This window comes from Haloarcula nitratireducens, assembly GCF_019599505.1.
Genome location: NZ_RKLT01000004.1, coordinates 390,268 through 444,932, shown reverse-complemented (window position 1 = coordinate 444,932; position 54,665 = coordinate 390,268). Strand labels below are relative to the sequence as shown.

The following is a 54,665-nucleotide window of genomic DNA, read 5'->3' as shown; positions in this document are numbered from 1 at the left end:
GGTCGGTGATTCCGAACTGCTCGTAGAACTCCGTGAACGTCCCCATCAGGTCGCGCACGGAGAGGTTCTCGGCCATCACCCAGCCCTCGATCTGGAAGAATTCGAGCAGGTGCGTCGGGTCGAGCGTGTCGTTGCGGTACACCTTCTCGACGCTGAAGAATCGCTTCGGCGGTTCCAGCTCGCCTATCTCGTGGCCCGAGAGGTAGCGCATCGACAGCGAGGTGGTGTGCCCTCGAAGGTCCAGCCCCCGGGCGACGTCTTCCTCCCAAGGCGAGTGATACCCCTCGCCGTCGGGACCGACGCCGTTCTTGTGGGCCGAGCGAACGCGCTCGACGAGATCCTCGGGTAGCTCCTTGATTTCGTCGGGTTGCGAGAGCGCGAACTGGTCCCAGTGGGTCCTGGCGGGGTGGTCCTGCGGCATGAACAGGCAGTCGTTGATCCAGAACTGGGCGTCGACGTGCGGGCCCTCCATCTCCTGAAAGCCCATACCGACGAGCGTGTCCTTCACGCGGTTGGCGGTCTGGCGGAGGATGTGTTCCTTCCCGTGGGTCACGTCCTCGGCGTCGGCTTCGACGTTGTACTCGGTGAACTCGACGTCTTCCCACTCGCCGCTGGTGAGCAGCTCTGGAGTCAGTTGGTCGACCGTCTCGGCGGCCTCGACGCCCTCCATCAGCGCCGTGACGCCGTCGTCGGTCAGGCGCACCGACCGAACCGTCTCCTCGCTGACGTCCAGCAAGCCGCGGCGCTCCAGTTGGTCGAGCGCCTCGGCGTCGGCGTCTTCGACGCGGCCGTCGGCGACGGCCTCCAGCGCGTGCATCTCGGGGTCGGCTCCCGCGTCGGCACCGGGGTCGGCCGTTATCTCGCCGCTGTCGATCTCGCCGTACCCCTTGCGGGCGTAGTTCGACAGCGCGATGTCGACGGCCCCGCCTTCGAGGCCGGACGCGCCGATGACCTGTCCCATCTGCACGGGTTCCTCGTCGGCCCCGGCGTCGAGAGCGGCCGCGTAGAGGTCCTGTTCGGGGAGGCTCTCGCGGACGTAGCGTTCGCCCTCCTCGGTCAGATCGTAGTGTTCGAGCGTCTCCTCGGAGACGGTCACGAGGCCGTCGGCCTCGAGTTCGAAGGCCGCTCGCGTGGCCGCCTCGGGTTTGAGGTCGGCCTCCTCGGCCACCTCGTCGATCCGTCTCTCCTCCTGTGCGTCGGCGGCCTGTAGGACGGCCACCTGTGCCTGTGGTCGTTTCATGCGGGTGTCTCGGTCGTTGTCGGGAAGTACCGCGGGTCGCTCAGTTAACGGTTCTCACTTCCTGCCGGGCGGTTTCGTCCGAACCCGCCTCTCGACGCGGTCGGAGTCCACGCACCGTCAGGCAGCGGAGAAAAATCCGAACCCCGGACGGCGAGCTGGCTGGCGGGCGACGCCGGCGCGGCGGGATTCGGGCGTCATGTGCGAAGGTTGTGATTGGGCAGTAAAAGGGTTGCGTCACCGGTTAGCAGTGGGGTCGAGCAGACTAGAACGGAACGCGGTGAGAGCTACGCACGCTTGCGGTCGGAATCGAGGTCGATGTCCAGTTCGTCCAGTTTCTCCTCCCACTCGGCGCGTTTCTCCTGGTGGTCTTCGAGGAACGACTCCATCAGCTCGGCGGCCTGCTCCTTACAGCCGCCGCAGAGCCGCTCGCCGCCGACGCACTCCTCGTACACCTCCTTGGCGAACTCGTCGTCGTCGCCCGACAGCAGGTAGGCGTACAGTTCGTAGACCGGACACTCGTCGGCTTTGCCGCCCTTCTCTCGCTGCTCCTCGGCGGTGGTCCGACCGCCCGTCGTCGCCGACTTCACCTTGTCGTACCCGTCTTCGGGGTCGTCGAGTAAGGAGATGTGCGAGGCCGGAATCGAGGAAGACATCTTCCCGCCGGTCAGCCCGGTCATGAAGCGGTGGTAGACGGACGAGGGCGGCAGGAAACCGTGGCCGCCGTGGTCCAGTTCCACCTCGCGAGCGAACTCCTCGGCCTCTCTCTCGCCTAACTCGAAGGCGTCGACGTGCTCGTCGTAGACGCGCTTCTCGCCGGGAACGGCCTCGATGAGCGCCTCGAATGCGGCGTCGGTCGCCCGGCGGTCGAAGATGCGAGTGCGGGGCCGTATCGGCTCTTTTCCGGCGTTTTCGAGTTTCTCGACCGCGGACTCGCGGGCGTCGGGCGGGGCCGGTTCTCGGCTTCGGAGCCAGTCGGCGGCCTCGCCACAGCGAGGCAGGTCGGCGTCCTCGGCGTACTCCTCGCGGGCGTCGTAGGCCTGCCGGAGCAGGACTCGCTCGTCCGCTTCGGCCTCGAAGCTGGCGAAGGCCTCTCGGACGCCGAAATAGCGCATCCGCGCCGCCAGGTCGCGGGCCAGTCGCATGTGGGGGTCCTGGTCCGGGCCGACGGGGATGACCGTCGGCTTCGGTTCGTCGAGTTGTGGGTAGAGGATGTCGGCCATCTGCGTGACGACCGACTGCATGTAGGAGACGTTCGTCTCGCCGCCGAAGTCGTAGATGGCCTGCAGTTCCGAGAAGTTCGCCTCCGTGCCGAGTTCGAACGCCAGGTCCTGTAGCTCGCGGTTGTCCGACTGGCGGTACAGCTCGCCGTCCTCGGGGTCGAAGCCCAGAGCGAGCAGGGAGAGGACGTAACTGCGAGCGTGCTCGTCGATCTCCTCCCAGGAGAGCCCGCGGGCGGCGTGGGCTTCGAGGTCGGCGATGAGCGCGTAGGCGTCGCCGCCCTGCTGTTGGTGCCAGATGATCTCGTCGAACACCATCTTGTGGCCGATGTGGGGGTCGCCGGTCGGCATGAACCCCGAGAGCGACGCGAACTCCTCGCCCTCGCGCATGGCCTCGGCGACCGGCCGGTAGTCCCGGTGGCCGAAGATGACGCCCCGCCGCATCAGGTAGTGCGGGTCCGGCACCTCCGGTAGCACCTCGTCGAACTCCTCGATACCGAACTGCTCGAACAGCTTCCGGTAGTCGGCGATGGTCGAGGAGCCCCACGGGTCGAGTCGCACGTCGTCCGCGCCCTCGGCCTCCGTGCCCCCGTCGGCGCGGAGCGGCGCGTCCGACCCGCGCCACGCTCGCCCCGACCGGCGGCGGTCCTCGTCGGGCGATGCGTCCTCCGTCGGCGTGTCGCGGTCGGACATCGTACACCGACTCTTCGGCCCGGTCGGCGCAAAAAGGGTTCGCTTCCGTGCGAGACGCGGACGCGCTCAGGGCGTCAGGCGCTCGACCGCGACCCACTCGACGTCCGCGCCGTCGGTCAACGCGAACACCATCGTCTTTCGCACGCCGTGGGCCAGCCGCACGTCCAGCGCGAGGTCCCGCGGTTCGAAGACGTACTCGGTCGGCAGCACCCGCACCAGCCGTTCGGAGTGGCCCAGGTTCTCGACGGACTCCGCGTCGGCGTAGGTCCGGAAGTCCGCGCCGAACTTGAACCCGGTCTTGGGGACGACGCCCGATTCTCGAAGCGCCGTGTAGACGGTGAGTCGTCGGTCGAACCGCTCGCCCTCGACGTCGTGGCCGCGTTCGACGACCGCCTCGGCTCCCCCGTCGAGCGAGAGGTGTCCCTCACGGGCGAGATAGGCGGCTTCGACCAGCGAGAGTTGGACCGCCTCCTCGTCGAGTCGCTGGCCGTAGAACGCCCGCTCGTACAGCGCCGCGGGCGGCTCCCAGCATATCGCGCGCTCGGCCAATAGGTCCCCCGCCGTCGCCGGGACGCTCGGGTCGCTGGTGCCGGCCACCTCCGGCCGGCCGGTATCGAGGTACGTTATCTCGCTCTCCTCGTCGACGACGCTCAGCACGCAGTCGCCAAGCGACGCCGCCGGCAGGCCGTCCCGCTCGCCGACGACCCGAACTCGGTGAGCGATCGCGTCGTCCCACGGTCCCTGTCCGCGGGGGTACACCACGAAGTCCACGCCGTCGGGGTCCTCGACCCAGCCCTCGCGGGCCGGCGTGAGGTAGAACCCCCGGTCCCGCAGGTCCTTGTAGACGAAGAACTCGACCTCCGAGACGGCCGTCGAAGTGAGTAACTCGCGGAAGTCCATCCCGTCGACCCCTTCGACATCGCCGCGGTAGAGGAGGTGTGCGGCCTCGACCGGCGCGAGGTCCAGTTCGCCACCCCGGACGCGACCGTACCCCCGCGAGTCGTAGAACCGTTCCCGAGCGCGCTGGCCCGCCCGGACGACGTCGCCGTCGAGTGTGATGTCCATGCCAGTGCGTGGTCCGCGCGGGGACAAATCCCCTCCGGGTCACGGTTAGCAGTCGCTGGAAGAACGATTGTCGCTACTGTTACCGTAGTGACTACCTCGAAAGCTCCCGGTCGCTCCGGTCGAGGGCCTCGCTGTGCTCCTCAGTCGCTCCGCTCCCTGCGGTGCTTACGTCGGCCGTCTTCCCGGAGCGGTCGGCCCCTTTCATCCTCCCTATAGACTGTTCCACCGGGTTTTGGAACGTTCAGGAATCAGGAGCCGATTACCCCCTCTGCTCGCAGGTGCTGTCCAGACAGCGGCGGCCGCCGGCCGTCTCGAACGTCGGAAGGCCACACGGGCAGTCGCCGACGACGACGCCCGAGGGGAACGAGAAGCCGGTGTCGCAGTCGGGGTAGCGCTCACACCCGGCCAGCAGGCCGCCGCGGCGGATGATCCGCAGGTCGCCGTCGCAGTCGGGGCAGGACCAGGCGCGGTCGAAGGCGTCGGTGACCCGGTCGTCCAACGGGTCGCAGTCGACAGAGTTCGAAGACCTCGCCGCGCTCGACGCGCATCGTCGGCAGGCCGCAGTCGTCACAGCGCCCGCCGGTGACGGTGGCGTCGGAGGGCAGGCCGTGCGCGCGGTCACAGCCGGTGCAGGTGACGCTCCCGCGGGTGCGGACGAGCGTCCCCGGACAGTCCGGGCAGTCGGCGACCGGCACGCCCGCGTGGGAGGCCGGGAACCGGGCGCTGCCGTGTTCCTCGTGAGCGACCACGCGGAGCAGTTCCCCGCCGTCTCTCGCGGTCACGGTGCCGTCCGAGACGGCGACGCTCTCGGCGCGGGTGAGCCACGCCACCGGTTGGTACCCCTCGGCGTCGTGGACGAGGACCGTGTTGTCGGGTTTGACGACCACCAGTACGTCGCCGCGCTGTTCCCGCTCGCGGGAGCCCTCGAAGACGGTCGTACACTCGCCGGCCATCACGCGCGTTCCGTCGTGCATGGGTCGGGGTGGTCCCGTTCTCGTATATGAAGCCTCGCCCACAACACGCAAAACCCCCGAGCGACTGAGAGTCGGTAATGAGCGACGCCCCGCCTGCCATCTGTTTCGACATGGACGGTGTCCTCGTCCAGTCAGAGGACCACTGGGTCGCCGTCCAGCGCGACCACATCCTGCCGACCGTCGCGCCGAACGACGACATCCCGCTCTCCGCGATCACCGGCCGCGACTACTCGGAGGTCTATCCCGACCTGAACGCCGAGTACGACATGGCCGTCTCCCGCGAGGAGTACGAGGCCCTCTTCGAGGAGGCCGGCCAGGAGATCTACAGCGAGCACGCGACCCTCCTAGACGGCGCACACGAGTTGCTCGACGATCTCAGCGCGGCGGGGATCTCGCTGGCGCTCACCACGTCGGCCCCCTGGGACTGGATCGACGTCGTCGACGAGCGCTTCGACCTGCTCTCGCACTTCGACGCCGCCGTCAGCGCGCAGGACGTCGACGGGCCGGGCAAGCCCGAACCCGATATCTACGAGCGCGGCGCGGCCGAACTGGGCGTCGCGCCGGACGAATGCTGGGCCGTCGAGGACTCCACCGCGGGCGCGCGGGCGGCCGTCGCGGCGGGGATGACCACCGTCGGCTTCCGCGGCGACGGCGACGAGACGGACCTCTCGATGGTGCACCGCGTCGCCGACGACGCCGGAGGCCTCCGGGCGTTGCTACTCGGAGAGTAAAGCGAAAGCGGTCGAAAGGGTCGAAGGGGGCCGATGGAGCGTTAGGCGTCCGTGCGATAGCCGCGGCCGAGGACCAGGCCGAGGACGTTCGCGACGAAGACGCCGGCGAGGAGGAGCAGCTGTGTCTGTCCGTCCAGCCCGCCGAGCAGCAGCGGAGGGTACGCGAGCGGGGCGAGTATCGCCGTCCAGAACCCGAGGAACCGCACGGGCCCGGCAGCGAGCGCTCGGATGTCAACGAGTTTCTCGGTGACGGTGTCGGTCGCTGACCGGAAGGGCGAGACGTTAGACATGTCCTCCTCGGTATCACGGTGGCGCTACGTCCCCATATAAACGCCAGACCGTTTCCTCGATTTCACGGAATTAGACCCTCCCTGAACTATCCTGTCCGGTTTCGCTACAGGTACGGCGACCGTTTAGACAGTTCAAAAAGACGATTAGACGTCAAGAATTTCGGACAGGAACTCACCGAATCCGGACCGTCCGGGACTGCGTAACCGGCGGGAGGGGGCGGTTCGGGAACGTCACCTCGACGGTGAAGGTGAGCTCGTCGGCGTCGGCCCCGAAGACGGCGACCGGCAGCGTCGTCTGGCCGAGGTACGACGGTTTCGCGGTCATCTCGCGGCCGTTGACCGTGACGCGCAGCCCCGCGCGAGCGCCGCCGCCGTTGTTCGCGACCGTCACTTCACGCATCTCGTGGTCGCCCGGCGCGACCGCCTCCGGGAAGTCGCCCCAGTCCACGACGACGACCGGCAGGTCCCGAGCGTTAGCCGCGACCTGTTCCGCGACGCCCTCGGAGAGGCCCGCCGATTCGAGGCCCGAGACGCCGGCTTTCAGCACGTCGGCGGGCGACCGGAGCCCCTTCGCGGCGAGTTTGTTCGCCCGGCCGGAGCCGACGCCGTCGATGGCGGTCAGACCCACCGCGTCGGCGCTGATGCCGTGTTCGACGCGGGCCTCGACCCGACAGGCGAGGTTGGCGAAGCGGGCCGGCGCGAGGTTGTCGAGGAACTCCCGCAGCGCGGCCAGCAGGCGAAGCGCGTTCTGCCGGATGACCCACGCGTCGCTCTTGAGTTCGGTCGGCGTCGTCCCGGTCATCCCCGAGCGGAGGATGGCGAGCACCTTTCGCTGGCCCGCGTCGAGGTCCGATTCGCCGGAGCCTAACACTGCGTTCACCGCGTCCTGCTCGTCCGAACGGGCGCTGACGCTGTCGAACTCCGTCGCGCCCGCGACGGTGCGGAGGAGGTCGTCCGTATCGATGGCCGCCGCGTCGTTATCCGCGTCCGACTCGGCTTCACATCGCTCTGCCAGGTCGGCGAAACGGCGGGCCGTCTCCAACCGGAGGTAGAACTTCGAGGCGAGGTGGCCCAGTCGCGTCGGTTCGATGCGGAGTCCGTCCTGTTCGACGAAGCCGTCGGCGACCAGTTCCGAGAGCGTGGCGCTGACGCGCTCCCGCAGGTCGCTGCCGGCGTCGTAGTCCTCGGGCGCGGACTGCGCGCGGGCGTAGTAGAACGTGGTTTCCAGCCAGTCCATCACGTCGTCGACGTCGCCGATGGTCCCCAGCGCGATCTCGGCGTTGAGATGAGCGTCCAGTTCGGCGGCCAGTCGGGACTCGATCTCCTTGCCGTCCCGCAAGAGCCGGCGGTACTTATCGGCGTCCGAGCGGTCACAGACGACCCACGCGTAACCCATGTCGTCGTATCCCGGTCGCCCCGCTCGGCCGAGCATCTGGAGAACGTCGAGCGGGCTCATGTCCACCTCGCCCTCCAGCGGGTCGTGAAGCTTCGTATCCCGAATGACGACGCAGCGAGCGGGCAGGTTCACGCCCCACGCCAGCGTCGAGGTAGAGAAGAGGAGCTGTATCTTCCCCTCCTTGAACCACTGCTCGACGCGGTTCTTGTCCTCGCGGGCGAGCCCGGCGTGGTGGAAGCCGACGCCGTCTAAGACGGACTGGCGGAGCGTATCGTTCGAGAGTTCGGCGGCGTCGGTGTGGAAGTCGTAGTCGCCGCGAGCGCCCATCGGGATGTCCCGCTCGGTGAGCTCGTCGCGGGCCTTCTTCGCGGCCTGTACGGTGTCCTGCCGGGAGGAGACGAAGACGAGACACTGGCCCTCGTCGCGGATGTGCGGTTCCGAGAGATCCAGCGCGCGGTAGAGCCGCCGGTACTTGTCGGCGAAGGCGTTCTCGCCGTGGGAGTAGGTCTTCACGTCGGCGTTCAGCGGCACCGGGCGGTACTCGTCGCCGAAGGCGAACGTCGTCTCGTCGGGGGCGTCCAGCCACTCGGCCACGTCCCGGATGTTGGGCATCGTCGCCGACAGCGCGACCACGCGCGGGTCACAGAGCCGCCGGAGCCGAGAGACGGTGACTTCCAGCACCGCGCCGCGCCGGTCGGAGTCGAGTAGGTGCACCTCGTCGATGACACAGCAGTCCACGCCCGTGATGAAGGAGTACCGCGGCGTGTCGTGTTTCCGCGTCGCGGAGTCGGCCTTCTCGGGGGTCATCACGAGGATGTCTGCCCGCTCGGCCCGGCGCGGACTCAGGTCGCGTTCGCCGGTGACGACGTACACCGAGTAGCCCATCTCTTCGAAGCGCTCCCACTCGCTCTCCTTCTCGTTGGTGAGCGCGCGAAGCGGGGCCAGAAAGAGGGCGGTCCCGCCCGCGGCGAGCGTCTTGCAGATGGCCAGTTCCGCGAGCGCGGTCTTCCCGCTCGCGGTCGGCGCGCTGACGACGACGTTGTCCTCGCGGTTCAACAGGGCGGGCAGCGCCGCCGACTGCATCTCGTTGAACCGCTCGAAGGGGAACGCGTCCGCGAAGTCGGCCACCACCTCCTCGACCGCCACCGTCGGCTCGCTGTCGGCGCTGTGTGGCACGTCGTGAGGACGGAACCGCGTCGGCAAAGGCGTTTCTATGGTGGCCTCTCGGGGGCCGGCTTCGGAAGGGTATTGCTAACATGAAACAGGCTGTCGACGGTCGCGGTATCAGTCCTAAATGTCGGCTTACCCACACGCTAACTACACTGTTCTCCGACGACCGGACCACTCTTATCACCGGCCTTATACCACACGACCGCCGAAACCGCCCGCGAACTTATCAGGCTGGCCGCTCGCGAAATTGACGTGAGCAGGGACTGGGAGCCGGAGACCATCTTCGAGGTGTTGGGGAGCGAGGACGTCCGTCGGATTCTCGCGGTCGCTAACGTCGACCCGGTGTCGGTGCCGGCCCTCGCCGAGGTGCTGGACGCCTCCGAACCGACGGTGTACCGCCGGGTCAACGTCTGTCAAGAGTACGACCTCCTCCGGGAGGACACCCGCGTCGACGGGGACGGGAACCACTACAAGGTGTACGAGACGACCTTGGAGCGGGTCTGTTTCGAACTCGACGGCGGCGGCTTCGAGGTCGACCTCGAACTCCGCCGGGAGACCGTCGATCAGGTGGAGGACGTTCCCCGGGACGATTTTTCCGCCGGCGAAGACGCCTGAATCGCTCTCTCGGCGGCGTGTGCGATCCGAGAGACGCCGCTCGTCCGGACGGGTTAACCCGAAGCTTCACGACCTGAAATAACCCCGCCGCCCGACGGCTGCGGCCGTTCGTCCCGAGGAACGCGGAGATTTCGGCTCGATCGCGCTCGACGAACTCGATCGCCGATATCACTGATTTCACGGCCTGAAGCGCCGCTGGGGATTATAACAATCTACCGGCCATATCCGCCTACCGGAACCCATGTCAGTTCTCGATACGGTCAAGCAGAAGGTCGGAATGGCGGACGAAAAGCCCGAGTACCGATGCGAAGACTGCGGCAACGAGTTCGAATCGGACTCCGATCCCGGCTCCTACTGGTTCCAGTGCCCCGAGTGCGGGTCCGAGGACCTGACCGAGATCGACGCGGAGTGACGGGACCGCCGAGAGCGGTCGTGCGGTTCCGCTGAACCCAATCTCTTTTGCGCGTAGACGCCAACCCACGACCAATGAGTCGTGCGCGCAAGCCCGACTGGCTGAAGACGCGGCCGCCCTCGGGCGAGCGGTTCACCGACATCAAACAGAGCCTCCGCGAGCGGGACCTCAACACGGTCTGTGAGGAGGCCAACTGCCCGAATCTCGGGGAGTGCTGGAGCGGTCGGAACGGACCCGGCACGGCGACGTTCATGCTCATGGGCGAGCGCTGCTCGCGCGGCTGTAACTTCTGTGACGTCGAGACCGGCGGGATGGACGCGCTCGACCCCGACGAACCCGAACAGGTGGCCGACGCCGTCGCCGACATCGGACTGGACTACGTCGTCCTGACGAGCGTCGACCGCGACGACCTCCCCGACCAGGGCGCGGGCCACTTCGCCGAGACCATCCGGGCCATCAAGCGCCGTGACCCGTCGATTCTCGTCGAGTGCCTGATCCCGGACTTCCGCGGCGAGGAGCGCCTCGTCCGGCAGATTATCGACGCCGAACCGGACGTGCTCGCCCACAATATCGAGACGGTGGACCGCCTCCAGTGGCCGGTCCGGGACCGCCGGGCGGGCTACGAGCAGTCGCTGTCGGTCCTGCGACAGGCCGACCGCGAGAGCGATATCCACACGAAGACCAGCCTGATGCTCGGGGTCGGCGAGTACGCCCACGAGGTGTACCAGACCCTCTCGGACCTCCGGCAGGTCAGCGTCGACGTGGTGACGCTGGGCCAGTACCTCCAGCCCTCCCGCTCGCACCTGGAGGTCTCGGAGTACGTCCATCCCGACGCCTTCGAGACGTGGCGACGGGTCGCCGAGGAGGAACTGGGCTTCCTCTACTGTGCCTCGGGACCGATGGTCCGGTCCTCGTACCGCGCGGGCGAACTGTTCGTCGAAGCGGTGCTCGAAGACGGCGACGCGGAAGCCGCCCGCGAGCGAGCGCGGGGCGGGTGAGCGCGCAGCGCGCGAACGCTCAGTCGCCGACTCGCCCCCGTCGTCAGTCCTCCGTCGGGTACCGCCGCTTCGAGAGCGCCATCGGGTTGGCGTCGGCCGTCGAGAATGGCCGGAGCACGAAGCCGAAGGCGGCGTCCGTCGGCCGGACGCGGTACTGTTCGAGCGGTTCGACCGGCGTCCCGCCGACGCCGGAGACGAGGTGGTCTAAGTCGAGCGTGACCGAGTCGCTTACCGGCGGCTCAATTCCCTCGTGAGAGATACACTCCGGTAATCTCTGAGCTGCCAGTATAACGCCACACAAACGCTAAACCCGTTGCGAGTCAACACCTATCACATGTCACGCCACGGCAGGTGGTCTCTCTGAGCGTCCTCCAGCGCGATCCGACCGATAGAGTACAGATACTCGGCGAGGACGGGCAGGTGGTCGACGGCGCGACGGTGCCGGACCTCTCCGAAAAGGAACTGGTCGAGATGTACCGCAACCTGAAGTTGGGGCGGCGCTTCGACCAGCGAGCGGTGAGCCTCCAGCGGCAGGGTCGGATGGGAACCTATCCGCCGATGGCCGGACAGGAGGCCTCGCAGGTCGGTAGCGCGATGGCACTGGCGGGGGAGGACTGGACGTTCCCGAGCTACCGCGAGCACCTCGCGCTGTACGTCCGCGGCTGGGACCTGGCCGACGACCTACTGTACTGGATGGGCAGCGAACGGGGTAACTCCCCGCCCGAGGACGTGCAGGTGTTCTCGCTGGCGGTGCCCATCGCGACACAGATCCCGCACGCGACGGGCGCGGCGTGGGCGTCGAAGCTCAGGGGCGAGGACAAGGTGTTCCTCGCGTACTTCGGCGACGGCGCGACCAGCGAGGGCGACTTCCACGAGGGGCTGAACTTCGCCGGCGTCTTCGACGTGCCCGCGGTGTTCTTCTGCAACAACAACCAGTGGGCGATCTCGGTCCCGCGCGAGCGACAGACGGCCAGCGAGACGCTGGCGCAGAAGGCCAACGCCTACGGTTTCGACGGCGTACAGGTCGACGGGATGGACCCGCTGGCGGTGTATCAGGCGACCCGCGAGGCCGTCGAGAAGGCCCGCGACCCGCCGGAGGGCGAGCGCCGCCCGACGATGATCGAGTCCGTGCAGTACCGCTTCGGCGCGCACACGACCGCCGACGACCCCTCCGTCTACCGCGACGACGAGGAGGTCGAGAAGTGGAAGAAACGCGACCCCATCCCGCGGCTGGAGACGTACCTCCGCGACCGGGGCGTGCTCGACGACGAGCGAGTGGCGAACATCGACGACGCCATCGAGGAGGAGGTGGCCGAGGCCATCGACGCGGCCGAGTCCACCGACCGACCCGACCCCGAGGAGATGTTCGCCGACGTCTACGCGGAGATGCCGGCGCGCCTCGAGGAACAGCTCGACTACCTCCGCGACCTGCGCGAGCGACACGGCGACGAGGTGATGCTCGAATGAGCGCGGAGAACGCACAGAGCCTGACGCTCGTACAGGCGGTCCGTGACGGCCTCTACGGCGAGATGGAACGCGACGAGGACGTCCTCGTGATGGGCGAGGACGTGGGCAAGAACGGCGGCGTCTTCCGGGCGACGCAGGGACTCTACGAGGAGTTCGGCGAGGACCGCGTCATCGACACGCCGCTGGCCGAGTCGGGCATCATCGGCACCGCCATCGGGATGGCCGCCTACGGGATGCGGCCGGTCCCCGAGATGCAGTTCTCCGGGTTCATGTACCCCGCCTTCGACCAGATAGTGAGTCACGCCGCGCGCCTGCGGACCCGAAGCCGGGGTCGCTACACCTGCCCGATGACGGTCCGGGCACCCTACGGCGGCGGCATCCGCGCCCCCGAACACCACTCCGAGTCCAAGGAGGCGTTCTACGTCCACGAGCCCGGCCTCAAAGTCGTCGTCCCCTCGACGCCGGGCGACGCGAAGGGGCTGCTCGCCGCCTCGATTCGGGACCCCGACCCCGTCGTCTTCCTCGAACCGAAGCTCATCTACCGCGCGTTCCGCGAGGACGTGCCCGAGGAGACCTACACCACCGAACTGGGCGAGGCGAAGGTCCGCCGCGAGGGCGAAGACGTCTCGGTGTTCACGTGGGGCGCGATGACCCGGCCGACGGTGGAGGCCGCCGAGGACCTCGCCGAGGAGGGCATCGACGCCGAGGTGGTCGACCTGCGAACCCTCAAACCCATGGACACCGACGCGATCCTCGACTCGTTCAGGAAGACCGGCCGCGCGGCCGTCGTCCACGAGGCCCCCAAGACCGGCGGTCTCGCCGGCGAGATCATCGCCACCATTCAGGAAGAGGCCCTGCTGTATCAGGAGGCCCCGATCACGCGCATCACGGGCTTCGACGTGCCGTTCCCGCTCTACGCCCTCGAAGACTACTACCTCCCGGAACCCGCCCGCATCAAAGACGGTATCACCGAGGCCGTGGAGTTCTAGCGCATGTTCGAGTTCGAACTCCCGGACCTCGGCGAAGGGGTCGCCGAGGGGGAGGTACTGGAGTGGCACGTCGCCGTCGGCGACGCCGTCACCGAGGATCAGGTGCTCGCCGAGGTGGAGACGGACAAGGCCGCCGTGGACGTCCCCTCGCCGGTCGAGGGCGTCGTCCGCGAACTGCACGCCGAGGTCGGCGACGTCGTCGCCACCGGTGAAGTCCTCGTCAGTATCGAGGAAGACGGCGACGCCGAAGCCGAGTCGGGGACGGCCGCCGAGAGCGACGAGTCGGCGGGCGGTGACGGCGCAGAACCCGACGCGGGCGAGTCCGGAACGACCGAGGCGAGCGAGTCCGCGGCGGCGACCGAGGGCCGGGTCTTCGCGCCGCCGAGCGTCCGCCGCCTCGCCCGCGAGAAGGGCGTCGACATCACGACCGTCTCCGGGTCCGGACCGAGCGGCCGCATCACCGAGGCCGACGTGACCGCCGCCGCCGCCGAGTCGGCCGACAGCGAGTCCCCCGACGACGGACCGACCGCGGCGGTCTCGAAGGTCGGCGACGGGGAGCGCGGAACGGACGACGGTCCCACGGCGGTCGTCTCGAAGGTCGGCGACGACGAGAGCGAGGACGGAGAGGGCGCGGCGGACGAACCGGCCGTCAAGTCCGCCGTCCGGCGGGCGTCGAGCGACGACCCGATGGCCGAGCGCCGCGACCGCACGCTGGCGACGCCGGCAACCCGCCGCCTCGCCCGCGAACTGGGCGTCGACATCGACGCCGTCCCGACCGACGAGACACGCGACGGCGAGCCCTACGTCGACGAGGCCGCCGTGCGCGCCGTCGCCGAGGGGGAGGGCGGCGAAGTCACCGACGAGGACGTCCGCGAGGTCACCGAGCAGGTCGTCTCGGAGATGCGCGACGCGGCCGAAGGGGCGGGCGCGGCGGGCGTCGCCGCCGAGAGCGAGGCCGCCGGCGACCGGCGCGAACCGTACCGCGGCGTCCGGCGGGCGATCGGCGAGCAGATGGCCCGCTCCCGGCGGGAGGTCCCCCACGCGACCCACCACGATAAGGTGGCCGTGCCGGGACTGGTCGAGGCCCGCGACCGCCTCGAACCGCTGGCCGAGGAGCGCGGCGTCCACCTCACGTACACGCCGTTCCTGCTGAAGTGCGTCGCCGCCGCGCTCGACGATCACCCGATTCTGGCCACGCAGCTCGACGCGGAGGCCGAGGAGATCGTCTTCAAGGACGACCGGAACCTCGGCGTGGCGACGGCCACCGACCACGGCCTCGTCGTCCCCGTCGTCGACGACGTGGACGAGAAGGGGCTCCTGCAGGTGGCGACCGAGCTCAACGACCTCGTCGAGCGCGCTCGGAGCCGGGACATCGCCCGCGAGGAGATGCGGGGCGGGACGTTCACCGTGACGAACTTCGGGGCCATCGGCGGCGAGTACGCCGACCCGGTCATCAACGTCCCCGAGACGGCCATCCTCGGCGTCGGGTCGCTGGAAGAGCGACCGGTTGCAGTCGACGGCGAAGTCGCGGCGAAACCGACGCTGACGCTCTCGCTGGCAATCGACCACCGGGTCGTCGACGGCGCTGACGCCGCCCGCTTCGTCAACACGCTCAAGGAGTACCTCGCGGACCCGACGCGGCTGCTGCTGGAGTAGCTCACTCCGTCAGGTCCGAGATCCAACTCCTGGCCGCCATCGCCTTCGGGAACCCGAGCGTCGGCACCGCGAGCGTGGCGACGTGTTCGAGCGCCGCCGCGGAGTGGCCCTCCTCCAGCCCGCGCCGGACGTGCGAGTGGACCGCGCCCTCCGACTGCGCGCCGACCGCCAGCGCGAGCTTCACGAGCCGTTTCGTCTCGTCGTCTAACGGTCCCGCCTCCGAACACGCTTCCCCGAGGTCGCGATACGCCTCCCAGACGGCCGGTTGCTCCTCGGCGAACCGCGTCGGCGTCTCCGGTAGCTCCTCCGAGTCGCTGATCTCGTCTGCCATGTCGGTGCGTACGACCGCCAGCGTAACATAGGTTCGTCCGCCTCGGCGCAGAGGGCGGTAGTTTTTCACCCGGCCCGCCGAGAGGTCGCTATGGTCGTAGGAGACGTCACCACGGGCACGGAACTGTTGGTCATCGGCGGCGGGCCGGGCGGCTACGTCGCCGCCATCCGCGGCGCGCAGCTCGGACTCGACACCACGCTGGTCGAGCGGGACGCCTACGGCGGGACCTGTCTCAACCACGGCTGTATCCCCTCGAAGGCGCTCATCTCGGCGACGGACGTAGCCCACGACGCGGGGCAGGCCGAGGACATGGGCGTCTACGCCGACCCCGCCGTGGACATGAGCGCGATGAGCGAGTGGAAAGACGGCGTCGTCACCCGGCTGACCCGCGGCGTCGAGTCGCTGTGCGAGAGCGCGGGCGTGAACCTCATCGAGGGCACCGCGGAGTTCGTCGACGACGAGACCGTGCGGGTCGCCCACGGCGGCGAGGGACAGGGCTCCGAGTCAGTCGCCTTCGAACACGCCGTCGTCGCCACCGGCAGCCGGCCCGTCGAGGTGCCCGGCTTCGAGTTCGACGGCGACCGCATCCTCTCCTCGAAAGACGCGCTCGCGCTCGAAACGGTCCCCGACGACCTGCTGGTGGTCGGCGCGGGCTACATCGGGATGGAGCTCTCGACGGTGTTCGCCAAGCTCGGCGCGGACGTGACCGTCGTGGAGATGTTAGACGACGTGCTGCCGGGCTACGAGGACGACGTGGCGGAGATCGTCCGCGAGCGAGCGGAGTCGCTGGGCGTCGAGTTCGCCTTCGGCGAGGCCGCCCGCGACTGGACCGAACTCGACGACGGCATCCGCGTCAGCACCACCGACGAGAACGACGACGTGACCGAGTACAACGCCGAGCAGTGTCTCGTCGCGGTCGGCCGGGAACCCGTCACCGACACCGTCGGACTCGACGCCGTCGGGCTCGAACCCGCCGACGACGGCTTCCTCTCGACGGACCAGCAGGCCCGCACCGATGTAGAGCACGTCTTCGCCGTCGGCGACGTGGCCGGCGAGCCGATGCTCGCTCACAAGGCCTCGGCCGAGGGCGAGGTCGCGGCGGAAGTCGCCGCGGGCGAACCGGCCGCGCTGGACCAGCAGGCGATTCCCGCGGCGGTCTTTACCGACCCCGAGATCGGCACCGTCGGGATGTCCGAGAGCGAGGCCGAGGAGGCCGGCTTCGACCCCGTCGTCGGCGAGATGCCGATGCGAGCGAGCGGTCGGGCGCTGACCCTCGACGAGAAAGATGGGTTCGTCCGCATCGTCGCCGACGCCGACAGCGAGTTCCTGCTGGGCGCACAGATCGTCGGTCCCGAGGCTTCGGAGCTAATCGCCGAGCTCGGCCTGGCCATCGAGATGGGCGCGCGCCTCGAAGACGTCGCGAGCACCGTCCACACGCATCCGACGCTCTCCGAGGCGGTCCACGAGGCCGCGATGGCCGCCCGCGGCGAGGCCATTCACACGCGATAGCGGGCTCGCTCTCCCCTCGATTCCGCCGCTGGATTTCTCCCACCCGGCCCCCTTTCAGGCTGGCCCGCCAACGCCGAGGCGATGGTCGAAAACCAGAGCGACACGTTCGACATCGGCGGCGACCTGACGGTCAATCGACTCGGCTACGGCGCGATGCGCATCACCGGCGAGGACATCATCGGCGCACCCGACGACGAGGACGAGGCCCGGAACGTCCTCGAACGGGCCGTCGAACTCGGCGTGAACTTCGTCGACACGGCCGACTCCTACGGTCCCGGCGTCTCCGAGCGCCTCATCGGCGAGGCGCTGGACACGGAGAGCGACGACCTCGTCGTCGCCACGAAGGGCGGCCTCCTGCGCAACACGGACGGCGACTGGCTCCCCCACGGCGACCCCGACTACCTGCGTAACGCGCAGTTGGCCTCGCGTGACCGCCTGCGGATGGACCCCATCGACCTCTACCAGTTCCACCGGCCGGACCCGGACACGGAGTTCGAGGAGTCGATCAACGCGCTCGCCGAGATGAAAGACGAGGGGCTGATCCGCCACGTCGGCGTCTCGAACGTCTCCGTCGAGCAGCTCGACACCGCCCGCGACATCGTGGACATCGCGACGGTACAGAACGAGTTCAACGTCGCCAACCGCGAGGACGACGACGTGCTCGAAGCCTGCGAGGAGTACGGCATCGGCTTCATCCCGTGGTTCCCGCTCGCTGCGGGCGACCTGGACGACGTCGAGGGCATCGACGAGATCGCCGACGACCACGACGCCTCGCCCCACCAGATCGCGCTGGCGTGGCTCCTCCAGCACTCCGACGTGACCCTGCCGATCCCGGGCACGTCGAGCGTCGACCACCTCGAACAGAACGTCGCCGCCAGCGGGATCGAACTCAGCGACGACGAACTCGACCGCCTCAGTTAACTGGAGCGCCGCTAACCGGACGGGTCGACCGCGGCGCTTTTCATGACGAGCGGACTACCCGACGGTATGACGACTATCACGCTGGGGCCCGCGGGCACTTACTCTCACCGGGCCGCACAGGCGGTCGACGACGGCGACATCGAGTTCGCCGAGTCGATGACCGCCATCGTCGAGGCCGTCGCCGAGGGGGAGGCCGACCGCGGCGTCGTCCCGGTCGAGAACAGCATCGAGGGGTCCGTGACGGAGTCGCTGGACGCCTTCGCCGAGTACGACGTCGCCGTGATCAAGGAGATCATCACGCCCATCCGCCACGCGCTGCTGGCACAGGGCGACTCCTTCGACCTCGTCACCAGCCACGCGCAGGCGCTGGCCCAGTGTCGGGGCTGGCTCGACGAGCACTACCCCGGCGTCGACGTGGAGGCGGTCGCCTCGACGGCTCGCGGCGTCGAGCGCGCCCGCGAGGACTCGTCTGTCGCCGCCATCGGCCACCCCGAGAACGCCACTAACGGCACGGAGCTCGAGGTACTGGCCGAGGACATCCAGGACCAGTCCTCGAACGCGACCCGCTTTCTGGCCGTCGCGCCCGTCAGCGAGCGCTCGGAGGCCGGCGGGAAATCCTCCTTCATCGTCTACCCGAACGCCGACTACCCCGGTCTGCTGTTGGAACTGCTCGAACCCTTCGCCGACCGCGACATCAACCTCACCCGCGTCGAGTCCCGACCGAGCGGCGAGCGGCTTGGCGACTACGTCTTCCACGTCGACATCGCCGCCGGTCTCTACGAGGAGCGCACGCGGGACGCCATCGAGGACGTCGAAGCGCTCGCGGAGAACGGCTGGGTGCGCCACCTCGGCTCCTACGACTCCGAGACGGTGCTGAACTGACCCGGTTCGACGGCGTTCTTAAGTTCCGTCCCCGTGTACGATCGCCTATGAGCGACCGTGACCCCTTCGCGGAGATCGAGCGAGCGCTCGACACGTTCGGCGAGCAGTTCGGCGTCGACCTCGACAGCGTCCCGACGGACATCGTCGATACGGGAGACGCCTACGTCGTCCGCGCCGACCTCCCCGGCTTCGACGGCGAGGACCTGGACGTACAACTGGCCGACGAGCGAGAGCTCACGATCAGCGCCGACCACAGCGAGTCCGCACAATCGAGCGACGGCCGGTACGTCCAGCGCGAGCGCCGTCGTCAGTCCGTCAGCCGAACGGTCAGGCTCCCGGCGGCGGTAGACGAAGAGGACACCAGTGCCAGCTACGACGACGGCGTGCTGACAGTCCGCCTCCCGAAGGTCAGCGCCGACGGCGACGAGGACGGGACGGACATCCCGGTGAACTGAGATGGTTCTCGAACCGGGGACGGCGGTACCGGAGGTCGTCGCCGAGAACCAGCGCGGCGAGCGGGTCCGCCCGGACTTCTCGCGCCCGACGGTCGTCTACTTCTACCCGAAAGACGACACGTCGGGGTGTAAGACCGAGGCCAGACAGTTCGAGGACCGCTCCGACGACTACGAGGAAGCCGGCGTCACCGTCTACGGCGTCTCGACCGACGACGTGGACAGTCACCGCGACTTCGCCGAGGCCCACGACCTCGGGTTCGATCTGCTGGCGGACCCCGACGGCACCGTCGCCGAGGCGTTCGACGTGGAACTGAGAGACGGCCGGACCCCCCGGACGACGTTCGTCGTCGCGCAGAATCAGGTCGTCGGCGTCTACGAGGGCGTCCGCCCCGACGGCCACGCGACCGACGTGCTGCGCGACCTCGACGAAGCGGGCCTCGTCGACGCCGCTGAACAGTAGCGCTCGGGACGGGAAAGCCGGAGGAGAGTCCCGTTACTCCTGGATGTCGATCGCCGGGCGGCCGGGTTCGGCCTTCTTGGCAAGCGAGTCCTCGGCGTCCTCGGCCGAGCGGACGACCACCTCGGCGTCGAACTCGCGTTCGACGAGCCACGTCGCCCGTTTCAGAGCCGCCAGTTCGCCCTCGGGCGAGAGCGTCTCGTCGTACTGGGCGCGGCCCGCGAGCTCTTTCGCGAAGTCGGCGGCGGCCTCGCCGTGGCGCTGGAGGTCCTCGTTCTGCATCACCGCGGGGACGACGTTGTCCGCGTCGCGAGCGATCTCCACGACCCGGTGCTTCCACTCGGGCGCGACGGCGAGCGTGATGGTCGTCGGGTCCTCGATTCCGACGGTGTCGACGATGTCGCGGACGTCCTCGCGGGTGTTCTCGACCAACCGGCGCTCGATATCGTAGCCCTCGGGCGCTTCGGCGCTGGGCCAATCGGCCTCGGCCAGCAGGCCGTCGCGGTCTAGGCGCTCCCACATCTCCTCGCCGACGTGGGGGGCGACCGGCGCGAGCAGTTTCGCCGCGACCCTGACGCCGCGTTCGAGCACCTCGGCGTCGGGCGTGGTCGCGTCCTCGTACCGACGGAGCAGGGAGACGAGTTCCCGCAGCGCCTGCAGCGCGTGGTTGAAGCGGAACTGCTCGTACTCCTCGGTGGCGCGAGCGGCCGTCGCGTCGATCTCGCGGCTCACGTAGTCCGCGATGTCCGCGCCGTCGGGGCCCATCTCGATAGCGCCGTCCGCGAACTCCTCAGACAATCTGTAGACGTTCTGGAGGAAGGAATGGGCCGACTGGACCTCCTCGGCGCTCCAGGCCAGTTCCTTCTCCGGCTGGGCGGCCTCCATGATGAACAGGCGGGCGGTGTCCGCGCCGTACTCCTCGATGATGCGCTGGGGCGAGACGCCGTTGCCGCGGCTCTTGGACATCTTGTGGCCGTCCTCGCCGAGCACCATCCCCTGGTTCGTCAGGTTGGTGAACGGCTCGCGCACGTCCGAGAGCATGTCGAGGTCGTTCACGACCTTCGTGAAGAAGCGGGCGTACAGCAGGTGCATCACGGCGTGTTCGATGCCGCCGACGTACTGGTCGACCGGCATCCAGTCGCTGGCCCGGTCGCCGTCGAAGGGGGCCTCTTCGAGGTCCGGCGAGGTGTAGCGCAGGAAGTACCACGAGGAGTCGACGAACGTGTCCATCGTGTCCGTCTCGCGGACGGCGTCGCCGCCGCAGTCCGGACAGTCGACTCGCTTCCACTCCTCGGCCGCGTCGAGGGGGTTCCCGGTCGTGTGGACGAACTCCGGCAGTTCGACCGGCAGGTCCTCGTCGGGGACCGGGACGTGCCCGCAGTCCTCACAGCGGATCATGGGGATGGGGGTGCCCCAGTAGCGCTGTCGGGAGATGCCCCAGTCCCGGAGGTTGTACTCGGTGCGGTGCTCGCCGTCGAACTCGGAGACGAAGGCGTCGCGGGCCTCCTCGCTGTGGAGGCCGTCGAACTCGCCGCTGTCGACGAGGACGCCGTCCTCGGTGTAGGCCTCCTCCTGCACGTCGATCTCGTCGGCGTCCACCTCGGCCTCGGGACCGGGTTCGACGACCTGTTTGATGGGGACGCCGTGGGCCTTGGCGAACTCGTGGTCGCGGTCGTCGTGGGCGGGCACGGCATAGAGAGCGCCGGTCCCCACGTCGGTCAGCACGTAGTCGGCGACGTACACCGGAATCTCCTCGCCCGTCGCGGGGTTCTCCGCGTACTCGCCAGTGAACACGCCGGAGGTCACGTCTAAGTCGTCCTCGTCGGCGGCCTCGGCCATCTCGACGTACTCGGCGACCTCCTCGTTGTCCTCGGCGATCTCCTGTGCGACCGGGTGACCGGGGGCCAGCGAGAAGTACGTCGCGCCGTAGATGGTATCCAGTCGCGTCGTGAAGATGTCCACGTCGCCGTAGCCCGGGATCTCGAAGGCGACGCTCGCGCCCTCCTGTTTGCCGATCCAGTTGCGCTGCATCTCCCGGACGTTGTTCGGCCACCCCTCCAAGTCGTCTAGAGCCGCCAGCAGTTCGTCGGCGTAGTCGGTGATGGTGAAGAACCACTGGTCCATCTCGCGGTGCTCGATTGGGGTCTCACAGCGCCAACACAGCTCTTCGTCCCCCTCGCCTTCGACCTGCTCGTCGGCCAGCACCGTCTCGCAGGACGGACACCAGTTCAGTTCGGCGGCCTGTCGCTCCACGAGCCCGGCCTCGCGGAAGCGCTTGAACAGCCACTGGTTCCACTGATAGTACTCGGGCTCGCAGGTCGTGATCTCGCGCTCCCAGTCGTACCCGAAGCCCATCTCGGTCAGCTGTTCCTTCATCGAGTCGATGCACTGCATGGTCCAGTCCCGCGGGTTGGTGTCTCGCTCCTCGGCCGCGTTCTCGGCGGGCAGGCCGAAGGAGTCCCACCCCATCGGGTGCAGGACGTCCTCCCCGCGCATCCGCTCGAAGCGGGCAAAGGCGTCCGTGATGGTGTAGTTCCGGACGTGGCCCATGTGGAGGCTCCCGGAGGTGTACGGGAACATCGCCAGCACGTACTCGGGGTCCTCGGCGTCGTCGTCGATGCGGAACACGTCGGCGGCGTCCCACGCCGCCTGCCAGCGCGGTTCGACCTCGCCGTGGTCGAACCCGCGCTCGCGTTCCTCGCCAGTCGTGGTCATGATACCGTGATTTCGGGCACCGACGGTGCTATACCTTTCCCTTCACGGGACCGGTGAGTCGGCGTCTGCGGTGTGGAGGCCCCTACCGCTCGTCCCGCTCGGCGGCCGTCTCGAACTCCGTGACGAACCGCTCTGTCCCCTTCTCGACGATAGAGGGGAACCGCCGGGCGAGCGCCAGACCGAGTGTCACCGTCCAGTCGGCCGTGACGACCGGACCCGTCGACTCGATCTCGGCCGCCAGTTTCCGGCCCACGTCCGCGGGGTCGCTCAGCAGGCACTCCGGGTAGCCGAGTTCGAGCGCCGACCGCGTTCGTGTGAGCGGCGGGTGCATCACCGTACACCAGACGTTCTCGCGCCGTAGTTCCAGTCGAAGCGACCGTGTGAACGCCTCGACGGCTCCCTTCGTCGCGGCGTACCCCGAGAGCCCCGGATGCCCGACGAGTCCGACGCCGGAACTCACGTTGTGGACGATCCCCTCGCCGCGTTCCCGCATGTGCGGTAAGACGGCGTGCGTAGTCCGAAGATAGCCGAAGAAGTTCACTTCAAACTCCCGTCGCGTGTCCGCGAGCGTCCGCGCTTCGAACGGGGCGAAGTCGAATATCGCGGCGTCGTTGACGAGGATATCTATCTGTCCCCATTCCGCCAACACCCCCTCTATCGCCCTCTCGACGTCCGCGTCGGCCGTCACGTCGCACTCGTAGAACCGAATCCGGTCGGGGTGCGATTCCCGAAGCGGTCGGAGGTTCCCCACCTCGATATCGAGTCCGGCGACCCGGTGCCCGCGCTCGTAGAGCGCGCGAAGCAGGTGATAGCCGATGCCCTCGTTCGCACCGGTGACCACGACGACGCGCTCCGCCTCGGGAGTGGGCATAGTGCCACCTAGACGGTACTGAGCGGTATCATCCTGTCGGCGACGGGGACTACCCGAATCGACGCCGACCGTAGCCTTATGCCGGTTCCTGACCTATCGTCGAGCATGGCAGAAGACGCTGACGAGTCGGGCGACTCTATCCTCCCGGAACCGCTACGAACCGTCACCCCGCTCACCGGTCCACACCCCGACGAGACCATGAACCTCATCGGCTGGGGGATGTTTCTGGGCCTGCTGATCCTCCTGATGCCGCTGTTGCCGTTCATCCTCATCGTCTGGCTCATCTCGAAGGTGACCGACGCGCTGACGCCCAGTTAGGTGGCGTCGGTCCCGACCAGCGAGAACGGCGTGCCGTCGTCGGCCCCGTTAGCGCGCTCGTAGATGACGTGGGCCGCGGCCACGTCCTGGATCGCCAGCCCCGTCGAGTCGAAGAGCGTGACGCCGTCGTCGGGTTCGCGCCCGGCCAGGTCGCCGGCGACGATACTGCCGAGTTCGCCGTAGAGGTCGTCCTCGGTGAGCGTCCCCTCGCTCCACGGGACGTTGATCTCGCCGGAGTGGGTACACTGCTCGTAGTCGTCGACGACGAGCTTCGCGTCGAGCAGGGTCCGGTCGTCGTGTTCGTGCTTGCCGGCGGCGTCGGCCCCAATGGCGTTGACGTGCGTGCGCTCGCCCAGCCACTCCCGCTCGACGATGGGCGATTCGACCGGCGTTATCGTCGAGAGCACGTCGCAGGCGGCGGCGTCCTCGATGGACCCCGGTCGCACGTCGAACCGGTCGCCGAAGCGCTCGGCGAACGCCCGCTGTTTGGCCCCGTCGCGGTCGGCGACGACCACTTCCTCGATGTCCCTGACGGCGGCGATGGCCTCCAGTTGCGTGTAGGCCTGCGTGCCCGCGCCGACGAGGCCGAGCGATCGGGCGTCGGAGACGGCGAGGTAATCGGTGGCGACGGCGGCGGCCGCGCCCGTCCGCAGGCGCGTGAGGACGGTGCCGTCCATCACCGCGAGGGGGAACGCCGTCTCGGGGTCCGAGTAGATGAGCGTCCCCAGCACGGTGGGGAGGTCGTGGTCGGTCGGGTTGTCCGGGTGGACGTTAACCCACTTGACGGCGGCGGCGTCCCACTCGCCGGCGTTCACGTAGGCGGGCATCGACCGGAAGTCGCCGTTGTACCGCGGGAGGTCGATGTAGGATTTCGCGGGCATGATGGTGTCGCCGCGCGCGTCGGCCGCGAAGGCCGACTCGACGGCGTCGATGACCGCTTTCAGGTCGGCGTGATCCGCCACGTCGTCGGGACCGAGCAGCAGCGTCTGCATGACAGGAAGTGGCACGTCCCGGCACTTATACTTCGGTATAATTCTCACGAGGGCATAGTTCCCACCCGAGCAGTTATCCGCCGAGCGGCCCTCCTCGGGGTATGCGAAGGGCGGCCGTCGTGGTCTTGCTCGCCGGCTGCCTCGTCACCGCCGGGTGTACGGGTCTCGTCGGCTCACCGGACGCGACCACCGAGACGCTGACGCCCGCTCCCGTTCCCGAGGAGCCGCCGGCCCGCGTCGCGCCGGGCCTCACGGAGGCTGGCGTCTCCGACAGCGACGCGCTGACGCGGGCTCACGTCGCCCGGCTGGCGAACGTCTCATACACGCTCCGGCACACCCGTACCGTTCGGACCGGTGACGGGGACGTTCGTCTCCGGCAGACCACGGTGTTCCGGACCGGCGCGAACTACCGCGAGTACGTCGCCCGGCGTACCGTCACGGGGACGAACGTCCCGGAGACGGAGCTACGCACCCGCTGGGCCGACGGCCGGGCGATCCAGTTGACGACGGTGAACGGCACCACGCGACGGGAGATCGTCGCCGACGGCCGCGGCATCGGCGCGCCGCCGCTCCCGCCGCGCGAGGCGCTGTTCTTCGAGCCCACGTACAACAGCCGTCTCACCGGCCTTTTCGACGGGGCGAACGTGACCGACGTGAGCCCGGCCCGCGAGGAAGTCCGGCAGACCTACGGTGCGCCCGTCTATCGCCTCCGCGCCGACGGCGCGACCGACCGCTCGCAGTTCCCCGTCGCGCCCGCCGAGCGGATCGGTGACATCGGCTTCACCGCCGTCGTCGGACCCGAGGGGCTCGTCTACGACTACGGCGTTCAGTACACCGTCGTCCGTAACGGGACGACGCTCCGCGTCACCGAGTCGCTGCGGTACGGCGAGCTCGGGACGACGACGCCCGAGTTCGCGGACGGTTGATCGATTCCGCCGGAGGGGACGCTCCCGGCGCTACTGGCCTGTCCCGACGAGTGAATCAGCGAGCGGCCTCGGACGAGTCGGTCACGTTTTCGAACTCGAAGCGCGCCCCGCCGGGCTCGCTCTCGGTCACCGAACACGTCCACCCGTACGCGTCCGACAGCTGTTGGACGAACGCCAGCCCGAGACCCATCCCGCCCTGACCCTCCGCAGTGGTGTACCCCGACCGGAAGATCTTCTGTCGGGTGCGCTCCGAGATGCCGATCCCGTCGTCGGCCACGTAGAACCCGGTCGGGAGTTCGCCGACGGTGACGGTGACGTCGCTTCCCCCGTGCTCGATGGCGTTCTCGAACAGGTTCCGAAAGAGGTGTCTGGTGTACGTCTCGTCGACCGTCACCGCGAGGTCGACCACCAGTTCGAGGGTGGCGTCGGGCGCGTCTACCTCCTCCCACGCGTCCCGGACGACTGTCGCAAGCTGGACCCGTCCCGAGGAGGGAACCACGTTCCGCTCGCCCGTGATGACGAGCATGACGTCGATGATGTCCTCGATGCGGTCGAAGGCGTCTGTCACGTACTCGACCGCCGCCGGGTTCGATTCGGCCGGAAGCTGCGCGCTGTAAATCTGCCCGATGTTGACGGGGTTGCGGAGCTCGTGGGCCAACATCCCGGCGAAGCTGTCGAGGCGCTCGTTCTGCGCTTCGAGCCGGCGCTCGCGCTCGTTGCGCTCGGTCACGTCGCGGACGACGACGACCTTGTCCGGAGCGCCGTCGGCCGGTGACGGCAGCGGTGCGACGGTCATCTCCGCGTCGATCGTCTCGCCGGACGCGGTCGAGATCTGCGACTCGTGGGTCTTCGACTTCCCGCCCCCGGACCCGACGTCGCGTTCGACCGCCCGTCGGATCCCCTCGACGTCCGTCCCCTCGGCGGCGACGAGCGCCGTGTCCGCGCCGATGAGCGTCTCGCGGTCGTAGCCGACCAACTGCGTGTAGGCGTCGTTGACCAGCGTGAATCGGTCCGCCGCGTCGGCGACGAAGATGCCGTCGTTGACCGTCTCGACGATGGTCTTGTACCGCTCGAGTTCCCGACTGTAGCGCTCCGCCGCGCGCTGTTGTTCCTCGGCGTCCAGCGCGCGGGTCCTCGCCTTCGCGTCCTGATAACCGATGCCGAGCCCGGCGACGCTGGCGAGCGCCGACAGGATGGGAATGCCGGAAACCGGGTCCGCGAGCGTCCCGAGAAGCGCCGCGAGAAGGAGGATGCAGACCATCACGCCGATGGCGCGGACGCACCACCCCGCGACCACGTCGTACAGTTCCGGGCGGACGCGCGTCTTCGGGATGCGGTAACTGCTGTAGAGGAGAACCAGCCCGCTTCCGCCGACCAGGATCGACGCCAGCGAGATGTCACCGACCGTCCGCCCGCCGGTGATCAGCGTGGCCGGGAAGCCGACGGCGAGGAGGAGATACAGGCCGCCGAGCGCGGAGATGAGTCGCCGCCCCCCGACCCGTGAGAGCAACTGCGAGAGGGGTTGCATCGTTCGTTACGAGAAAACGGGGGGTAATCACCTTTTGGGCCGGTTCCGCCCGGAAACGGGCGTTCAGCCGACTGTCGGTATCCGAAAACCGGGCCACATCGGACGGGGGTTAACGGGAGAAAGCGTCGGTTCGCGTCCGGGCCGTTCGAAGGGGCGAGCGGTGATCGCTCGTACTTTCGGGGGCCCTCACTTCGTTCGGCTCCCCGCTTGGCTCACTGGCTACGCCCGTTCGCTCGTTCGGAGCGCCTCGCTACGCTCGCCTCTCCTACATCATGCCGCCCATACCGCCGCCCATGCCGCCCATGCCGCCGGGCGCGCCGCCGGGACCGCCGGGGCCCTCGTCCCCGTCACCGGAGGTCGAGAGGTCGCCGGCGGCGATGATGTCGTCGATCTTGAGCACCAGGTTCGCGGCCTCGGCGGCCGAGGAGACGGCCTGCGTCTTCGCGTGGGCCGGCTCGACGACGCCGGTTTCGAGCGTGTCCTCGACGTCGCCGGTGAAGACGTTCAGGCCGGCGCTGACCTGCCCGTCCTCGTGGGCGGCGCGGAGGTCGACCAGCGTGTCGATGCTGTCGAGGCCGGCGTTCTCCGCCAGCGTGCGCGGGATGATCTCCAGCGCGTCGGCGAAGGCCTCGACGGCCAGCTGTTCGCGGCCCTCGACGCCGTCGGCGTAGTCGCGCAGTCGGCTGGCGACCTCGACTTCGGGCGCGCCGCCGCCGCCCAGCACCGAGCCGTTGGCGACGGTGGAGGCGACGACGTCCAGCGCGTCGGTGACGCCGCGTTCGAGTTCGTCCACGACGTGGTCGGTCGAGCCGCGGAGCAGCAGCGTGACGCCGTGGGCGTCCTCGCCGGTGCCCTCGACGTAGAACAGCCCCTCGCCCTCGTCACGGGTGACCGAGCCGTGGCCGAGGTCGTCCTCGCTGGCCGAGTCGAGGTCCGAGACGACGTTCGCGCCGAGGACCTCCTTGAGGAACTCGATGTCGGACTTCTTCGAGCGCTTGACCGCGAGGATGCCCTTCTCCGCGAGGTAGTGCTGGGCCATGTCGTCGATGTTCTTCTGACAGAACAGGACGTTCGCGCCCGTGGCCTCGACCTTGTCGACGAGGTCCTTGAGCTGCTGTTCCTCCTGGTCGAGGAAGTTCTGGAGCTGGCTCGGATCGTCGACCGAGAGCTGGGCGTCGACCTCCGTCTCCTCGAGTTCGATGGCAGTGTCCATCAGGAGGACGTTCGCGTCCTCGACCGAGGTCGGCATCTCCTCGTGGACGGGGTCCTTGTCGATGACCGCGCCCTCGAGCAGTTCGGAGTTGCCCGCCGAGCTGCCGGTCTGGGTCTCGATGTTGAGGTATTCGAGGTCCGCGATGACCGAGCCGTCCTCGGCCTCGACGGTGACGGCCTCGACCGCGTCGACGATGATCTGGGCGAGGAGCTCCTTGTTGAGTTCCGCGCCCTTGCCGGTCATCGACGTCTCGGCGACGCTCTTCAGCAGTTCCTCGTCGCTGGGGTCCACCTCGGTGGCGATGTCGTCGATCTCCTTCTTCGCCTCCTTGGCGGCCATGTCGAACCCTTTGATGATGGCCGTCGGGTGGATGTCCTGGTCTAAGAGGTCCTCCGCGTTCTTCAGGAGTTCGCCGGCGATGGCGACGGCGGAGGTGGTGCCGTCACCGGCCTCGTCCTCCTGCGTTTCGGCGACCTCGACGATCATCGAGGCCGTCGGGTTGTCGATGTCCATCTCCGTGAGGATGGTGACGCCGTCGTTCGTGACGGTCACGTCGCCCATCGAGGAGACGAGCATCTTGTCCATTCCCTTCGGGCCGAGTGTCGAGCGTACGGACTCGGCGACCGCGCGAGCGGCCGAGATGTTGTGTTCCTGTGCGGACTTGTCCTTCATCCGCTGGGCGTCCTCGCCGAGAATTATCATCGGCTGGCCCTGCATCTGACGCTGGCTCATAGTCAGGCGAGAGATTGTATGTGGTTCTATATAAAAGTGTGGGTTAGGGGCGAGCGGCGGGGGCGACCCGCCGTCACCGATGGCCGGAGAAACCCCGATACTGCGACCGGAGCCCCGCGTTTCCGTGCTAACCGTTCGCATAGCAACAGTAGCGGTGGACCGGTATTTTATATACCTACTCCACCGGCTCCTTCCAGTGGACGATCGCCGTGCCGACGACGAAGGCGTCGTCGGTGTCCACGTCCCGTCTGAACTGCAGGGTGTTCTCGCCGAGGCGGAGGTGGTCCGTGCTGATGGTGTCCATCCAGTAGTTCCAGCCCTCGCCCGGCGCGATGTCGAACCCCGAGAGCGACTCGCCGTTCAGCCGGATCTCGTGGCCGAACTCGCTCACGTCGTACACCTGCATCTCGACGTAGGGCTCGCTGGGCGCGTCGGTCGGCACGTCGAAGGTCACCCGGTCGGTGCTGTCGCCCGAGAACTCCGCCCACGGCACGTCGAGTGAGTCCTCCGACGGGCCGAGATGCTGGAGAAACGTACAGCGGGCGTAGTTAGCGCGATGTGACATACCGGCCGTTCGAACGGGACCGGCATAAAACCGCCCCGCGTCGGATAGCCGGAGCGGTATCGCGGCGGCAGTCCCGGTCAGTACAGCGGCGTCGGTCCCGGCGGCATCGCGCGCTTGTGCGCGCTGCCCTCGTACATCTCGCGGACCCGTTCGACGGCGCTCTCGGGGACGCCGATGTGATCGGCGGTGGCGGCTTTCGGGACCCCGCCGTCGATGTGGAGGGCGAGAATCGAGTCCAGCGTGTCGTAGTCCATCCCCATCTCCTCGGCGTCGGTCTGTCCGCTCCACATCTCCGCGCTCGGAGTCTTGTCCACGAGGTCGTCGGGGACGCCGACGTGGGTCGCGAGCTGGCGGACCTGCTGTTTGTACAGCGGTGCGATGGGATGACAGTCGACCGCGCCGTCGCCGTACTTCGTGTAGTAGCCCACCAGCGACTCGCTGCGGTTCCCGGTCCCCAGCACGAGCGCGCCCTCGTGGTTCGCCACGAGGTAGTTCAACAGCGCCCGACAGCGCACGCGGAGGTTGCCGACCGCCATCTGGTCGCCGGCGGCCTCGGGATACGTATCGAGGACCGCGTCGACGATCGGGTTGATCTCGATGACGTCGTACTCGATCCCCAGCAGCTCCTCGGCGATCCGCTCGGCGTCGCTCATGTTGTCCTCGCGGTTGACCTCGCTCGGCATCACGAGGCCGTGGAGCGCGTCGCTCCCGAGTGCCTCGGTCGCCAGATAGCTGGTCAGCGTGCTGTCGATGCCGCCCGAGAGGCCGATGACCGCTCGGTCGACCCCCGCGGCGTCGAGTTGCGCCTCGACGAACTCGGTGATGTGCTCGCGGTGCGCTTCGAGTTCCGCCTCCGAGAAGGTCAGGTCGAGCGGATTGTCGGCCCGCACGACGGTATCGGCTTCGGCCATACGGAGGTGTCGCGCGGGCGGAACTAATAGCCACGCCTCGACGCGACATTTTCCAACGCTCGTCCACCGCCCGCCGGAAACGCTACGTTCAAGTGCGACGGCCGTGGAACCTGTGAGTGAACGCGCCCTTGCGGCCTGTCACAGGGCGCGAGTGAAACGAGCGCCGTTGGTCCAGTGGTAGGACATAGCCTTCCCAAGGCTAGAGCCCGGGTTCAATTCCCGGACGGCGCACTCTCTGCGGTCGTTTGCCGACAGATGTTCGCGAACGCGTCGCGTTTGCTCCACTCCCGGCCGGCGCATTTCTGCGACGAGCGATTCGCGTGCGATAGCTCCAGCGGGTGTGTGGAACACGTTCGGACACGTTTACCATCCTTAAACTCGATTATACGGAGATCTTATGCGAATGAAAGACACGCACAGTTCGTAGACCCATGTCCGACTGTGACAACTGCGAATCCGAGACCGTACGCGTCTGGCGACACCGCCGACCCGCGGAGACGATGACCCTCCGGACCGAGGAGTGGCTATGTGCGACGTGCCACCCGGAGATGCCGAGCGCTTTGCGACGCGAAAGCGCCCGATAAGCGACCCCGAATATTCTTGTGCGGACGGGCTAACGGACAGCCATGAAGAGCGGGGTAGCCGTCCTCGTCTGTGGCGACGACGAGGCCCTCGTGACGGAGACGGCACGAGCGCTGGAACGAGTGGGGGACGGCTTCGAGACGCGCACCGCGGCGAGCGACGCCTCGGCGAGTTCCGTCGGCGGCGTCGACTGCGTCGTCAGCGTGCAGTCCGAGACGCCGCCGCTGGTCGAGACGTTGCGACGGGACAGCCCCTCGCTACCGGTGGTCGCGTTCGGCGACTGGGACGCCGGCGTCGTCTCCGCACTGCTCGAAGACTGCGGGACGGAGTACGTGCGGCGAGGGACCGACGAGCAGTACGTCGTCCTCGCCCACCGCATCGAGCGCGCGGTCACCGCCGACGGCGACGCGCCGTCCGTCGCCCACGAGGGATTCGAGCGGTACGCCGAAGTCATCGAGGCGCTCGACGACGGCGTCTACGCCCTCGACGACACGGGCGCGTTCGTCTTCGTCAACGAGGCGATGGCGGAGCTGACCGGCTACGCCGTCGAGGACTTACTCGGCGAGCACACGAGCGCCATCAAGGACCACGAAGCGGTCACGCTCGCCGAGTCGAAGCTCCGGGACCTCCTCTCGTCGGACGCACCCGACGACGTCGGAACGACGTTCGAACTGCGGCTCCGGCGGGCCGACGGCGAGACCATCCCCTGCGAGGACCACATGACGGTGCTGTACGGTCCCGACGGCGAGTTCCGCGGGACGGCGGGGGTCATCCGCGACATCACCGAGCGGAAGCGCCGCGAGGAGATGCTCTCGGCGCTGCAGGAGACCTCGCGGTCGCTCATGCAGGCCCCCAGCCGCGAACAGGTCGCCGCCATCGTCGCCAACGCGGCCGAAGGCGTCCTGGGGATAGACCTCGCCGTCGTTCGCCTCTACGACGCCGACGAGCGAGTGTTGCGGCCGGCCGCGACCACGGAAGCGACGACCGACCGCCTCGGCGAACGACCGGTGTACGACTTAGACGAGGGCCAGGCAGGGGAGGTGTTCGCCTCGGGCGAGGCGGCGATGTACGGCGAGAGCCACCGACTCGACGCCGAGACGACCGCGCAGTCGGGGATCTACTACCCGATCGGCGTCCACGGCACGCTGAGCGTGCTCTCCGAGGAGCCCGACGCCTTCGACGACATCGACCGACAGGTGGTCGCGCTGCTGGCGACGAACGCCGCCGCGGCCTGCAACCGCGCCAAGCGCGAACAGGAGGTCAGAGAGACCCGCGAGCGCATCGCGACCATCCTCGAACGCATCAACGGCCTCATCGAGAATACCGTCGAGGTGCTGGTCGAGGCGACCACGAGAGAGGCCGTCGAGGCCGGCGTCTGTGCGGAACTGGCCGCGACCGAGCCCTACACCTTCGCGTGGGTCGGCCGCCCCGCGGTCCGCAGCGACGAGCTGGTGGCCAGCGAGTGGGCCGGCGACGCGCCGATAACGATGGAGGGGCTCTCGGTCCCGATGGACGGCGACGCACCGGGTGCCCGCGCGCTGGCCGAGCACACGACGGAAGTCGTCGACGACCTCTCCGGCGACGACGAGTGGAGCGAACGCGCCCGAGAGGCCGACATCGAGTCGGTGATGGCGATTCCCCTGTCGTACACGGACTCGACCTACGGCGTGCTGTACGTCTGTTCGGACCGGCCGGACGCCTTCGACGACCGCGAACGGGTGGTGCTCGAAGCGTTGGGCCGCGCGGTCGCCAACGCCATCAACGCCATCGAGAGCGGGAAGATCCTGTCGGCCGACAAGGTGGTCGAACTGGAGTTCACCGTCGACGACCGGGACCTCCTTCTGAGTCGCGTCTCGGCCGCGACCGGTGCGACGCTCTCCTCGGTCGACGCCGTCACGCAGGACGACGGGTCGCTACGGCTCTACCTCACTACCGAAGGCGGTGACAGCGACGAGGTCCTCGCCGCGCTGAGCGACGACGGCGCGGTGGTCGAGGCGACCCGCGTGGCCGAACACGAGGGCAGCGCGCTGTTCGACGTCGTCGTCGAAACCTCGCTGCTGGCGACGCTGGTCGACCACGGCGCGGTCCCGAAGGCCGTCGGCGGTGAGAACGGCGTCGCCCGCTACACTATCGAACTTCCCTACGAGGCCGACGCCCGCGAGGTGTTCTCGCTGGTCGAGGACAACTACGACGGCACGGACCTCGCGGGGTACCACGAACACGAACGGCCCGTCCAGACCCGACAGGAGTTCCGCGCGTCGCTCGCTGATCGGTTCACCGACCGCCAGGAGACGGCGCTCCGGACGGCCTTCTTCGGCGGCTTCTTCGAGTGGCCCCGCGAAGTCGACGGCGACGAACTCGCCGGCGCGATGGACATCTCCCGGCCGACCTACCACCAGCATCTCCGGGCCGCCCAGCAGAAGGTGTTCGAGGAGTTGTTCGAGTAGCGGGCGATGCCGAACGAAGTGAAGGGTCGCCAAGCGGAACGGCGACCATCGGGAGCCGTGGAGTAGCGAGGGACTGAGCGAAGCGAAGTCCCTCGAGATGCGAGCGGTGACCGCAGGGAACCGCGAGCAGTAGCGAGGGGCGCGCGACTGAAAGGAGCGCCCCTCGCTCTCGCCAACCGCGGAATACTTGACGACCCCCATCCTACCCACGTTCGACAGATGGACGCGCCGCTGTGGACCGAGACGCACGCGCCGGCCTTAGACGACATCCCCCAGCCGAAGGCGCGCGAGCACCTGCAGGGGGCGATCGAGGAGCCGATGAACCTGCTGGTCCACGGACCGAAAGGAGCGGGAAAGACGGCGGGCGTCCGCGCCTACGCCGAGGAAGTCCACGCCAATTCCGACGCCGACTTCACCGAGCTCAACGTCGCCGACGTCTTCGACATGACGAAGAAGGAGGTGGCCAACGATCCGCGCTTCTCGTCGTTCATCGACGGCAAGCGCCGCCGCGAGTCCTCGAAGGCCGACCTCATCAACCACGTCCTGAAGGAGTCGGCCAGCTACAGTCCCATGTCGGGTACGTACAAGACCATCCTGCTGGACAACGCCGAGGGGATGCGCGAGGACTTCCAGCAGGCGCTACGTCGGGTGATGGAGCAGTACTACGAGGCGACGCAGTTCGTCATCGCCACCCGCCAGCCGTCGGCGCTCATCCCGCCGATCCGCTCGCGCTGTTTCCCGGTCGTGATGCGCGCGCCGACCCACGAGGAAACCGTTTCGGTGCTTCGGGACGTCGTCACCGCCGAAGAGGCGGACCACGACGACGACGGCTTGGAGTACGTCGCCGGCTACGCCGAGGGCGACCTGCGGCGGGCCGTGCTGGCCGCACAGACCACCTACGAGGAAGCCGGCGAGGTGACGATGGACGCCGCCTACGAGACGCTGAACGCCGTCGAGGCCGACGACGCCGTCGAAGGTATGGTCGAGGCGGCCGAGGAGGGCCGGTTCACCGACGCCCGCTCGACGCTCGACGACCTGCTCGTCGACGAGGGGTACGGAGCCGACGACGTGTTGGAGGAACTGCTGTCGGTCGCTCGCTCGCGGTATTCGGGCCGGCGGTTGGCCGAGGTCCATCGCCTCGCGGGCGAGACGGACATGGCGCTGACCGACGCCGCAAACGAGCGCATCCACCTCTCGCACCTGCTCGCGCGGTTACAGCGCTGACCCGGTCGAAAGCGAAGTGACGGAGAAACCGGTAGCTACGGCTTCGAAATCCTTTTAGGCGCTTCGACGGGAATCTATGGGCAACGAACCATGGATATCGACATCATCGAGGAAGAGGAAAACCCCATGTTGCACCGAACGGACGTCCGCTTCGAGGTCGTCCACGACGAAGCGACGCCCTCCCGGCTCTCCGTGCGTGATTCGCTGGCGGCGACGCTGAACAAGGACGCCGAGGAAGTCGTCGTCCACGAGCTCGACACCAAGTTCGGGATGCGAAAGACCGTCGGCTACGCGAAGGTCTACGACAGCCCCGAGTTCGCCCGCGACGTCGAGCAGGACCACATGCTCGAACGCAACAAGATCGTCGCCGACGGCGAGGAAGAGGCGGAGGAAGCATAGATGGCCCGCAACGAGTACTACGAGGACGGCAAACTGGTCAAGGAGAACTGCCCCCGCTGTGGCGATACGGTGCTGGCCGACCACGACGACCGCAAGCACTGCGGCAAGTGCGGCTACACCGAGTGGAAGTAAGGCCGCCGCATGCGCGTTCTCGGTATCGAAGGAACCGCCTGGGCAGCGAGCGCTGCGGTCTTCGAAACTGACGACCCGACCCGGGCCAGCGACGACGAACGCGTCTTCATCGAGAGCGACGCCTACCAGCCCGAGAGCGGCGGTATCCACCCGCGCGAGGCCGCCGAGCACATGGGCGAGGCGATTCCCGAGGTAGTCGAGACGGCCATCGAGCACGCTCGACGGCGGGCCGAAGCCGACGGTGAGTCGCCGATCGACGCCGACGAGGGGACCTCGTCGAGCCAATCGCCGTCGCCGATCGACGCCGTCGCCTTCTCCCGCGGCCCGGGTCTCGGCCCGTGTCTGCGAATCGTCGGCACCGCCGCCCGCGCCGTCGCCCAGCGCTTCGACGTGCCGCTCGTGGGCGTCAACCACATGGTCGCCCACCTCGAAGTCGGTCGTCACCAGTCGGGCTTTTCCTCGCCGGTCTGTCTGAACGCCTCCGGCGCGAACGCGCACCTACTGGGCTATCGCAACGGCCGCTACCGCGTCCTCGGCGAGACGATGGACACCGGCGTCGGCAACGCCATCGACAAGTTCACCCGCCACGTCGGCTGGCAACACCCCGGCGGGCCGAAAGTCGAGGCCCGCGCCCGCGAGGGCGACTTCCACCCGCTGCCGTACGTCGTGAAGGGGATGGACTTCTCCTTCTCGGGAATCATGAGCGCGGCGAAGCAGGCCTACGACGACGATATTCCGGTCGAAGACGTCTGCCGCGGCCTCGAAGAGACCATCTTCGCCATGCTGACGGAAGTCGCCGAGCGAGCGCTGTCGCTGACCGGGGCCGACGAACTGGTACTGGGCGGCGGCGTCGGCCAGAACGACCGACTGAAGCGGATGCTCGGCGAGATGTGCGACCAGCGCGGCGCCGACTTCTACGCCCCCGAGGACCGCTTCCTGCGGGACAACGCGGGCATGATAGCGATGCTCGGTGCGAAGATGTACGCCGCCGGCGACGCCCTCGAGATAGCCGAGTCGGGCATCGACTCGAACTTCCGGCCGGACGAGGTCGAGGTTAGCTGGCGGGGGGCAACCGAATCCGTCGACCGCGCCGTTCGAACCGAAACCGAGGTGCAGGGGGCCGAGGCGACGGTCGCCATCGAGGCCGACCGCGTCGTCAAAGACCGGGTGCCGCGGAGCTATCGACACCCCGAGCTCGACGAGCGGCTCCGCGTCGAGCGCACGCGACAGGAGGTGCGGCTCACGAGCGACGCCCGGCGGCACGGCGTCCCCACGCCGCTGGTTCTCGACGTGGACCCCGAGGCGGCCCGCATCGTCTTCCAGCGCGTCGGCGACGCGGACCTGCGCGAGTCGCTGACCGAACCGCACGTCAGCGACGTGGGCCGCCACCTCGCGCGGATCCACGACGCCGGGTTCGTCCACGGCGATCCGACGACCAGAAACGTTAGAATCAGCAGTACCCGCGACGGGCGCGCCTACCTCATCGACTTCGGGCTGGGCTACTACAGCGGCGAACCGGAGGACCACGCCATGGACCTCCACGTCCTCGCTCAGTCGCTCTCCGGCACTGCCGACGACCCCGAGCGGTTGCTTTCGGCCGCCGAGAACGCCTACCGCGAGGAGAGCGACCACGCCGACGCGGTCTTCGCCAGCCTCGGCGACATCGAGGGCCGCGGTCGCTATCAGTAGTCCGGGTCGGCCGCAACGCAAACACTCTTGGCGCTCGTCCACCGGTCCTCGAACATGCGTTATCTCGCGTGGGCGGTGGTGGCGTTGCTCGCCTACTCGCTGGTCCCGCCACTGGTGAAGGTGGCGACCGCCGACCTCCCCAGCAACGTCGTGCTGCTCATCTCCAACGGGATTCTCATCACCGTCGTCGTCGTCGTCGTGATCCTCTCGGACGTCTCCGTCACCCCCTATCTCACGCACTCCAAAGCGGTGTACGCCTACGGCGCGGGCATCGCGCTCGCCGTCGGCATCATCGCGTACTACCGCGCGCTGGCGGCCGGCCCCATCAGCGTCGTCGTCCCCGTCTTCGGGATGTTCATCGCCACGAGCTCCATCATCGGCATCGCCTTCTTAGACGAGTCGCTGACCGCGCGCAAGGTCACCGGCATCGCCCTCGCGATGGTCGCGGTGTATCTGACCGCCGTGGAGTGACGAGAGCGAGCGGACAACGGCGGAGCGGTACGCGGTGGCCGGGAGCGCGCTCCGTGCGACGACCCACCGTCAGAGTTCCGCTCTGACGAGCTTTCGTTCGCTCCGCTCACGAAAACGGGGAAGGATAGACTTACCTCAGAGCATCCGGCGGCTCCGCCGCCGGTTCCCCGGAAGCGCGCCGGAGGCGCGTCTTCCGGCCTTTTTCGTCGACGTTTTTCGAGGCGCGGTCGCCGAAGGCGACCCAACGAAGAAAAAGGTCGGGATAAAGGGTTTAACGTCCGGGCGAGTAAGGCCGGACATGGCAGACAAACCGCAGTCTGGGAGCCTGTTCGGAGTCCCGTACAACTTCGAGCGACCGAGTCTCAAGCGGCTCGTTTCCTCGTACTGGCAGCCTGGTGACGGGATGCTCGTCGAGAAGCCCTTCGGGATCGGCTACACGCTGAACCTCGCCAACTGGCGCGCGTGGGTCGTCCTCCTCGTCGCCGGCGTGATGCTCTATCTCGAACGCGGCGGCGACAGCGAGGAGTTCGAGGACGACGAGGCCGACGAACCGGTCGAAGTCGTCGTCGACTGAGGAGACGTTTCGACGCCTCTTTTGGCACCGCTCGCGGTGTGTCGGTATGCTCAACTTCGTGACGACCAACCCCGGGAAGGTCCGGGAGGCCACCGAGTACTTAGACGACGAGGTGGTCCAGTTCGACTTCGACTACCCCGAGATACAGGCTGACGACCTCGGAACGGTCGCCGCTAACGGCGCGCGGGCGGCCTACCGCGCGGCCGACGGGCCGGTCATCGTCGACGACGCCGGCCTCTTCGTCGATGCCTTCGACGGCTTTCCGGGACCCTATTCCTCCTACGTCGAGGACACCGTCGGCGTCGAACGGGTCTGGCGGATGACCGAACCCGAGGACGACCGCGCGGCGGCGTTCAAGACGGTCATCGCCTACTGCGACGGCGAGGAGTTCGCGGCGACCCCAGACCCGGTGGACCGCGACGAGCGGCGGGGACAGGACCTCGACGCGGGCGACCGCGGCGCGGCGACCACCGACGAGCAGGTCCGAAGCGGCGACGACGCGCTGCCGGTCAAGCTCTTCGAGGGGCGCGTGCCCGGCGAGATCGTCGCACCGCGCGGCGACGGCGGCTTCGGTTTCGACCCGATCTTCGAGCACGACGGCACCACGTTCGCCGAAATGAGTACCGAAGAGAAGAACGCGGTCTCCCACCGCGGACGGGCGCTTTCGAAGTTCGGTGAGTGGTATGCCGAGCGGTAGCGAGGCAGCCGTCGAAAGACGCGGCCGCGTCTTTCGGAAGTCGCAACGACGGAGCGAAGCGACGGCGTCGCAACCCGAACCGCGAAAACTCGGTGAGTGGTACGCCGAGCGATGAGCGAGGCAGACGTTCGGCTGACAGACGACGGTCCGGGAACGGCCTTGATCACGGGCGCGTCGGCGGGTATCGGGAGGGCATTGGCTCGCGAGTTCGCCGCGCACGGCCACGACGTGGTGCTGGTGGCCCGCCGCGAGGAACGCCTCGAATCGCTGGCCGAGGAACTGGAACGGGAAGGAGCGACCGCGGAGCCGATCGCCATGGACCTCGACCGGGCGTCGGCCGCCGAGGACCTCCGGGACGAAGCGGTCGACCGAGGCCTCGACGTGGATATCCTGGTCAACAACGTCGGCGTCGGCACGTACGGCCCGTTCGCCGAGAGCGATCTCGACGGCGAGCGGACGCAGCTGCGCTTGAACGTCGTCCTCCCCGTCGAACTCACCCGGCTGTTCCTCGACGAGTTCGAGGACAGCGACGGGACGCCGAAGATACTGAACGTCGGCTCGGTCGCGGGATTCCAACCGGGACCGAACCTCGCGGGGTACTACGCCAGCAAGGCCTACGTCAACAGTTTCACCGAGGCCGTCGCCGAGGAGCTGCGCGGGACGGTGGACGTGACGCTGCTGTGTCCCGGCCCGGTCGAGACGGAGTTCCAGTCCCGAGCGGGGATGGGCGACTCGACGGTCGGGTCGATCACGTCGAACACGCCCGAGGCCGTCGCCGGCGCGGCTTACGAGGGCTTGATGGCCGGCGAAACGGTCGTGATTCCGAGCCGAGCGATGCGCGTCGTGGACCTGATCGGTCGGGTCGCGCCGCGGCGGGTCGTCCGGCGAGTGGCCGCGTGGGTCAACGGCGGGCGGTGAGCGCGAACGGTCACGCTCGCGGGTCCCGGTCGGGGCCGGGGTACTCACCGCCCTCGACGGCCTCGTACAGCGACTGAGCGTCGAACAGGTTCGCGAAGGCGTCCGGCGGGCGGACGCTCACCTGCATGTGGGGTTTGATCGAGAGGCCGGTCTCCGCGCTCCGGAGGTCCTCGTCGTAGGTGAGGAGGTGAGCGGCGTCGCCGCGATAGGCCGAGGCCAGCGCCGGGTGATCGCCCTCGGGATGCTCGACCGCTTCTCGCTCGCGTTCGATGCGCTCGCGCCACTCCTCGGCGAGAGTCGCGTCGCTCAGGTCCCGAACGACCCACGCGGCGTCGTCGAGGAGCGGGTCGCTGGCGACCAGCGTCAGCCACGAGTGGCGACGGACGTGGTCAAGGGCAACGCGGGCCGGGTTGTCCTCGTCCCCGCACAGCAGGTCCGCCGCGAGGACGTCGGCGTCGGCGACGACTCGGGCCGGCGAGGCGTCGCCGTCACTCATCGTCGGTCGCGGCTCGCCGCGTTCGGAGGCTGTCTCGGACTCGCTCGACGCTCGTCTCGTGTGCGCTCGCTCGTTCGAATAAGTCGCCCCAGGTCATGTCTGATAACAGGAAGACGCGGGGCAAAAAGCCGTCCCGTCCGCCGTCCGTCTGACGGGAGTTTATGGTAGACGGATTCCTCCTCTCTCGATACGGGCGCGCACCGACGACCACTTACGCCGCCGGTTACTCCGGCGGTTTCTCCCATCCTCCCATCGCGCGCCCGGACACCGCACCCCTTCGGTAGGGATTCTCGGAGACTCACGCCTCGCCGCGGAGTGACGACCGCACCGCGTCGAGTCCCTCCGGCGCGGCCATGACGGCGACGCTGTCGCCCGCTTCGATTTCGGTCTGCGGTAGCGGGATGGTCATCGGTTCGTGGTGGCGGCCGTGCGCGTAGATGTGGGCGTCGCCGGGCAACTCCACCTCGACGACGCGCTTGCCGACGAACGGCGACCCCTCGGGCACCTGAACGCTGGCGATGGAGAGCTGTTCGGTCAGGTCCGCGAGGACGTTGAAGTCCCCTCCCAGGAGCGCCGTCTTCGCGCCGGCGGCCCCGAGCCGCTCGGGATAGATTATCTCGTCGACGTCGGCGGCGTACTTGTCGTATATCTCCTCGCGGTAGTCCGCGTCGATTCGCAGGATAGTCCGACAGCCGTGTTCCTTGGCGATCATACAGGCGCTGAAGTTCGTGTTCAGGTCGCCCGCGAGCGCGCCGATGGCGTCGGCGCTGCCGATGCTCGCCTCCTGTAGTACCGATTCCTCGCTCCCGTCGCCGTGGACGACGGTAAAGCCCTCGTCGCGGGCGCGCTCGACCTTCTCGCGTTCCGACTCGACGATGACGAGGTCGTGGCCCTCGCTCTGGAGGATGCGTGCAGTCCGGGTGCCGACGCGCCCGTAGCCGACGATGACGAACTTCATGCGGCGGGGTAGGACACCCAGGGGTATAAATGTGAACGTGTGACAGGGGCGTCAGCCGGCGGTCTCGTTGGCCGCGACGGTGACGTTCCCCGCGTCGGTGACCGCGCCCTCGTCGTCGACGTAGGGCGCGTCGGCGCTCCCGCCGCTGGTGACGAAGTCGTAGGTCTCGTTGCCGCTGTCTTCGAGGTGCGGCATGGCGATGAGCGTCTGGTTCTCGGTCAGTTCCGTCTGGTCGAACGTCGCGCCCGGCACGTCGAACAGTTCGATAGTGAGCTCGTCGTACTCGCCGGGTTCGAGGTACTCCGAGACGCCGACGACGCTGCCGACGGCGTCTCCGTCGAGGAGACCGCTATCGTGGATGACCACGTAGCCGCCCTCCGAGACGGAGACGTCGGTCACCGTGACCGAGGTCCCGTCGGACGTCTGGTCGTCGAGCGCCACGCTCGCGGTCGGGGCCGCCGTCTCGTTGTCGGCGGTCTCGTTCGCTGCCGTCTCGTTGTCGGCGGGCGGCGCTTCCGTCTCGTTGTCGGCGGTCTCGTTCGCGCCCGCGACGGTCACGGTCGCGTCGTCGGTCACCGGCTGGCCGCCGACGGTGAACGGCCCGTCGTCGGTGCCGTTGCTGGCGACGAAGTCGTAGGTCTCGTCGCCGGTCGTCTCGTTGTGCGGCATGGCGATGAGCGTCCCGCTCTCGGTCAGTTCGGTCTCGTTGAAGTCGGCACCTTCGACGTCGTAGAGGGTGACGGTGACGTTCTCGTACGTCCCTTCTTCGAGGTACTCGGAGACGCCGATGACGCTCCCGACGACGTTGCCCTCCAACAGGCTATCGTCGTGGATAGTCACGTAACCGTCGCTCGGAATCACCAGCTGGTCGACGGTGACGGTCGTGCCGTCGGACTCCTGGTCCTCGAAGGCGACCGAGGCGTCCGTCGGCCCCGGTTCGGTGACCTCGAGTTCCGCGAGTTCGCCCTCGTCTCGGGTGAACACGCCGTGTTCGTAGGTCCCCGGCGCGACGCCTTCGGAAGAGAGGTTGAAGGTCACGTCCTCGTCGTCGCCGTCGTCGATGGTGATCGCCTCACTGGCGACGCGGCTGCCGTCGAACCAGAACGAGACGTTCTGCGTGGTCTCGAAGTCGTTGGGGTTCTCCAGTTCGACGTCGACCGTGACGAGTTCACCGGCTTCGACCGACTCCGGCGCGTCGAAGTCCGCGATCTCGAAGGACTCCGAGAGGACGAGCGTGGCGGTCTGGCTGTTCGCGCCGGTGTAGACGCCGTGGCGGTACTCGCCGGGGTCTAAGTCCTCGGTGTCGGCCTCGAACCGGACCGTCGCGTTCTCGCCGCCGGCGAGAGTCACGAGCGTCCGGTCGACCACGTCACCGCCGAGGCGGAACTCGACTTCCTGCGTGGTCCGCGCGCTTCCCGGGTTGCTCACCTCGGCGACGACGGTCACGGTCGAGCCGGGTTCGGCGCTGTCCGGAGCCGTGATCGACTCGACGACGAGTCCGCTTTGCTGTCCGTCCGGTGCCTCTTGCTGGGCTGTCACGCCGGGAAGTGCCGCTCCCTGAACAGTGACAGCACCGAACATACTCAACGCGAGAAGTACGGCGAGGATCTTGGTACGTGTCATGAGTAATCCTGTCGTCTTCGGAGAGACGACGCGACCGGTAGGAGGGAATGGTAGCCGATAAACGGCTCAGACAGTTCAGAATCGAAGGAATCCCCAACTGATGGCTAAGCGAGAATTAGCGGGAGAAAGGCGGGCTTTGTCGCTGCGGTAAGCGGAGAGCCCTAACTCGTCTCGGCCCGCTCGTTCGGCAGTCGGCCCGCTGAACCGCCGTCGATTCGGACGTTAGCCGGACGCCTCACCGGGCGTTCCGGTGGCCGTCTCCGTGCCAACGGCCGCGCCGCCGTCGGTCGGCGTCTCCTCGGCTCCGGCACCGCCCGGCGTCTCCGTCTCGGTCGTTCCCGCGCCGGCCTCCTCGGTGCCGGTTTCGGTCTCAGTACCGGTTTCGGTGCCCGTCTCGGTCTCAGTGCCGGTCTCGGCACCGGTATCGTCGGTCGCCGCGCCCGCGCCGTCGCTCTCGTTGGTGACGGTCACGTTCGCCGCGTCGGTGACCGGCTCACCGTCGACGACGTAGGGACCGTCTTCGAGGCTGAACGTGCTGACGTAGTCGAACGTCTGGTTGTCGTTGCTGTCGACGTGCAGCATCGCAGTGAGCGTCTGGTCACTGGTCAGCTGCATCTGCGAGCCGCTGTCCTCGGCCTGCGTGCCGGTCGTGGCGTTATCAGCCATACCGGTTTCGTTACCGGTCATGGTCTCGTTGCCCGCCATCGTCTCGTTACCGGCCGCCGTCTCGGTGCCCGTCGTCTCGTTGTCGGGCGTCGCGGTCTGCTCGCCGACGGTCGTCTCGTTGCCGGTCATGGTCTCGTTGCCGGTCATCGTCTCGTTACCGGTCATGGTCTCGTTGCCGGTCATCGTCTCGTTACCGGCCATCGTGTCGCTTTCGGCGTCCGTCTCACCGAACTCCGCGCCGGGCACCTCGTACAGCGTGATCGTGACGTTGTCGTACTCGCCGGGTTCGAGGTACTCCGAGACGCCGATGGTGCTGTCCAGCGCGTTGCCCTGTTCGAGGATCTCGTCGTGGATGACGACGAAGCCGCCCTCGGGGACGCTGACGTTACTGACCGTCACCGTCGTTCCGTCGGTCTCCTGATCGTCGAACGTGACCGAGGGCTCGGCCGTCTCGTTGTCGGCTGTATCGTTCGCAGCCGTCTCGTTGTCGGCCTGCGTCGCGTTCGCGGTCTCGGCACCTACTTCGGTGCCGGTTTCGGTTCCGGTTTCAGTGCCGGTCTCGGTTCCTTCTTCGGTCGGTGTCCCCTCCTCTGTAGGGGTCTCTTGCTGTGCTGTCACGCCGGGGACGGCCGCCGCCTGCGCGGCGAACGCCCCGACCATAGCGATGGCCAGAAAGACGGCCAGTGTCTTGGTACGTATCATGGTTCTCTGTCGCCCGTCTGCGGGCGACGCGGACGATTGGACAACAGGACAGCCGATAAACAGGAACGACAGTTCAGAACCGAAGGTATAGCCAACCGTTCGAAAAGCCGTCATTAGTCCGAGAAAGCCGGGCTTTGCCGGGCGGCTTTCGACACGCGTTTACCCGTCGGCGGCCCACGACCAGAGGATGCGAGTGACGTTTCTCGGGACGAGCGGGGCCATCCCGACGGTACAGCGCAACACGAGCGGCATCTTCGTCAACCGGGACGGCGACTACCTCCTCTTCGACTGCGGGGAGGGTACCCAGCGACAGATGATGCGCTACGGGACCGGCTTCGGCATCGACCACGTCTTCCTCACGCACCTCCACGGTGACCACGTCCTCGGGATCCCGGGCCTGCTCCAGACGTTCGACTTCAACGACCGCGAGGAACCCGTCGCCATCCACACCCCCGCGGGGACCCGCGGCAACGTCACCCAGCTCATCGAATCCACCGGGACGACTCCCTCCTACCCGGTCCGAGTCAACGAGGTGTCGGCCGGCGACACCGTACTGGACCGCGAGGAGTACGAGGTCCGCGCCGTCGAGACCGACCACCGCTGTATCGCCGTCGGCTACGTCCTCGCCGAAGACGACCGCAAGGGCGAGTTCGACCGGGAGAAGGCCGAGGAGGAACTCGGCATCCCGCCGGGACCGAAGTACTCGAAACTCCACCGCGGCGAGGCAGTCGAACACGACGGTCGGACGATTCGGCCGGAGGAAGTCGTCGGCCCGCCCCGCCCCGGTCGGACCTTCGTCTACACCGGCGACACCCTCCCGACGCAGTCGGTCGTCGACGCGAGCGAGGGCGCGGACCTGCTGGTCCACGACGCCACCTTCGCCGAGGACCGGAGAGAGCGGGCGCAGGCGACGGCCCACTCGACGGCGAGAGACGCCGCCGAGGTGGCCCGACAGGCGGGCGTCAGAACCGTGGCCCTCACGCACATCTCGACGCGCTACGCCGGGCAGGCCGACACGCTCGCCGCCGAGGCCCGCGAAGCGTTCGACGGCGAGGTACTCCTCGCCGAGGACGGGCTGGAACGACATGTCCAGTTCCCGGACAGCGAGTAAGCATACCCCACCGGGCGATAACACGACCTTTATACCCGACGGCGGGTACCCCATCTCCATGACACAACGCATGGTGCACGTCGGGCTGGGTGGGCAGGGGCGTCACTGGGTTACGCAGGCGATCCCGCCCAACGTCGAGGCCGGTCGCGTCGACGTCGTCGCCGCCGTCGACATGAACCCTGAACGCCTCGAGCTGGCCGAGTCCGAACTCGGGCTCTCGGCCGAACGCTGTTACACCGACCTCGACGCCGCGCTCTCGGAGCGCGACGCCGACTTCTGCTCGGTCGTGACGCCGCCGTCGGCCCACGAACCCGTCGTCGAGACGGCGCTCTCACACGGGCTCGACGTCCTCTCCGAGAAGCCCATCGCCGATACGCTCGAAAGCTCCGTGCGCATCGAGCGGAAGGTCCGCGAGGCCGGCGCGAAGATGGGCATCACGATGAGTCACCGCTACGACCGGGACAAGACGACGTTCCGCCGCGCCCTCGCCGAGGCCAGCCCCGTGGACTACCTCACCGCGCGTTACACCGGTAACGTCCGCAACCGCGGACTGTACGCCGACTACGTCCACGAGATGACCGACATGCTCCTCTTAGACGGCGCGATTCACCACCTCGACATGCTCGCGTCGTTCGCCGACGCCCCCTGCGAGCGCGTCTACGCCGAGACGTGGGTCCCCGACGGCGCGGACTACGAGGGCGACTGCACCGGCCTCGTGACCCTCCACTTCGCCGACGGCACCCGCGCCCAGTACGAGGGCAGTTACGCCAACGCGACGACGCTCAACGGCTGGGGCCACGAGCAGTTCCGCGCGGAGTGCCGGGACGAGACGCTCCTCTTGGACGACCGCGAGGTCGAGCGGTTCCCCTTCGACCCCGCCGACGTCGGCGACTGGTCCGGTTTCCAGAAGGGCGACGGCGAAGCGGTTCCGCTCGCCGAACGCCCCATCTGGGAGAACGCCTGGCTCATCGAGCAGTTCTGTGACTGGCTGGACGGCGGCGAGCCGATGGCCACCCGCGTCGAGGAGAACCTCCACTCGATGGGGATCGTCTTCGCCGCCATCGAGAGCAGTCGCCGCGGCGAGGCCGTGAACGTGCAGGACGTGCTCGACGACGCCCGGCAGCGCGCTTAGGGTCGGGACGGCTGCCGCCCGCTCTCCGCTACGGAACGGTCTCTACCATTCTTGGGCAAGCGGAGATACCATGCTCATACATGACACACGACACGCCAGACGGGACGAGCGAACGGCGTCTGTGGTGTGAGAACTGCGAGCTCGGCGTCGAACCGTCGACCGGCGAGACCGGTCCCGAGTGTCCGGCCTGTGGCGGCGACTTGTGAGGGGCGCATTCCAGCGTGCGGACGAGTGGACGGATACCGCTCACTCCCGGTGATGAACCGGCCCCCGCGGTTCGTACTCCATCTCCGTCGTCACGCGATCGGCGACGGTCTCGCCCCACTCGCGTCCAACGAGGTGGACCGCGAGGTCCAGTCCCGACGTGACGCCGCCGGCCGTCAGCGCGTCGCCGTCGTCCACGACGCGGGCCTCGACGACGTCGGCGGCCGTCGCTCGCAGGTCGTCGAGCGCCCCTCGGTGCGTGACCGCCGGGCGGCCGTCGAGGACGCCGGCTCGGGCGAGCAACATGCCGCCGGTACAGACGCCCGCGACGGTCGCGCCGGCGTCGTGAGCGGCCGCGATGGCGTCGGGCAACTCGCCGCGTCGGGCCGCCGCCCGTGCGCCCGCGTCCTCGCCGGAGTTCCACCCGCCGCCGGGGACGACCAGCAGGTCCGGCGAGACGGCGTCGAGCGGCCCGTCGACCTCGACGGTGAGACCGTGGCTGGCCGTGACCGTCGATCGGTCGCCGACGGGACGCAGGCTCACGTCCCACGTCGCGCCGAACGCCCGCGCGTTCTCGAACACCTCGTAGGGACCGATAGCGTCCAGTTCGTCGAAGCCGTCGAAACACGCGATGGCGACCGTTTCCATACCGAACGGGCGCTGGCCGCGGACAAGACCGTGCCGGAGCGTCACACGGTCCCGTCAGACTCTTTGAGCGAGCGACTGACCGACGACCATGCCCCGCCGGTTCCACATCGTCGACGTCTTCGCCCGACAGCGCTACGCCGGCAACCAGTTGGCCGTCGTCACCGACGCCGAGGACCTCTCGACCGAGGAGATGCAGGCCATCGCCGGGGAGATGGACTACTCCGAGACGACGTTCGTCACCGGCCCGCCCGCGGACGGCGCGTGGCCGGTCCGCATCTTCACGCCGAACGCCGAGGTTCCCTTCGCCGGCCACCCGACGCTCGGCACCGCACAGGTCGTCCGCGAGCAGTTGGCCGAGGGAACGCCGAAGACGGTGACGCTCGACCTCGAAGTCGGCGAGGTCCCGGTCGTCGTGAATGAGGACGCTAGCGTAGACGGCGGCGAGACCCGCGAGACGCTGTGGATGACCCAGCAGACGCCGACTTTCGGCGACAGGCTCGCCCACCCGGACCTCGCAGACGTGCTCGGGTTGCCGGTCGAAGCGCTGGACGACGAGTGGCCCGTACAGGTCGTCTCGACCGGCCTGCCGACCGTCGTCGTGTCGCTCGCAGACCGCGACGCGCTCACGAGCGTCGACCTCGACCGCGCCGCTTACGACCGCGTGACCGGCGACCGCGAGGCCAAGAACGTGCTGGCGTTCTGTGCCGACCCCCGCGACGGCGCGAACGACCTCGCCGACCGCGTGTTCGCGCCGTTCTACGACGTGCCCGAGGACCCCGCGACCGGCTCCTCGAACGGCTGTTTAGCGGCGTACCTCGCCCGTCACGAGTACTTCGGCGATTCGGCTATCGACGCCCGCGTCGAACAGGGCTACGAGATGGGGCGGCCCTCGCTACTGCATCTCCGCGCCGACGCGAACGACGACGTGCACGTCGAGGTCGGCGGCAGCGTAATTCCAGTGGCCCGCGGCGAACTGATCTGAACGGGCGGTGAGAGTCAGTTGAGCAGCGGATTGTCGACCGGCTCGAACCGATGCTGGCAGGACGGGCACTCGACGAGACGCCGTCCGCGCTCGTCGGTCTCGACTCGAAACGAACGGGTCCAGCCCACGTGCCCGCAGTCGGGACAGCGGCGGATGAAGGGTGGCATCATACGGAATCGACCTCGAACGGTACTTGGCCGTAGTCACTCGGCTCGGAAAGCGCTGCCGGGCGTCGCCGTTCCGTCGAGGGCCTTCGCTAGCGCTCAGCCCCTCGCTACTCGTGCCCGTACACTGCCACCGGCTCGTACGGTTCTTCGAGGTAGGCCACGTCCGACGCCGAGAGGTCGACCTCCAGCGCCTCGACGGCGTCCTCCAGATGCTCGATGCTTGAGGTGCCGACGATGGGCGCGGTGACGTTGTCGTTCTGGAACTGCCACGCGAGCGCGATCTGGGCCATCGTCACGCCGTGGTCGGCGGCGAGTTCCTGGACGCGCTCGTTTATCTCCGCGCTCCCGGGACCCTCGGCGTAGGGGACGCCGGCCTCCTCGCTCTCGTGAACGCCGCGGGTCGTGGCTTCGAACTCCTCGTGCGGGCGCGCGAGGTAGCCGGCGCCGAGCGGGCTCCACGGCATCACGCCGACGGTTTCGCGGTCGCAGAGCGGATACATCTCGCGCTCCTCCTCGCGATAGGCGAGGTGATAGAGGTCCTGCATCGTCTCGAAACGGGCGAGTCCCTCCCGGTCGCTGATCTGCAGCGCGCGCTGGAACTGGTGTGCCCACATCGAGGACGCGCCGACGTGGCGGACCTGCCCGCGGCGGACGGCGTCGTCGAGCGCCCGGAGCGTCGTCTCGATGGGCGTGTCGTAGTCCCAGCGGTGGATCTGGTAGAGGTCGACGGTGTCCATCCCGAGCCGGTCGAGCGAGTGAGAGAGTTCCTGCTCGATGGTCTTCCGGGAGAGCCCGCGCGCGTTCCGGTGGTCGCTCGCGCCCGAGAAGCGGACCTTCGTGGCGACGACCTGTTCGTCCCGCTCGTAGTCCGCGAGCACGTCGCCTAGGATCCGCTCGCTCTCGCCCGCCGAGTAGACGTTCGCCGTATCGAAGAAGTTCACGCCGAGGTCGATGGCGCGTTCGATGAGTTCGCGGCTCTCCTCGTCGTCTAACATCCACTCGCGACCGCTCCCGAAGCTCATGCAGCCCAGGCAGATCTTGCTGACTTCGATGCCCGTCGAACCGAGCGTCGTGTACTCCATACCCGGTCGAGGAGCGGCGGCCGCAAAGGCGTTCTGACCCGACCGACGACCGGCGGTTTCCGCCGCGGTTCACGACGCCCGCAGCAGCGAGAGCGTGATAGTGTTGCCCCCCTCGTCTACGGCGTGGTGGATGTGTCCGCCCGCGAGGTCGACGACCCAGTAGACCAGCCAGAGCCCGCACCCGCGGCTGTGGTTGACGGCCGTCATCTCGTGGTCGCCCAACAGGACTTTCCGGTCGTATTCGGGGATCGGCGGGGCGTCGTCCGCGACCGACAGCTCGACGCGTTCGGGCGTGGTCCTGACGGAGACGGCGACTTCGGGGCGCTCCGAGCGAGCGTGGCGGATGGCGTTCTCGACCAGTTCGGCGACCGCGTAGCGCAGTTCGCTGGGGGCGTCGACGGCGACGGACTCGATCCCCTCGGTGGTGATGACCGCGTCGGGGAACCGCTCGCGGAGCCGGCCGACGGCGTCCTCGACGAGCGCCGAGACCTCCGTCGTCGCCGACTGCTGGTTCGCGGTGAGCACGTCGACGATCTCGCGCTGTTTCTCGGCCGTTTCGAGCAGCGCCTCCCCGGCCCGGCGGATCATGGCGGTGCGTTCGGCCGTCTCGTCCTCGGCGTCGGCCGCCAGCGCCGCGGCGTTGCCGAGGACGACGTTCAGCTGGTTGCGGATGTTGTGCCGGAGGAAGTTGTCGATGACGACGAGCTGTCGCTCGCGGCGGCGGCGGTCGGTGACGTCGCGGGTGAAGCCGGCGATACGGACCACGTCGCCGTCTCGGACTATCGGTTCGGCCTTTATCCAGGCCCACCGGTTGTACTCCAGGGAGGGGTTGACCCGCACCTCCACCTCGGTCGGGTTACCGTTCGAGATGCGTTCCATCGCGTCGAGGACAGCGGGTCGGTCCGGTGGGTAGACGGCGTCGAGGAAGCTCTGGGGGTCGCGTTCCAGCGCCTCGACCGACTGTCCGAAGACGTCCTCGTAGGCGGGGTTACAGAACAGCAGTTCCGACCAGTCGCCGTCGTACATCCAGAGGACGTCGTCGGTCGTGTCCGCGAGTTCCTGCAAGCGCTCTCGCGTCTCGCGGCGCTCGCGCTCGGCCTCGACGCGGTCGGTGACGACGCGGGAACTCACGACGTACCCGTCGAGGTCCGAGTCAGTCAGGTTCGACATCCGACTCTCCAGCCAGACCCACGACCCGTCGCCGGCCCGGTGTCTGTAGGTGGCGGTATCGGCGGCGAACTCCCCGGCCGCGTTCACGACGGCCTCGAATCGGCGTTCCACTCCGGCGCGGTCGTCGGGGTGGACGTACTCGAAGACCCGGTCGCCGACGAGGGTCTCGGAATCGAACCCGAGGATGGACTCCGCGGCCGCGTTCACGTACGTGTACGTCCCCGCCGCGTCGACCACCGCGATCTTGTCCTGCGTGTAGTCGAGCAGCGTCGCCGCGACCTCCGCGTCGTTCATTCACTCGGACGACGACGCCGAGGGCAAAAACTCCGGCGGCGCACGTGGTATCACAGGACGGATGGCAGGCCACACCGGTACAGTCATTCCGGGCGCTTCCGAACGGCCGGACATGAATCTGGCACACGTCGCCATCTGCGTCTCGGACCTCGACCGCGCGATGGCCTTCTACGGGGAGCTGGGCTTCGAAGAGACGCACCGCTTCGCGCTCGACGGCGTCGAGAACGTCTACCTCGGGCGCGGCGAGGAAGCGGACCTCCAGTTGCGGTACGACGCCGACCGGACGACCCCCATCGCGCCCTCTCGCGCCGACGTCGATCACGTCGCCTTTACCGTCGACGACGTCGAGGAGACCTTCGAGACGGCCATCGACGCCGGCGGCGCGCCGGTCCTCGAACCCACCGAGATCGACGCCGCCGGCGCGTTCGCCGCCTTCGTCGAGGACCCCGAAGGGTACACGATAGAGTTCTACCGCTGGCTGTAACCCGAGACGCTACCCGTCCGCGGCCCGTAGAGGGGATATGGTCTCGCCCGGGCAACTGTATCTCCTCGCCGTGACGGTCATGGCGCTCGTGGCGCTCGCCGCCGCGGCCCCGGTACTGCTCGGTATCGCCCGCGAGGGCCGCGAGCGGCTGCGCCGGGGTGGTCCCGACCTGCCGGCAGAGCCCGACGAGAGCGGGGAGAGCGCCGACTCGTCAGATCACTGCTGTCGCCACTGTGGGGCCGAGAACGAGGGCGAGTTCGCTTACTGTCGAGAGTGTGCCGGGCCGCTGTGAAAACGCGCTCGGAGCGCACCCGACGCGGTTCGGGAGGCGCACAGCGACCCGTCATTGCGGGAAAACACTTATTCTCGACCACGCCGTGCGATGGGATGGGTACCGTGGTTCCCGTTCTTCGTGTCCATGCCTGTGACGACGCGCCGCGGTCCCGCTGCGGTGATTACCCACCAGTCACCGCTCTTCGAGTCGGCGCCTACTGCTCTCGAACGCTGAGTGCCTTCGCCGAGTAGTCCTCGACGAACGCGCCGGCACCGCCGATGGTCACTTCCTCGCCGTCGACGTCGAGCGTCAGCGTGTTCTGGACCGGGAAATCCGCCGTGATCGGTTCGACGAGGCTCTGATTGACCGCGACGACCGTGCCGGTGAGCGTCTGGCGGCCCTGTCCGGGGAAGAGGTGGGCGGTCACCAGCAGGTCGCGCTCCTCGGCGTGCTTGACGATCGCGAACAGGCCGTGTCTGAACGGGAGGTTCTCGGCGGGGAGTTCGGGCGGGTCGGCGCTGACCACCTCGTCGCCGGCGGCCCAGAAGTTGAACCACTGCGAGGTGATCGCGCCCGCCGTCTTCGGGCTCTGTTCGAGGACGAGACTGTAGTCCCCGTCGCGGTGTTCGCCGCGCAGTAGCGAGGAGTCGCTCGTCACCGCCGACGTGTCGTCCACCGTCACGAGCGTCTCGACCGGCGGTTCCCACGAGCGGACGATAGTCGCGATCTCGGTCGCGTTCTCGACGGCGCTCGTCTCCTCGCCGTCGCCGAGCAGCAGCGCGACGAACACGTCTCGGTCGCGCGCCCGCTTCAGCGGTTCGGAGAGCCGCTCGGCGACGACGGTGGGCAACATCATGAACAGCTCGTCTTCGGCCTCGTCGATGAGGCGTTCGAGGCGGCGGTACAGCGTCTGTCGAGCGCGAACGAGCTCGATACCGGGATAGTCGCGCTCCGTATCCGTGTAGCGCTCCGCGAGGTCCGATTCGAGGTCGGTCAGCTCCTCGGTCATCGACTCGATGGCCGACTCGGGGTCGACGGCGCGTATCTGCGTCGGCGTTCGGTGGTCGTCGACGACGACGAAGCCCCGTTCGGCGAGCGACTCGACGAGGTCGTAGACGTATCCGGTCGAGATGTCCGTCGCCTCGCTGACGGTGGCGACGGTCGCCGTCCCCCGTTCGAGGACCGCGAGGTAGGTCCGTGCTTCCGTCTCGGAGAGTCCGAACTGTGTCAGCCGTTCGGCCGTCGAATCCATTTTGGTCGTTCGTCGATACGGAGCCTCTTTACTGCACCGTTCGCCCCGAACGCCGTCGTTTCGGAGGGTCACCGCTCACTCACTTCGTTGCACCTCTGGACAACTGACTCGGCGAGAATTATGAAAATGACATTAATCATACATTCAAGCAGCGTGGTATGCAACGACGACTCGAGGGAGTCGGCGCGGGCAGACGGGGTAGCCGTCGGCCGCGGCACGGACGTCTCGCGGCCGCCGGAACCGACCGCGACGGCGGACGTCACCGGCCCTGTGGTCGTCGAACTGGCACGGTACGAGACGCGGTGTCTCGCTCGGCACAGCACCGTCGGACGACGGTGGCACCGCGTCGGCCCGCCACTGCCGGTACCGAGATCGTTTCGGACGACGCTCGTCCCGTTCACCGCGACGACCCGCGGGACCGCCCGGATCGAACCCGTTTCGCTCCGCCAGGGGCGGTCAGAATCACCTTCGATCGTCGCCCCCCGCTGAGAGGGCGACGCGTCTCGCTCCCCCCGCTCGATGGTGGCGTGCGGTGAGCCCGCTCTCTCATCGCCGACCACTCCGCATCCGTTGTTTCCCGTTCTCGGAGGCTTATACGGCTTCGCGTCGTCCGCTCGGCTATGAGCTTACAGGCGCTGTTCAACGACATTCCGTTCGTGGCCGAACTCGGGATCGAGATGACCGAGGTCGGCGACGGACGCGCCGAAGCGCGGCTCCCGCTGCGTCCCGAACACTCCTCGAACCCCCAGACCCGCATCGCTCACGGCGGGGTCACCTACTCGCTGGTCGACACCGTCGGCGGGGCCGCCGTCGTCTCGCTGTCGGGAAGTATCTCGCCGACGGTCGACATGCGAATCGACTACCTCGCGCCCGCGACGGACGACCTCCGCGCCGAGGCCGACGTGGTCAGAAACGGCGGGAGCGTCGCCGTCGTCGACGTCGAGGTGTACGACGCCGACGACCACCACGTCGCCACCGCCCGCGGAACGTACAAGACCGACGGCGACGGCGGGCGCTCACCGTGGTCGGAGGGCGTCGACGAGGAGACGGTCGAACAGCTCTCGGATTAGTCGCCGCCGCCGACCAGCGCCATCCCGTCGCGGACTGATTCTCGTCGACCGAGCAGCGTCACCATGTCGCCCTCTTGCAGGACGTAATCGGCGGTGGGGACCTGTGCCTCTTCGTGGTCCCCGCCGCTGACGAGCGCGATGAGACAGGCCTCGGGGAGCATCGGGCCGACGTCGCGGACCGTCTCGCCGATGAGTTCCTCGTTCAACACCTCGACCTCCTGAACGTCGCCGGTCCGGCCCACGTCGGTCATCCAGTGGGCGATGGCCGGGCGCTCGATCTGGTTGTCGATGGCCCACGCCGTCGCCATCGCCGAGGAGATGGTCCGGACGCCGAGTTCCTCGAAGGCTTCGACGTTGTCCGGGTTGTTCGCCCGGGCGATGATTCGCTCGACGTCGAACTTCGAACTCGCCAGTTGCGATATCAGCAGGTTGGCGTCGTCGTCCCCGGTGGCGGCCACGACGGTCTTCGAGTTGTCGGCCCCGGCCGACCGAAGCACGTCCGTGTCGGTGCCGTCCCCCCACTCGACGGCGAAGCCGTCGTTGCGGGCGCGTTCGACGATCGATTCGTCCTCCTCGATGATGACGACGTTCTCGCCTCGGTCTTCGAGGCGCGTGGCGAGCGCGCGGCCCACCTGTCCGCCGCCGACGATGATGACTCGCATTGGTATCACGTCCAGTTTCTCCGCGATGAACCGCGCGAGACCGCCCTCGAACAGGGCGGTCACGAAGATGACCAGAAAGACGGTCCCGAGTAGAATCTCCGCCTGATTCGCCAGCAGATCCGCCTGCGCGACGAGCTGTTCGGCTTCCTGCCCGCTCGCGTTCTCGGCCTCCGTCCGCAGCTCTTCGGCGACGTTGTTGAGTTCCGCGGCGAAGAGCGTCGCCACCGACGCCGGGATGATACCGCGCGGGCCGACGAAGCTGACGAACCACTTCTCCGCGCGGGTAAAGCGGTCGCCGACCGTCGAGGCGAACACC

General features: G+C 68.1%; 55 protein-coding genes, 1 tRNA gene and 1 pseudogene (2 of these 57 only partly in view). 32 read left to right on the top strand and 25 right to left on the bottom strand.

The window, feature by feature from the left end:
• From pheS to EGH23_RS14590, 4 genes and pseudogenes are all read right to left on the bottom strand, one after another.
• A protein-coding gene (gene pheS / locus EGH23_RS14605; RefSeq protein WP_220580710.1) for a phenylalanine--tRNA ligase subunit alpha crosses the window boundary here: on the bottom strand, positions 1–1,240 show its 5' portion. 272 nt of this gene lie to the left of the window's left edge; 1,240 of the gene's 1,512 nt are visible here — the first part of the coding sequence; its start codon is at positions 1,238–1,240; its stop codon lies beyond the left edge, outside the window.
• 284 nt (positions 1,241–1,524) lie between these two features.
• Positions 1,525–3,150 carry a tryptophan--tRNA ligase gene (locus EGH23_RS14600; protein ID WP_220580709.1) on the bottom strand — a complete coding sequence of 542 codons (1,626 nt, stop codon included), beginning with the start codon at positions 3,148–3,150 and terminating at the stop codon, positions 1,525–1,527.
• A gap of 66 nt (positions 3,151–3,216) precedes the next feature.
• Entirely contained in the window at positions 3,217–4,215 is a 999-nt protein-coding gene (gene endA / locus EGH23_RS14595) for a tRNA-intron lyase (RefSeq protein WP_220580708.1), read from the bottom strand.
• A 259-nt stretch (positions 4,216–4,474) separates the two neighbouring features.
• A pseudogene (locus tag EGH23_RS14590) lies at positions 4,475–5,189 on the bottom strand (PDDEXK family nuclease).
• A 77-nt stretch (positions 5,190–5,266) separates the two neighbouring features.
• On the opposite strand from EGH23_RS14590, the gene EGH23_RS14585 reads away from it, so the two are divergent.
• Positions 5,267–5,920: an HAD family hydrolase gene (locus EGH23_RS14585; protein ID WP_220580707.1), complete on the top strand. Its 654-nt coding sequence runs from the start codon at positions 5,267–5,269 to the stop codon at positions 5,918–5,920.
• A gap of 41 nt (positions 5,921–5,961) precedes the next feature.
• Here the strand turns inward: EGH23_RS14585 and EGH23_RS14580 are convergent, their stop codons facing one another.
• Both EGH23_RS14580 and EGH23_RS14575 read right to left on the bottom strand, forming a co-directional pair.
• Entirely contained in the window at positions 5,962–6,210 is a 249-nt protein-coding gene (locus tag EGH23_RS14580; protein WP_220580706.1) for a DUF8028 family protein, read from the bottom strand.
• A gap of 172 nt (positions 6,211–6,382) precedes the next feature.
• On the bottom strand, positions 6,383–8,752 hold the full coding sequence (locus tag EGH23_RS14575) for a DEAD/DEAH box helicase (protein WP_220580734.1): 2,370 nt from the start codon (positions 8,750–8,752) through the stop codon (positions 6,383–6,385).
• Between the two features lie 276 nt (positions 8,753–9,028).
• On the opposite strand from EGH23_RS14575, the gene EGH23_RS14570 reads away from it, so the two are divergent.
• The 3 genes from EGH23_RS14570 (at position 9,029) to lipA (ending at position 10,801) form a co-directional block, all read left to right on the top strand.
• Positions 9,029–9,391, top strand: a complete 363-nt coding sequence (locus EGH23_RS14570) for a winged helix-turn-helix domain-containing protein (RefSeq protein ID WP_220580705.1) — start codon at positions 9,029–9,031, stop codon at positions 9,389–9,391.
• 241 nt (positions 9,392–9,632) lie between these two features.
• On the top strand, positions 9,633–9,803 hold the full coding sequence (locus tag EGH23_RS14565; RefSeq protein WP_220580704.1) for an FmdB family zinc ribbon protein: 171 nt from the start codon (positions 9,633–9,635) through the stop codon (positions 9,801–9,803).
• A 74-nt stretch (positions 9,804–9,877) separates the two neighbouring features.
• Positions 9,878–10,801: a lipoyl synthase gene (gene lipA, locus EGH23_RS14560; protein WP_220580703.1), complete on the top strand. Its 924-nt coding sequence runs from the start codon at positions 9,878–9,880 to the stop codon at positions 10,799–10,801.
• Positions 10,802–10,844: 43 nt separating this feature from the next.
• Here the strand turns inward: lipA and EGH23_RS14555 are convergent, their stop codons facing one another.
• Positions 10,845–11,102, bottom strand: a complete 258-nt coding sequence (locus EGH23_RS14555) for a hypothetical protein (protein WP_220580702.1) — start codon at positions 11,100–11,102, stop codon at positions 10,845–10,847.
• Between the two features lie 59 nt (positions 11,103–11,161).
• Here EGH23_RS14555 and pdhA point away from each other — a divergent pair, with 59 nt between their 5' ends.
• The 3 genes from pdhA to EGH23_RS14540 are packed head-to-tail and all read left to right on the top strand — an operon-like array spanning position 11,162 to position 14,913.
• A complete protein-coding gene (gene pdhA / locus EGH23_RS14550; protein WP_220580733.1) occupies positions 11,162–12,268 on the top strand; it encodes a pyruvate dehydrogenase (acetyl-transferring) E1 component subunit alpha in 1,107 nt (368 codons plus the stop codon).
• Complete coding sequence (locus tag EGH23_RS14545; RefSeq protein WP_220580701.1) at positions 12,265–13,257, top strand: alpha-ketoacid dehydrogenase subunit beta; 993 nt, start codon at positions 12,265–12,267, stop codon at positions 13,255–13,257. The genes pdhA and EGH23_RS14545 overlap by 4 nt, the downstream gene beginning before the upstream one ends.
• A 3-nt stretch (positions 13,258–13,260) precedes the next feature.
• Positions 13,261–14,913 carry a 2-oxo acid dehydrogenase subunit E2 gene (locus EGH23_RS14540; RefSeq protein ID WP_220580700.1) on the top strand — a complete coding sequence of 551 codons (1,653 nt, stop codon included), beginning with the start codon at positions 13,261–13,263 and terminating at the stop codon, positions 14,911–14,913.
• A 1-nt stretch (position 14,914) separates the two neighbouring features.
• On the opposite strand, the gene EGH23_RS14535 is transcribed toward EGH23_RS14540, so the two are convergent.
• A complete protein-coding gene (locus EGH23_RS14535) occupies positions 14,915–15,244 on the bottom strand; it encodes a carboxymuconolactone decarboxylase family protein (RefSeq protein ID WP_220580699.1) in 330 nt (109 codons plus the stop codon).
• 90 nt (positions 15,245–15,334) lie between these two features.
• Here EGH23_RS14535 and lpdA point away from each other — a divergent pair, with 90 nt between their 5' ends.
• The 5 genes from lpdA (at position 15,335) to EGH23_RS14510 (ending at position 19,471) form a co-directional block, all read left to right on the top strand.
• On the top strand, positions 15,335–16,753 hold the full coding sequence (gene lpdA, locus EGH23_RS14530) for a dihydrolipoyl dehydrogenase (RefSeq protein WP_220580698.1): 1,419 nt from the start codon (positions 15,335–15,337) through the stop codon (positions 16,751–16,753).
• A gap of 81 nt (positions 16,754–16,834) precedes the next feature.
• The gene (locus EGH23_RS14525) at positions 16,835–17,674 is read left to right on the top strand and encodes an aldo/keto reductase (protein WP_220580697.1); all 840 of its coding nucleotides are present in this window, start codon (positions 16,835–16,837) and stop codon (positions 17,672–17,674) included.
• A gap of 66 nt (positions 17,675–17,740) precedes the next feature.
• A complete protein-coding gene (gene pheA / locus EGH23_RS14520; RefSeq protein WP_220580696.1) occupies positions 17,741–18,556 on the top strand; it encodes a prephenate dehydratase in 816 nt (271 codons plus the stop codon).
• 47 nt (positions 18,557–18,603) lie between these two features.
• A complete protein-coding gene (locus tag EGH23_RS14515) occupies positions 18,604–19,011 on the top strand; it encodes an Hsp20/alpha crystallin family protein (RefSeq protein WP_220580695.1) in 408 nt (135 codons plus the stop codon).
• 1 nt (position 19,012) lies between these two features.
• Positions 19,013–19,471: a peroxiredoxin gene (locus EGH23_RS14510; protein WP_220580694.1), complete on the top strand. Its 459-nt coding sequence runs from the start codon at positions 19,013–19,015 to the stop codon at positions 19,469–19,471.
• Positions 19,472–19,504: 33 nt separating this feature from the next.
• Here the strand turns inward: EGH23_RS14510 and leuS are convergent, their stop codons facing one another.
• Entirely contained in the window at positions 19,505–22,183 is a 2,679-nt protein-coding gene (gene leuS / locus EGH23_RS14505) for a leucine--tRNA ligase (protein ID WP_220580693.1), read from the bottom strand.
• An 82-nt stretch (positions 22,184–22,265) separates the two neighbouring features.
• Positions 22,266–23,054, bottom strand: a complete 789-nt coding sequence (locus tag EGH23_RS14500) for an SDR family NAD(P)-dependent oxidoreductase (protein ID WP_220580692.1) — start codon at positions 23,052–23,054, stop codon at positions 22,266–22,268.
• A 105-nt stretch (positions 23,055–23,159) separates the two neighbouring features.
• Between EGH23_RS14500 and EGH23_RS14495 the strand changes: the two genes are divergently transcribed.
• On the top strand, positions 23,160–23,372 hold the full coding sequence (locus EGH23_RS14495; protein ID WP_236044823.1) for a DUF7535 family protein: 213 nt from the start codon (positions 23,160–23,162) through the stop codon (positions 23,370–23,372).
• On the opposite strand, the gene EGH23_RS14490 is transcribed toward EGH23_RS14495, so the two are convergent.
• Complete coding sequence (locus tag EGH23_RS14490) at positions 23,369–24,364, bottom strand: ornithine cyclodeaminase family protein (RefSeq protein WP_220580690.1); 996 nt, start codon at positions 24,362–24,364, stop codon at positions 23,369–23,371. The genes EGH23_RS14495 and EGH23_RS14490 overlap by 4 nt on opposite strands.
• Positions 24,365–24,465: 101 nt before the next feature.
• Here EGH23_RS14490 and EGH23_RS14485 point away from each other — a divergent pair, with 101 nt between their 5' ends.
• Positions 24,466–25,290, top strand: a complete 825-nt coding sequence (locus tag EGH23_RS14485; protein WP_220580689.1) for a hypothetical protein — start codon at positions 24,466–24,468, stop codon at positions 25,288–25,290.
• A 55-nt stretch (positions 25,291–25,345) separates the two neighbouring features.
• Here EGH23_RS14485 and EGH23_RS14480 read toward each other — a convergent pair whose 3' ends face one another.
• From EGH23_RS14480 to EGH23_RS14465, 4 genes are all read right to left on the bottom strand, one after another.
• Entirely contained in the window at positions 25,346–26,818 is a 1,473-nt protein-coding gene (locus tag EGH23_RS14480) for a PAS domain S-box protein (RefSeq protein ID WP_220580688.1), read from the bottom strand.
• A 265-nt stretch (positions 26,819–27,083) separates the two neighbouring features.
• Positions 27,084–28,763 (bottom strand): thermosome subunit beta, encoded by a 1,680-nt coding sequence (gene thsB / locus EGH23_RS14475; RefSeq protein WP_425433228.1) that lies wholly within the window; start codon positions 28,761–28,763, stop codon positions 27,084–27,086.
• A 175-nt stretch (positions 28,764–28,938) separates the two neighbouring features.
• Positions 28,939–29,328 carry a DUF7383 domain-containing protein gene (locus EGH23_RS14470; protein WP_220580687.1) on the bottom strand — a complete coding sequence of 130 codons (390 nt, stop codon included), beginning with the start codon at positions 29,326–29,328 and terminating at the stop codon, positions 28,939–28,941.
• Positions 29,329–29,405: 77 nt separating this feature from the next.
• Positions 29,406–30,239, bottom strand: a complete 834-nt coding sequence (locus tag EGH23_RS14465) for an NAD+ synthase (protein WP_220580686.1) — start codon at positions 30,237–30,239, stop codon at positions 29,406–29,408.
• A gap of 160 nt (positions 30,240–30,399) precedes the next feature.
• Between EGH23_RS14465 and EGH23_RS14460 the strand changes: the two genes are divergently transcribed.
• The 10 genes from EGH23_RS14460 (at position 30,400) to EGH23_RS14415 (ending at position 39,372) form a co-directional block, all read left to right on the top strand.
• Positions 30,400–30,470: transfer RNA gene (locus tag EGH23_RS14460), tRNA-Gly, on the top strand.
• Positions 30,471–30,865: 395 nt separating this feature from the next.
• On the top strand, positions 30,866–33,268 hold the full coding sequence (locus EGH23_RS14455) for a bacterio-opsin activator domain-containing protein (RefSeq protein ID WP_220580685.1): 2,403 nt from the start codon (positions 30,866–30,868) through the stop codon (positions 33,266–33,268).
• Positions 33,269–33,487: 219 nt separating this feature from the next.
• Positions 33,488–34,492: an AAA family ATPase gene (locus EGH23_RS14450; protein WP_220580684.1), complete on the top strand. Its 1,005-nt coding sequence runs from the start codon at positions 33,488–33,490 to the stop codon at positions 34,490–34,492.
• Between the two features lie 90 nt (positions 34,493–34,582).
• The gene (locus tag EGH23_RS14445; protein ID WP_220580683.1) at positions 34,583–34,891 is read left to right on the top strand and encodes a 30S ribosomal protein S24e; all 309 of its coding nucleotides are present in this window, start codon (positions 34,583–34,585) and stop codon (positions 34,889–34,891) included.
• Positions 34,892–35,023 (top strand): 30S ribosomal protein S27ae, encoded by a 132-nt coding sequence (locus tag EGH23_RS14440; RefSeq protein ID WP_220580682.1) that lies wholly within the window; start codon positions 34,892–34,894, stop codon positions 35,021–35,023.
• Between the two features lie 9 nt (positions 35,024–35,032).
• Positions 35,033–36,712, top strand: a complete 1,680-nt coding sequence (locus EGH23_RS14435; RefSeq protein WP_220580681.1) for a bifunctional N(6)-L-threonylcarbamoyladenine synthase/serine/threonine protein kinase — start codon at positions 35,033–35,035, stop codon at positions 36,710–36,712.
• Between the two features lie 54 nt (positions 36,713–36,766).
• Entirely contained in the window at positions 36,767–37,183 is a 417-nt protein-coding gene (locus EGH23_RS14430; RefSeq protein WP_220580680.1) for an EamA family transporter, read from the top strand.
• 298 nt (positions 37,184–37,481) lie between these two features.
• Positions 37,482–37,757: a DUF5808 domain-containing protein gene (locus EGH23_RS14425; protein ID WP_220580679.1), complete on the top strand. Its 276-nt coding sequence runs from the start codon at positions 37,482–37,484 to the stop codon at positions 37,755–37,757.
• A 46-nt stretch (positions 37,758–37,803) separates the two neighbouring features.
• Positions 37,804–38,454, top strand: coding sequence for a non-canonical purine NTP pyrophosphatase (locus EGH23_RS14420; RefSeq protein WP_220580678.1), 651 nt, complete (start codon positions 37,804–37,806; stop codon positions 38,452–38,454).
• A 111-nt stretch (positions 38,455–38,565) separates the two neighbouring features.
• A complete protein-coding gene (locus EGH23_RS14415; RefSeq protein WP_220580677.1) occupies positions 38,566–39,372 on the top strand; it encodes an SDR family NAD(P)-dependent oxidoreductase in 807 nt (268 codons plus the stop codon).
• Positions 39,373–39,382: 10 nt separating this feature from the next.
• Here the strand turns inward: EGH23_RS14415 and EGH23_RS14410 are convergent, their stop codons facing one another.
• The 4 genes from EGH23_RS14410 to EGH23_RS14395 form a co-directional block, all read right to left on the bottom strand.
• Positions 39,383–39,868 carry a DUF7384 family protein gene (locus tag EGH23_RS14410; RefSeq protein ID WP_220580676.1) on the bottom strand — a complete coding sequence of 162 codons (486 nt, stop codon included), beginning with the start codon at positions 39,866–39,868 and terminating at the stop codon, positions 39,383–39,385.
• Positions 39,869–40,166: 298 nt separating this feature from the next.
• Positions 40,167–40,826, bottom strand: a complete 660-nt coding sequence (locus EGH23_RS14405) for a potassium channel family protein (RefSeq protein WP_220580675.1) — start codon at positions 40,824–40,826, stop codon at positions 40,167–40,169.
• Positions 40,827–40,877: 51 nt separating this feature from the next.
• A complete protein-coding gene (locus EGH23_RS14400) occupies positions 40,878–42,449 on the bottom strand; it encodes a DUF7282 domain-containing protein (RefSeq protein ID WP_220580674.1) in 1,572 nt (523 codons plus the stop codon).
• Between the two features lie 222 nt (positions 42,450–42,671).
• Positions 42,672–43,817 carry a DUF7282 domain-containing protein gene (locus EGH23_RS14395; RefSeq protein ID WP_220580673.1) on the bottom strand — a complete coding sequence of 382 codons (1,146 nt, stop codon included), beginning with the start codon at positions 43,815–43,817 and terminating at the stop codon, positions 42,672–42,674.
• 187 nt (positions 43,818–44,004) lie between these two features.
• On the opposite strand from EGH23_RS14395, the gene rnz reads away from it, so the two are divergent.
• From rnz to EGH23_RS26855, 3 genes are all read left to right on the top strand, one after another.
• The gene (rnz, locus tag EGH23_RS14390; protein WP_220580672.1) at positions 44,005–44,928 is read left to right on the top strand and encodes a ribonuclease Z; all 924 of its coding nucleotides are present in this window, start codon (positions 44,005–44,007) and stop codon (positions 44,926–44,928) included.
• Between the two features lie 58 nt (positions 44,929–44,986).
• A complete protein-coding gene (locus tag EGH23_RS14385) occupies positions 44,987–46,060 on the top strand; it encodes a Gfo/Idh/MocA family protein (RefSeq protein ID WP_220580671.1) in 1,074 nt (357 codons plus the stop codon).
• Positions 46,061–46,140: 80 nt separating this feature from the next.
• Positions 46,141–46,266, top strand: a complete 126-nt coding sequence (locus EGH23_RS26855; protein ID WP_268899447.1) for a hypothetical protein — start codon at positions 46,141–46,143, stop codon at positions 46,264–46,266.
• Positions 46,267–46,306: 40 nt separating this feature from the next.
• Here EGH23_RS26855 and EGH23_RS14380 read toward each other — a convergent pair whose 3' ends face one another.
• The gene (locus EGH23_RS14380) at positions 46,307–46,912 is read right to left on the bottom strand and encodes a DJ-1/PfpI family protein (protein WP_220580670.1); all 606 of its coding nucleotides are present in this window, start codon (positions 46,910–46,912) and stop codon (positions 46,307–46,309) included.
• An 88-nt stretch (positions 46,913–47,000) separates the two neighbouring features.
• Here EGH23_RS14380 and EGH23_RS14375 point away from each other — a divergent pair, with 88 nt between their 5' ends.
• The gene (locus EGH23_RS14375; RefSeq protein WP_220580669.1) at positions 47,001–47,894 is read left to right on the top strand and encodes a PhzF family phenazine biosynthesis protein; all 894 of its coding nucleotides are present in this window, start codon (positions 47,001–47,003) and stop codon (positions 47,892–47,894) included.
• Between the two features lie 14 nt (positions 47,895–47,908).
• On the opposite strand, the gene EGH23_RS14370 is transcribed toward EGH23_RS14375, so the two are convergent.
• From EGH23_RS14370 to EGH23_RS14360, 3 genes are all read right to left on the bottom strand, one after another.
• Positions 47,909–48,064 (bottom strand): hypothetical protein, encoded by a 156-nt coding sequence (locus tag EGH23_RS14370; protein WP_220580668.1) that lies wholly within the window; start codon positions 48,062–48,064, stop codon positions 47,909–47,911.
• Positions 48,065–48,168: 104 nt separating this feature from the next.
• Positions 48,169–49,143 carry an aldo/keto reductase gene (locus EGH23_RS14365; RefSeq protein ID WP_220580667.1) on the bottom strand — a complete coding sequence of 325 codons (975 nt, stop codon included), beginning with the start codon at positions 49,141–49,143 and terminating at the stop codon, positions 48,169–48,171.
• A 69-nt stretch (positions 49,144–49,212) separates the two neighbouring features.
• Positions 49,213–50,607 carry a PAS domain S-box protein gene (locus tag EGH23_RS14360; protein ID WP_220580666.1) on the bottom strand — a complete coding sequence of 465 codons (1,395 nt, stop codon included), beginning with the start codon at positions 50,605–50,607 and terminating at the stop codon, positions 49,213–49,215.
• 112 nt (positions 50,608–50,719) lie between these two features.
• Here EGH23_RS14360 and EGH23_RS14355 point away from each other — a divergent pair, with 112 nt between their 5' ends.
• Both EGH23_RS14355 and EGH23_RS14350 read left to right on the top strand, forming a co-directional pair.
• Positions 50,720–51,091, top strand: a complete 372-nt coding sequence (locus EGH23_RS14355) for a VOC family protein (RefSeq protein ID WP_220580665.1) — start codon at positions 50,720–50,722, stop codon at positions 51,089–51,091.
• A 37-nt stretch (positions 51,092–51,128) separates the two neighbouring features.
• On the top strand, positions 51,129–51,383 hold the full coding sequence (locus EGH23_RS14350; RefSeq protein WP_220580664.1) for a DUF7577 domain-containing protein: 255 nt from the start codon (positions 51,129–51,131) through the stop codon (positions 51,381–51,383).
• 196 nt (positions 51,384–51,579) lie between these two features.
• On the opposite strand, the gene EGH23_RS14345 is transcribed toward EGH23_RS14350, so the two are convergent.
• Entirely contained in the window at positions 51,580–52,617 is a 1,038-nt protein-coding gene (locus EGH23_RS14345) for a TrmB family transcriptional regulator sugar-binding domain-containing protein (protein WP_220580663.1), read from the bottom strand.
• Between the two features lie 153 nt (positions 52,618–52,770).
• Here EGH23_RS14345 and EGH23_RS14340 point away from each other — a divergent pair, with 153 nt between their 5' ends.
• The gene (locus EGH23_RS14340; RefSeq protein ID WP_220580662.1) at positions 52,771–53,106 is read left to right on the top strand and encodes a hypothetical protein; all 336 of its coding nucleotides are present in this window, start codon (positions 52,771–52,773) and stop codon (positions 53,104–53,106) included.
• Between the two features lie 131 nt (positions 53,107–53,237).
• Positions 53,238–53,687, top strand: coding sequence for a PaaI family thioesterase (locus tag EGH23_RS14335; protein WP_220580661.1), 450 nt, complete (start codon positions 53,238–53,240; stop codon positions 53,685–53,687).
• On the opposite strand, the gene EGH23_RS14330 is transcribed toward EGH23_RS14335, so the two are convergent.
• A protein-coding gene (locus tag EGH23_RS14330) for a cation:proton antiporter domain-containing protein (RefSeq protein WP_220580660.1) crosses the window boundary here: on the bottom strand, positions 53,684–54,665 show its 3' portion. The gene runs 968 nt beyond the window's last position; the window shows 982 of its 1,950 coding nt (coding positions 969–1,950); the start codon falls outside the window, past its right edge; the stop codon is at positions 53,684–53,686. The genes EGH23_RS14335 and EGH23_RS14330 overlap by 4 nt on opposite strands.

What these genes read in the sequence shown, in the direction of transcription:
- EGH23_RS14480 (WP_220580688.1), bottom strand. Translation starts at nt 26,818, where the DNA reads ATGCAACCCCTCTCGCAGTTGCTCTCACGGGTCGGGGGGCGGCGACTC.
- EGH23_RS14440 (WP_220580682.1), top strand. Translation starts at nt 34,892, where the DNA reads ATGGCCCGCAACGAGTACTACGAGGACGGCAAACTGGTCAAGGAGAAC.
- EGH23_RS14360 (WP_220580666.1), bottom strand. Translation starts at nt 50,607, where the DNA reads ATGAACGACGCGGAGGTCGCGGCGACGCTGCTCGACTACACGCAGGAC.
- EGH23_RS14405 (WP_220580675.1), bottom strand. Translation starts at nt 40,826, where the DNA reads ATGAAGTTCGTCATCGTCGGCTACGGGCGCGTCGGCACCCGGACTGCA.
- EGH23_RS14600 (WP_220580709.1), bottom strand. Translation starts at nt 3,150, where the DNA reads ATGTCCGACCGCGACACGCCGACGGAGGACGCATCGCCCGACGAGGAC.
- pheA (WP_220580696.1), top strand. Translation starts at nt 17,741, where the DNA reads ATGACGACTATCACGCTGGGGCCCGCGGGCACTTACTCTCACCGGGCC.
- EGH23_RS14425 (WP_220580679.1), top strand. Translation starts at nt 37,482, where the DNA reads ATGGCAGACAAACCGCAGTCTGGGAGCCTGTTCGGAGTCCCGTACAAC.
- EGH23_RS14385 (WP_220580671.1), top strand. Translation starts at nt 44,987, where the DNA reads ATGACACAACGCATGGTGCACGTCGGGCTGGGTGGGCAGGGGCGTCAC.
- EGH23_RS14375 (WP_220580669.1), top strand. Translation starts at nt 47,001, where the DNA reads ATGCCCCGCCGGTTCCACATCGTCGACGTCTTCGCCCGACAGCGCTAC.
- EGH23_RS14565 (WP_220580704.1), top strand. Translation starts at nt 9,633, where the DNA reads ATGTCAGTTCTCGATACGGTCAAGCAGAAGGTCGGAATGGCGGACGAA.
- EGH23_RS14370 (WP_220580668.1), bottom strand. Translation starts at nt 48,064, where the DNA reads ATGATGCCACCCTTCATCCGCCGCTGTCCCGACTGCGGGCACGTGGGC.
- EGH23_RS14380 (WP_220580670.1), bottom strand. Translation starts at nt 46,912, where the DNA reads ATGGAAACGGTCGCCATCGCGTGTTTCGACGGCTTCGACGAACTGGAC.
- EGH23_RS14365 (WP_220580667.1), bottom strand. Translation starts at nt 49,143, where the DNA reads ATGGAGTACACGACGCTCGGTTCGACGGGCATCGAAGTCAGCAAGATC.
- EGH23_RS14485 (WP_220580689.1), top strand. Translation starts at nt 24,466, where the DNA reads ATGCGAAGGGCGGCCGTCGTGGTCTTGCTCGCCGGCTGCCTCGTCACC.
- EGH23_RS14545 (WP_220580701.1), top strand. Translation starts at nt 12,265, where the DNA reads ATGAGCGCGGAGAACGCACAGAGCCTGACGCTCGTACAGGCGGTCCGT.
- EGH23_RS14495 (WP_236044823.1), top strand. Translation starts at nt 23,160, where the DNA reads ATGGCAGAAGACGCTGACGAGTCGGGCGACTCTATCCTCCCGGAACCG.
- EGH23_RS14540 (WP_220580700.1), top strand. Translation starts at nt 13,261, where the DNA reads ATGTTCGAGTTCGAACTCCCGGACCTCGGCGAAGGGGTCGCCGAGGGG.
- EGH23_RS14535 (WP_220580699.1), bottom strand. Translation starts at nt 15,244, where the DNA reads ATGGCAGACGAGATCAGCGACTCGGAGGAGCTACCGGAGACGCCGACG.
- EGH23_RS14585 (WP_220580707.1), top strand. Translation starts at nt 5,267, where the DNA reads ATGAGCGACGCCCCGCCTGCCATCTGTTTCGACATGGACGGTGTCCTC.
- thsB (WP_425433228.1), bottom strand. Translation starts at nt 28,763, where the DNA reads ATGAGCCAGCGTCAGATGCAGGGCCAGCCGATGATAATTCTCGGCGAG.
- EGH23_RS14580 (WP_220580706.1), bottom strand. Translation starts at nt 6,210, where the DNA reads ATGTCTAACGTCTCGCCCTTCCGGTCAGCGACCGACACCGTCACCGAG.
- EGH23_RS14470 (WP_220580687.1), bottom strand. Translation starts at nt 29,328, where the DNA reads ATGTCACATCGCGCTAACTACGCCCGCTGTACGTTTCTCCAGCATCTC.
- EGH23_RS14455 (WP_220580685.1), top strand. Translation starts at nt 30,866, where the DNA reads ATGAAGAGCGGGGTAGCCGTCCTCGTCTGTGGCGACGACGAGGCCCTC.
- EGH23_RS14465 (WP_220580686.1), bottom strand. Translation starts at nt 30,239, where the DNA reads ATGGCCGAAGCCGATACCGTCGTGCGGGCCGACAATCCGCTCGACCTG.
- endA (WP_220580708.1), bottom strand. Translation starts at nt 4,215, where the DNA reads ATGGACATCACACTCGACGGCGACGTCGTCCGGGCGGGCCAGCGCGCT.
- EGH23_RS14345 (WP_220580663.1), bottom strand. Translation starts at nt 52,617, where the DNA reads ATGGATTCGACGGCCGAACGGCTGACACAGTTCGGACTCTCCGAGACG.
- leuS (WP_220580693.1), bottom strand. Translation starts at nt 22,183, where the DNA reads ATGACCACGACTGGCGAGGAACGCGAGCGCGGGTTCGACCACGGCGAG.
- EGH23_RS14515 (WP_220580695.1), top strand. Translation starts at nt 18,604, where the DNA reads ATGAGCGACCGTGACCCCTTCGCGGAGATCGAGCGAGCGCTCGACACG.
- EGH23_RS14435 (WP_220580681.1), top strand. Translation starts at nt 35,033, where the DNA reads ATGCGCGTTCTCGGTATCGAAGGAACCGCCTGGGCAGCGAGCGCTGCG.
- lpdA (WP_220580698.1), top strand. Translation starts at nt 15,335, where the DNA reads ATGGTCGTAGGAGACGTCACCACGGGCACGGAACTGTTGGTCATCGGC.
- EGH23_RS14415 (WP_220580677.1), top strand. Translation starts at nt 38,566, where the DNA reads ATGAGCGAGGCAGACGTTCGGCTGACAGACGACGGTCCGGGAACGGCC.
- EGH23_RS26855 (WP_268899447.1), top strand. Translation starts at nt 46,141, where the DNA reads ATGACACACGACACGCCAGACGGGACGAGCGAACGGCGTCTGTGGTGT.
- EGH23_RS14420 (WP_220580678.1), top strand. Translation starts at nt 37,804, where the DNA reads ATGCTCAACTTCGTGACGACCAACCCCGGGAAGGTCCGGGAGGCCACC.
- EGH23_RS14490 (WP_220580690.1), bottom strand. Translation starts at nt 24,364, where the DNA reads ATGCAGACGCTGCTGCTCGGTCCCGACGACGTGGCGGATCACGCCGAC.
- lipA (WP_220580703.1), top strand. Translation starts at nt 9,878, where the DNA reads ATGAGTCGTGCGCGCAAGCCCGACTGGCTGAAGACGCGGCCGCCCTCG.
- EGH23_RS14525 (WP_220580697.1), top strand. Translation starts at nt 16,835, where the DNA reads ATGGTCGAAAACCAGAGCGACACGTTCGACATCGGCGGCGACCTGACG.
- EGH23_RS14355 (WP_220580665.1), top strand. Translation starts at nt 50,720, where the DNA reads ATGAATCTGGCACACGTCGCCATCTGCGTCTCGGACCTCGACCGCGCG.
- EGH23_RS14500 (WP_220580692.1), bottom strand. Translation starts at nt 23,054, where the DNA reads ATGCCCACTCCCGAGGCGGAGCGCGTCGTCGTGGTCACCGGTGCGAAC.
- EGH23_RS14350 (WP_220580664.1), top strand. Translation starts at nt 51,129, where the DNA reads ATGGTCTCGCCCGGGCAACTGTATCTCCTCGCCGTGACGGTCATGGCG.
- EGH23_RS14395 (WP_220580673.1), bottom strand. Translation starts at nt 43,817, where the DNA reads ATGATACGTACCAAGACACTGGCCGTCTTTCTGGCCATCGCTATGGTC.
- EGH23_RS14445 (WP_220580683.1), top strand. Translation starts at nt 34,583, where the DNA reads ATGGATATCGACATCATCGAGGAAGAGGAAAACCCCATGTTGCACCGA.
- rnz (WP_220580672.1), top strand. Translation starts at nt 44,005, where the DNA reads ATGCGAGTGACGTTTCTCGGGACGAGCGGGGCCATCCCGACGGTACAG.
- EGH23_RS14335 (WP_220580661.1), top strand. Translation starts at nt 53,238, where the DNA reads ATGAGCTTACAGGCGCTGTTCAACGACATTCCGTTCGTGGCCGAACTC.
- EGH23_RS14400 (WP_220580674.1), bottom strand. Translation starts at nt 42,449, where the DNA reads ATGACACGTACCAAGATCCTCGCCGTACTTCTCGCGTTGAGTATGTTC.
- EGH23_RS14410 (WP_220580676.1), bottom strand. Translation starts at nt 39,868, where the DNA reads ATGAGTGACGGCGACGCCTCGCCGGCCCGAGTCGTCGCCGACGCCGAC.
- EGH23_RS14510 (WP_220580694.1), top strand. Translation starts at nt 19,013, where the DNA reads ATGGTTCTCGAACCGGGGACGGCGGTACCGGAGGTCGTCGCCGAGAAC.
- EGH23_RS14430 (WP_220580680.1), top strand. Translation starts at nt 36,767, where the DNA reads ATGCGTTATCTCGCGTGGGCGGTGGTGGCGTTGCTCGCCTACTCGCTG.
- EGH23_RS14450 (WP_220580684.1), top strand. Translation starts at nt 33,488, where the DNA reads ATGGACGCGCCGCTGTGGACCGAGACGCACGCGCCGGCCTTAGACGAC.